We start from the raw sequence: 57,671 nt of genomic DNA on the forward strand, positions 1-57,671 counted from the left end.
CTCGGCCCGATCCCTGGCCAGCAATACGGCCAGCCTGGTCAGCAGCAGGCACCACAGCAGAACAACCAGTTCCAGGGCAATCCGTACCAGCAATACCAGTAAACCCTGGGCACTAAAAAGGGCGCCGTGCAGTCAATGCACGGCGCCCTTTTTTGATCGTTCCCACGCTCTGCGTGGGAATGCCCGCTCGGACGCTCCGCGTCCCACTCTTGGCGCAAAAGCTGAAGCTTGTGCGGTGACGCGGAGCGTCACGGGATGCGTTCCCACGCAGAGCGTGGGAGCGATCAGGCAGCTTCGATCTACATCAGTCGATGTATTCGAATACCTTGACGATCTTCTGTACGCCCGACACACCTTGCACCAGGTTGGCGGCGCGGGTGGCTTCTGCCTGGGTCAGCAGGCCCATCATGTAGACGATGCCGTTATCGGTGACGATCTTGATTCGCGAGCCTGGCACTGCACTGTCGGTCAGCATCTGGGCCTTGATCTTGGTGGTCAGCAAGGCATCGTTGCTGATGGCCAGCAGAGTGATCGGGTCCATGACCTGCAGTTCGTTGTGGACCTTCTTGACGCGTTGCACGCCGGCAGCGGCTTGCTCGGCCTGGGCCTTGAGATCGGCGCGGGGTGTTTGGCCTGCCAGCAGGACCACGCCGTTGAAGCTGGTCACCACGATGCGCGAGGCACCGTTGCCCAGGTCGGTAGCAGCCTTGGCGACGTTGACCTTGACCTTGGTTTCGATCAGCGAATCATCAATGGTGCTGCCGAAGGTGCGTGTGCCCCGGTCGTCCTGAATAGGGGTGTCCCGTGTAGCGGTGATAGCCGAGCTGCAGCCGCTGATGGCGACGCACAGCGTAATGGCCAAAAGACTGAGGCGATTAACGGTCATTCTTCACTCCCGAACAGTTGGCTGTCGATCAGATCGCACAGGCAGTGGATCGCCAGCAGATGAACTTCTTGGATACGTGCAGTGACATTGGCCGGGACGCGAATCTCCACGTCCTCGGGCAGCAGCAGCGAAGCCATGCCGCCGCCGTCGCGACCGGTCAAGGCTACGACAATCATTTCGCGATCATGTGCGGCCTGGATCGCTTGAATAATATTCGCCGAGTTGCCGCTGGTGGAAATCGCCAGCAATACATCGCCCGGCTGGCCTAGGGCGCGGATCTGCTTGGAGAAGATTTCGTTGTAGCTGTAGTCGTTGGCGATCGAAGTGATCGTCGACGAGTCGGTGGTCAATGCAATGGCCGGCAGGCTCGGGCGCTCGCGTTCGAAACGGTTGAGCAGCTCGGAGGAAAAATGCTGGGCATCGCCGGCCGAACCACCGTTGCCGCACGAAAGCATTTTGCCTTCGTTGAGCAAGGCATTGACCATGACCTGACTGGCTTGCTCGATGTGCGGTGCAAGTACGTCCATCGCCTGTTGCTTGGTGTCGATGCTGGCCTGGAAAAGCTGGCGAATTCGGGATTGCATGTCCATCTGTGTGACCTTAAGTAGCGCGGCTGTTTGGCACAGGTAATGTGCAGCCCGCAATGCAAAGAGCAAAAGTGAGTGGTGAGGGTGCCCGGCGAATCAGCTGTCGAAGGCATTTTTAAGCCAGGTCAGATCAGCTGTGCCTGACGGGGTGCTTTCCATGGCAACCACATCGAAACGGCAGGGGCGGTCAGCCCAGTGATGCTCTTTTTGCAGGAAAAACTGCGCAGCGAGTATCAACTTTTGACGCTTGCGCTCGTCGATACTGGCGAGCGCGCCACCCCATTGTGCGTGTTTTCTGTAGCGGACTTCGACGAATACTACTGTATCGCCGTCAAGCATGACCAGATCAAGCTCGCCGCGTTTACATAACCAGTTCTGCGCCAGAAGGCGCAGACCCTGTTGTTGCAGGTAATCGAGCGCATGCAGTTCGGCATCCTTGCCGCTTTGTGCGCTGGACCGCTGGGGCATCAGCGTGGGGTATCGGGCAGGCGCTGTATTTCGCCGCCGACGAACTTCGCCCACGGCATCTGGCGGTCCACGCGCTGGTTGGCGCTGATGCCCAGGTTGCCCGAGAGGCCGTCGACACGGGTGTCAGGCAGTGCCTTGAGCTGGCCCAGGCGTGGTGCCAGGCGGTAGGCATCGACGCCCATTGCGTAGAGGCGGCCCAGGCTGCCATTGGCTTGCGGCCATTGCGCCGCAACCTGGTTGCGCAGTGGGTCGGTGGTGTTGAGCAACCAGGGGGTTTCGCAGAACATCACGTTGGTCATGTCCAGGTACTGGTTACGGTCACCGCTGGCACTGAACACGTGGGAGGTTGCGTACACCGGCACATCGCCGGCGTATTGGAAGTTCAGGGTCGGCTTGATCTGCTGGGCCAGTTGTGGCGTGACAGCCAGGAAGATGAACTCGATGTCCTGGCGACGCGAAGGCTGGGCGGCTACGTCGGTGCCTACTGTGCTTTGCAGGCTCTTGGCGCGGCCTTCGCTCTTGCGCAGTTGGAACAGATCGGCGATCTGCTGGGCCAGGGCAACAGGCTGATCGACATATTCAACGCCCATGACAGTGCCGCCATTGGCTTCCCAATCCTGGCGGAACGCTTTGTAGACGCGCTCGCCCCATTCGCCACGGGGCACCATGGCGGCGGCACGGTGCAGGCCGTCGGCACGTGCACGGCGCGACACTTCGCGGGCTTCGTCTTCAGCGGCCAGGCCGAACTGGAACAACTGCGCCGGGCCTTGATCGGTCTCGCTGTAGTTCAGGGCGAGGGTGGTGATCGGCAGCTGCGGGCGTGCGCTGAGTTGCTTGACCAGCGGTTTTTCCAGCGGGCCGACCACCAATTGCACGCCGGCGGCCTGGGCCTTGGCGTAGAAGTCGTCGAGGGAGCCCAGGCGCGAGCTGTCATAGAACTCGATGACCGGTGGCTTCTGCCCGGCTTGTTCAGCCTGGTAGTGAGCCGCCATGAAGCCTTCGCGCAGCGCTTTGCCCACAGCCGCCAGCGGCCCTTCCTGCGGCAGCAGCAGGGCGATCTTGTTCAGGGGCTGGCTGGCCAGTTCCTTGAGCTTGGTCAGCGGCGCTGGCAGTTGCACTGCAGCCGGGTGGCCCGGGTTCTGTGCGCGCCAGGTGTCGATGGCGGCTTGTTGTTGCTCCAGCGTACCGGCGCCCTTGACCGCCTGGGCCAGGGTGATCCAGCCATCGAGTGTCGGGTTGCCAGTGGCTTGCAGCTGTTCGGCTGGCAACGCGGCAATCAATACCCAGATGGCCTCGTGGTTGCTGTTGGCAGCCTCACCCGTCAGCAGGGGCGCCATGGACACCCGCTCGCGAGCGGCGGCGAGGGTCTGCCCATCGGCTTCATAGGCACGTGCATGTACGGTACCGGTGCGGATCTGCTGGTCGGTCGGCAGTTCCTTCAGGCTTTGCAGGCTGGGGTGGTTCAGCGCTGCCAAAGCCGCCTTGGGCTGGTTGCGCCCCATGGCCAGTTCTGCGGCCAGGGTGCTGGCAAATACTTGCGCGGCTGGCTTCAGGGCGTCCAGGGGCACTTGCGCAAGGATCTGCGAGGAGCGGCCGGGGTTGTTCTGCTGGTAAGCCAGGTCCGCCGCGCTCAGGCGCAGCAACGCGGCTTTTTCTGGCGTCTTGGCGTTCGTCGCCTGTTCGAGCAGTTGCTCGATACTGGCATCGGGCGTGCGTGGCAGTTCGCCAAGACTGGAGGAGGGCGAACTGGCGCAAGCAGCCAGCAAGGCAGCGAGGCAGAGGGCGGAGAGCAGCCGCAGGCAAGCGATCATGTAAGTGTTCCTGATACCGATCAAATTAGCGTGGAAGTGTACCCAAGCACTGGCCCAGGCGCGATGTTCATGGCGTTAAACCGTGGATTTAGGTCGTGCAAATGTTGTGTTTAGCTAATGGTGGCTGAAACGGCATCGGCCGTGATGGCATATTTTCAAGGCGTCTACGCGCTACAATGTGGCTTTTGCCAACCATCGAGGTGTGCGCTTTGACTGCTCCAGGTCTTTTGAATTCCACTGCTGGCTCGCTTTTTGTGGTGGCGACGCCCATTGGCAACCTGGACGACATCAGTGCCCGGGCGCTGAAAGTGTTGCGCGAGGTGAAATTGATCGCGGCAGAAGACACGCGGCACTCCCAACGGTTGATGCAGCATTTTGGTATCAGCACGCCATTAGCGGCCTGCCACGAACACAACGAACGTGAAGAGGGTAGCCGCTTTATCACACGTCTTTTGGCGGGTGATGACGTCGCGCTGATTTCCGACGCGGGCACGCCCCTGATTTCCGATCCTGGTTACCACTTGGTCCGCCAGGCCCGTGCCGCAGGTATCAATGTAGTGCCTGTTCCGGGAGCCTGCGCGCTGATTGCTGCATTATCGGCCGCCGGGTTGCCCTCGGACCGCTTTATCTTCGAAGGCTTCCTGCCCGCCAAGGCTGTAGGGCGTCGGGCGCGTCTGCAGGCACTTAAAGAAGAACCGCGCACCTTGATCTTCTATGAGGCTCCGCATCGTATCCTTGAATGCCTGCAAGACATGGAGCTGGTGTTCGGCGGTGAGCGCCTGGCCTTGCTGGCCCGAGAGTTGACCAAGACCTTCGAAACCCTCAAGGGGTTGCCGCTGGAGGAGCTGCGAGCGTTTGTCGAGGGCGACAGCAATCAACAACGTGGAGAATGCGTGGTGCTGGTAGCAGGCTGGACCGCGCCGGAGAATGAAGATGCGGTGGGCAGCGAGGCCATGCGCGTCCTCGATTTGTTGCTCAAGGAAATGCCACTCAAGCGCGCCGCCGCCCTGGCAGCGGAAATTACCGGCGTGCGCAAGAACGTGTTGTATCAGGTCGCGCTCGATAAGCAGAAGGCCGAATAGTTCCTGGGGCAAATCTGTATTTCGTCTGAACGTGATGGCAATGCCGCACTTTTAATACTTGTCCTCAAGCCGCCGTGCCGTTAACCTGCGCGGCGGAGAGTCGATTGGACAGTCGCTGCCCTCTATGAAAATTAGGGGGGGGAGGAAAGTCCGGGCTCCATAGGGCGAAGTGCCAGGTAATGCCTGGGAGGCGTGAGCCTACGGAAAGTGCCACAGAAAATAACCGCCTAAGCACTTCGGTGCCGGTAAGGGTGAAAAGGTGCGGTAAGAGCGCACCGCACGACTGGCAACAGTTCGTGGCTAGGTAAACCCCACTTGGAGCAAGACCAAATAGGGTCCCAAGGCGTGGCCCGCGCTGGGACCGGGTAGGTTGCTAAAGATGTCCAGTGATGGCCATCGTAGACGAATGACTGTTCAAGACAGAACCCGGCTTACAGATCGACTCTCCACCTTTTTTCCTTGCGTTCGAATCTCGTGCGCAAACCCGGTAGTAACGCAAGAATCCCTCCCTGCCAAATCATTGGCAGATGCATCTTCGTAATACCAAAAAAATCTTACTCTTAATAAATTACTTTAACTTTAGCCTCTAGCTCTCTGAGCCATTTGCCGTTGTTGAGTCAAAAACATCGCCAAACTCTCGTTTCTCCTCCTTTTGCACTCCTAAATCTCCGTTCTGTAAGGCTTTTCCTTGAATACGCGCCTTGACGGTGTGGTGGGCGCATTCCTATAGTGTGCGCAAGTGGCGGAAAGTGGCACAAAGTGGGTTTTTTGAACGTAAAACGCTAAAATTTGGAGAAACGCATCTGTGTTTCGCGGAGCTAACGCTATCAGTCTCGATGCAAAAGGCCGTCTCGCCATGCCGAGCCGGTATCGTGACGAGCTCATTTCGCGAAGTTCAGGGCAGTTAATCATCACGATTGACGCCGTTGACCCCTGTTTATGTGTTTACCCTCTCGATGAGTGGGAGTTGATTGAAACCAAGTTGCGCGCGCTGCCTTCATTGCGTGAAGAAAACCGCCGCCTCCAGCGTTTGCTGATCGGTAATGCCGTCGACCTTGAGCTCGATGGCAGCGGTCGTTTCCTGGTGCCGCCGCGACTGCGCGAGTACGCCAGGCTCGACAAGCGCGCAATGCTGGTAGGCCAGCTGAACAAGTTCCAATTGTGGGACGAAGATGCCTGGGATGCTGTGTCTGCAGCGGACCTGGCTGCTATTCAACAACCGGGCGCCATGCCTGATGAACTGCGTGATTTGATCCTGTGACTATTGATAGCGGCTTTAACCACATCACCGTACTGCTTGACGAAGCCGTTGAGGCTCTCGCCGTACGTGCCGATGGCTGCTATGTCGATGGCACATTCGGCAGGGGCGGGCATAGCCGGTTGATACTCAGCCAGCTCGGGTCCGACGGCAAACTCCTCGGGTTCGACAAAGACCCTCAAGCGATTGCCACCGGGCAAGCGCTAGCGGCCGAAGACGGCCGCTTTGTCGTTGTGCAGCGCAGCTTTGCCGAGCTGGGCGCCGAAGTCGGCGAGCGCGGTATGGCGGGCAAGGTGGCCGGGGTTCTGCTCGACCTGGGCGTGTCTTCGCCACAGCTCGACGACCCGGAGCGCGGCTTCAGCTTCATGAACGACGGCCCCCTCGATATGCGTATGGACCCCACTCGTGGGGTCAGTGCCGCACAATTCATCGCCACCGCGCCGGTAGAAGAAATCGCCCGTGTGTTCAAGGAATACGGTGAAGAGCGCTTCGCCGGTCGAATGGCGCGTGCCGTGGTCGAGCGCCGCGAAATCCAGCCGTTCGAACGCACCGCTGACCTGGCCGAAGTGCTGAAGGTCGCCAACCCTGCCTGGGAAAAGGGCAAGAACCCGGCCACCCGCGCATTCCAAGGGTTGCGCATTCACGTCAATAACGAATTGGGCGATCTGGAAGCCGGCCTCGAAGCCGCTCTGGATGCTTTGGAAGTGGGCGGTCGCCTGGTGGTGATCAGCTTCCACTCCCTGGAAGACCGCATCGTCAAACTCTTCATGCGTCGTCTGGTAAAGGGCGAGTCCGATAACCTGCCGCGTAACCTGCCGGTGCGTTTCGAAGCCTTCGTGCCGAAAATCAAAATCCATGGCAAAGCGCAGTTCGCTTCCGAAGCCGAACTCAAGGCCAACCCACGTTCCCGTAGCGCCGTCATGCGTGTTGCGGAGAAATTGCGGTGAGCAAGCTTTTCGCCAAGCCCCTCCCGGGCGGCAGCTTCTTTATGTTGCTGCTGTTTGTCGGCGTGCTGGTGTCCGCGATAGCGGTGTCCTACAGCGCCCACTGGAACCGTCAGTTGCTCAATACCCTTTACGGGGAATTGAGCGTGCGCGACAAAGCCCAGGCAGAATGGGGCCGGTTGATTCTTGAGCAAAGCACCTGGACGGCCCACAGCCGTATCGAAGTGCTGGCTACCGAACAGTTGAAGATGCACATCCCAGGCGCGGCTGAAGTTCGCATGGTGGCGCCATGATGAAACTCGAAGGGGCACTCTACCCATGGCGCTTTCGCTTGATGCTTGGCTTGCTGGCATTGATGGTGGGCGCGATCGTCTGGCGCATCTTCGACCTTCAGGTCGTCGACCGCGACTTCCTGATCGGCCAGGGTGACGCTCGCAGCCTGCGGCACATCCCGATTCCTGCACACCGTGGCCTGATCACCGACCGTAACGGCGAGCCTCTGGCCGTCAGTACCCCGGTGACCACCCTGTGGGCCAACGCCAAAGAGCTGCAAGTTGCCAAGGACAAGTGGCCTGAACTGGCCGCTGCCCTCGGGCAGGACCGCAAGGCCCTGACCGAACGCCTGGAAGCCCAGGCCAATAAAGAATTCATCTACCTGGTTCGTGGGCTTACCCCTGAGCAAGGCCAGCAAGTGCTCGATCTCAAAATTCCCGGCGTCTACGGCATCGAGGAATTTCGGCGTTTCTACCCGGCCGGTGAAACCACCGCGCACATGGTGGGTTTCACCGACATCGATGACCACGGCCGCGAAGGGGTCGAACTGGCCTATGACGAATGGCTGGCCGGGGTTCCGGGCAAGCGTCAGGTCATCAAGGATCGGCGCGGCAGGCTGATCAAGGACGTCCAGGTCACCAAGAACGCCAAGGCCGGCAAGCCTCTGGCGTTGTCGATCGATTTGCGTCTGCAATACCTGGCCAACCGCGAACTGCGTAACGCGATCATCGAGAACGGCGCCAAGGCCGGCAGCCTGGTGATCATGGATGTGAAAACCGGCGAGATCCTCGCCATGGTCAACCAGCCCACCTACAACCCGAACAACCGCCGCAACCTGCAGCCGGCGATGATGCGTAACCGCGCGATGATCGACGTGTTCGAACCTGGTTCCACCATGAAAGCCATCTCCATGAGCGCTGCCCTGGAAACCGGCCGCTGGAAACCCAGCGACAAGGTCGAGGTTTACCCAGGCACCTTGCAGTTGGGCAAGTACACCATTCGTGACGTGTCCCGCACCGAGGGGCCAGTGCTGGACCTGACCGGCATCCTGATCAACTCCAGTAACGTCGGCATGAGCAAGGTTGCTTTCGATATCGGCGGCGAGACCATCTATCACCTGGCGCAAAAGATCGGCCTGGGGCAACCCACCGGCCTCGACTTCCCGGGCGAGCGGGTCGGTAACCTGCCGAACTACCGCGAGTGGAGAAAAGCCGAGACTGCCACGCTTTCCTATGGCTACGGCCTGTCGGTGACCGCCATCCAGTTGGCCCACGCGTTCTCGGTATTGGCCAATAACGGCCGTATGGTTCCGCTGAGCCTGATCCACGTCGACGAAGCGCCAAAAGCCACCCAAGTGATCCCGGAAAACGTCGCCAAGACTATGCAAGGCATGCTGCAACAAGTGATCGAGGCACCGCGTGGCGTATTCCGCGCCCAGGTGCCGGCGTACCACGTTGCTGGCAAGTCCGGTACGGCGCGTAAGACCTCGGTGGGCACCAAGGGCTATGCCGAAAACTCCTACCGTTCGTTGTTCGCCGGCTTCGGCCCGATGAGCGACCCACGCTATGCCATCGTCGTGGTCATCGACGAGCCTAGTAAAGCCGGCTACTTCGGTGGCCTGGTTTCGGCGCCGGTGTTCAGCAAAGTGATGTCCGGCACCCTGCGCTTGATGAATATCACGCCGGACAACCTGCCGCCAACGCAACAAGCCAACGCTGGTCCACCGGCTGCCGCTGTCAAAGCCAATGGAGGGCGCGGCTGATGTCTCTTAGCCTGAACAAGATTTTTGCCCATGCCGGCCACGATCTGCTTATTCGTGAGCTGACGCTGGATAGCCGTAATGTACGCGCCGGTGACCTGTTCCTGGCGGTACCTGGCGGCAAGCTCGATGGCCGTGCGCATATCGCCGATGCCCTGCAACGCGGTGCGGCTGCGGTCGCCTATGAAGTGGAAGGCGCCACCGTGCTGCCGATCACCGATGTGCCGTTGATTCCGGTCAAGGGCCTGGCAGCGCAGTTGTCCGACATTGCCGGGCGTTTCTACGGTGACCCGAGCCGCCAACTTAACCTGGTGGGCGTGACTGGCACCAACGGCAAGACCAGCGTGACCCAATTGGTTGCCCAGGCTTTGGACCTGCTGGGTCAGCACTGCGGCATCGTCGGCACTCTGGGCACCGGTTTCTATGGCGCGCTGCAAAGCGGCCTGCACACCACGCCAAACCCGATTGCCGTACAAGCGACCCTGGCCGACCTGAAAAAGGCCGGCGCCAAGGCGGTAGCCATGGAAGTGTCTTCCCATGGCCTGGACCAAGGGCGTGTCACCGCACTGGCTTTTGACGTGGCCGTGATGACCAACCTGTCCCGCGATCACCTCGACTACCACGGCACCATGGAGGCGTACGCCGCCGCCAAGGCCAAGCTGTTTGCCTGGAATGACCTGAAGTGCCGGGTGGTCAACCTCGACGACGCATTCGGCCGCCAACTGGCGGGCGAAGGGAGCGACGCGCGCCTGATCAGCTATAGCCTGCAAGATGCCAGTGCCTACCTGTATTGCCGCGAAGCCCAATTCAATGATGAAGGCGTGCGCGCCACATTGGTGACGCCGCAGGGCGAGCACCACTTGCGCAGCACCTTGCTCGGGCGGTTCAACCTGAGCAACGTGCTCGCCGCTATCGGTGCACTGCTGGGCCTGGACTATGCCCTGGATGAAATTCTGCGCGTACTGCCAAAGCTGGAAGGCCCGGCTGGTCGCATGCAGCGCCTGGGTGGCGGTACACAACCGCTGGTGGTGGTCGATTACGCCCATACTCCGGACGCCCTGGAAAAAGTCCTCGAAGCGCTGCGCCCACATGCCAAAGGCAAACTGCTTTGCCTGTTCGGTTGCGGCGGTGATCGCGATCGCGGCAAGCGCCCGTTGATGGCCGAAATTGTCGAGCGCTTGGCCGATGGCGTACTCGTCACCGACGATAACCCGCGCAGCGAAGACCCGAGCCAGATTTTCGACGACATCCGTGTCGGTTTCAAAGACGCCTCCAACGTCACTTTTGTGGCTGGTCGCGGCGCCGCCATTGCCCAGTTGATCGCCGGTGCCGGCGCGGACGACGTAGTGGTGCTCGCGGGTAAAGGCCACGAGGACTATCAGGAAATCAACGGTGAGCGCCATGCCTTCTCCGATCTGGTCGAGGCGGATCACGCCCTGACCGCCTGGGAGGTCGCCCATGCTTAAGGCGATGACGTTCAGCGAACTGGCCCAGGCCCTGTCGGCCCGTGTGCTGTCGAGCGACTGCACATTCACCGGCGTCAGTATCGACAGTCGTAACATCCAGCCGGGGCAGCTGTTTGTCGCCCTGGCCGGCCCGCGTTTCGATGGTCACGACTACCTCAACGACGTTGCCGCCAAAGGTGCCGTCGGTGCCTTGGTGCAGCGTGAAGTGGCCGATTCTGCCTTGCCGCAATTGCTGGTAGCCGACACCCGCCTGGCCCTGGGCCAACTGGGTGCGCTTAACCGTGCTGCTTTTGATAAGCCGGTGGCGGCCATTACCGGTTCCAGCGGCAAGACCACGGTCAAGGAACTGCTTGCTGGCGTCTTGCGCACGCGCGGGCCGGTACTCGCGACCCGTGGCAACCTGAACAATGATTTCGGCGCACCGCTGACCCTGCTCGAACTGGCCCCGGAACACACGGCGGCAGTGATCGAACTGGGGGCTTCGCGCATCGGCGAAATCGCCTACACCGTGGCGCTGACCCAGCCTCACGTGGCGATCATCAACAACGCCGGTACCGCCCACGTCGGTGAGTTCGGCGGCCCGGAAAAAATCGTCGAAGCCAAGGGCGAAATCCTTGAGGGGCTCGACGCTTCGGGCACTGCGGTACTTAACCTGGATGACAAGGCCTTCGAGACCTGGCGTGTACGCGCCGCCGGTCGCAAGGTCCTGACGTTTGCAGTGCTGAATGCCGCAGCCGATTTCCACGCCTCCAACATCAATGTCGATGCCCGTGGCTGCCCGTCCTTCACTTTGCACACCCCGCAAGGTGATGAGCACGTGCAGTTGAACCTGCTGGGTAACCACAACGTCGCCAACGCCTTGGCCGCCGCCGCTGCCGCCCATGCCCTGGGCGTGTCGCTGTTCGGTATTGCCACCGGTCTGGGCGCGGTGCAGCCGGTCAAGGGCCGCACCGTGGCGCAACTGGCTGGCAACGGCATGCGCGTGATTGATGACACTTACAACGCCAACCCGTCCTCCATCAATGCCGCTGTGGACCTGCTCAAAGGCTTCGATGGGCGCAAGGTGCTGGTGCTGGGCGATATCGGCGAATTGGGCGATTGGGCTGAACAGGGCCACCGTGAAGTCGGCGCCTATGCCGCCGGCAAAGTGGACGCGCTCTACGCCGTTGGCACAAACATGGCCCATGCGGTCAACGCTTTCGGCCCTGGCGCACGGCATTTCGCGAGCCAGGCCGAGCTGATCCAGGCGTTGACGGCGGCTGAACATGACAAACACACAACCATTTTGATCAAGGGATCGCGCAGCGCGGTGATGGAAAACGTCGTCGCAGCCTTGTGTGGCTCAAGTACGGAGAAACATTAATGCTGCTGCTGCTGGCTGAGTATCTGCAACAGTTCCACAAAGGCTTCGCGGTCTTCCAGTACCTGACCCTGCGCGGGATCCTGGGTGTGCTGACCGCGCTGTCTTTGTCACTGTTCCTGGGGCCGTGGATGATCCGCACCCTGCAGAACCTGCAAATTGGTCAATCGGTTCGTAACGACGGCCCGCAGTCGCACCTGTCCAAGTCCGGCACGCCGACCATGGGCGGTGCGCTGATCCTGTCGTCCATTGGCGTCAGCACCTTGCTCTGGGCCGACCTGCATAACCGCTACGTGTGGGTGGTGTTGCTGGTGACCCTGCTGTTCGGTGCCATCGGCTGGGTGGATGACTACCGCAAAGTGATCGAGAAAAACTCCAAGGGGCTGCCAAGCCGCTGGAAGTATTTCTGGCAGTCGGTGTTCGGCCTCGCTGCGGCGATCTTCCTGTACACCACCGCGCCGAGTGCCGTGGAAACCACCTTGATCATCCCGATGCTAAAGGATGTGAGCATTCCTCTGGGTGTCGGCTTCGTAGTGCTGACCTATTTCGTGATCGTCGGCTCCAGCAACGCGGTGAACCTGACCGACGGCCTCGACGGCCTGGCGATCATGCCGACGGTGATGGTGGGCGGTGCGCTCGGCATCTTCTGCTACCTCTCGGGTAACGTGAAATTCGCTGAATACCTGCTGATTCCTTATGTGCCGGGCGCCGGTGAGTTGATCGTGTTCTGCGGCGCCTTGATCGGTGCCGGCCTGGGGTTCCTGTGGTTCAACACCTACCCGGCACAAGTCTTCATGGGCGACGTCGGCGCACTGGCGCTGGGCGCAGCCTTGGGCACCATCGCGGTGATCGTTCGCCAGGAAATCGTGCTGTTCATCATGGGCGGTGTGTTCGTGATGGAAACCCTGTCGGTGGTCATCCAGGTGGCGTCCTTCAAGTTGACCGGGCGTCGCGTGTTCCGCATGGCGCCGATTCACCACCACTTTGAACTCAAGGGCTGGCCTGAGCCACGCGTGATTGTCCGCTTCTGGATCATCACCGTGATTCTGGTACTGGTCGGCCTTGCCACCCTGAAACTGAGGTAGAAACGAGTGTCCCTGATCGCTTCAGACCACTTCCGCATCGTTGTCGGCCTCGGCAAGAGCGGCATGTCCCTGGTTCGCTTCCTGGCGAACCGTGGCACGTCGTTTGCCGTGGCCGATACGCGGGAAAATCCACCGGAGCTGGTCACGCTGCGCCGTGACTACCCGCACGTGGAAGTGCGTTGTGGCGAGCTGGATGTCGAGTTTCTGTGCCGTGCCGACGAGCTCTACGTGAGCCCGGGCCTGGCCCTGGCGACACCGGCCCTGCAAGCAGCTGCGGCCCGTGGCGTGAAGCTGTCTGGCGATATCGACCTGTTCGCACGCAACGCGAAGGCGCCGATCGTGGCCATCAGCGGTTCCAACGCCAAAAGCACCGTTACCACTCTGGTCGGCGAGATGGCAGCGGCGGCGGGCAGGCGTGTGGCCGTCGGCGGCAATCTTGGCGTGCCGGCTCTGGACCTGCTCAGCGACGACGTCGAGCTGTATGTGATGGAATTGTCGAGCTTCCAGCTGGAAACCACCCACGACCTGGGCGCTGAAGTGGCGACGGTATTGAACGTCAGCGAAGACCATATGGACCGCTACAGCGGCCTGCCGGCTTATCACCTGGCCAAGCACCGGATCTTCCGTGGCGCCAGGCAATTTGTCGTCAACCGTCAGGATGCCCTGAGCCGTCCGCTGATGGGCGAGGGCATGCCCTGCTGGACCTTCGGCCTCGGCAAACCGGACTTCAAAGGCTTCGGCATTCGTGAAGAGAACGGCGAGAAGTACCTGGCGTTCGAATTCCAGAACCTGATGCCGGTACGCGAACTGAAAATCCGTGGCGCACACAATCAGTCCAATGCCCTGGCGGCCTTGGCACTCGGTCACGCGGTTGGCCTGCCATTCGACGCCATGCTCGCGAGCCTGCGCACGTTTGCCGGGCTTGAGCATCGCTGCCAGTGGGTGCGCGACCTCAATGACGTCAGCTATTACAACGACTCCAAAGCCACCAACGTCGGTGCAGCCCTGGCGGCCATCGAAGGCCTGGGTGCCGATATCGACGGCAAGCTGGTGCTGATCGCCGGTGGTGATGGAAAGGGTGCCGACTTCAAGGACCTTAAAGCGCCAGTGGCCGCCCATTGCCGCGCCGTGGTGCTGATGGGCCGCGATTCGGACCTGATTGCCGCCGCCCTCGGTGACGCTGTACCGCAAGTACGCGCAGCTTCCCTGGATGATGCCATTGCCCAGAGCAAAGCCCTGGCCCAGCCTGGCGATGCGGTGTTGCTGTCGCCCGCGTGCGCCAGCTTCGACATGTTCAAGAACTATGAAGAGCGCGGCCAACTGTTCGCCCGCGCCGTGGAGGCTTTGGCATGAGCCTCAACCTGAGAAACATCATCAAGCCATACCCGTCGCCGATCATTACCGGGCGCGGCATTGACCTTGATTTCCCTATGCTCGCCGGTTGCCTGGCGCTGCTCGGCCTGGGCCTGGTGATGATCACTTCGGCGTCCTCCGAAGTGGCTGCCGTGCAGTCGGGCAACACGCTGTACATGATGATCCGCCACCTGGTGTACCTGGTGATCGGCCTGGGCGCCTGCATCGTCACCATGATGATTCCGATTGCCACCTGGCAGCGTCTGGGTTGGCTGATGCTGATCGGTGCGTTCGGCTTGCTGGTCATGGTGATCGTCCCGGGCATTGGCCGCGAGGTGAACGGTTCGATGCGCTGGATCGGCTTCGGCGCGTTCAACGTGCAGCCTTCGGAAATCGCCAAGGTGTTCGTGGTGATCTACCTCGCCGGTTACCTGGTGCGCCGTCAGAAAGAAGTACGCGAAAGCTGGATGGGCTTCTTCAAGCCGTTCATCGTGCTGCTGCCCATGGCTGGCCTGCTGCTGATGGAGCCCGACTTCGGGGCCACGGTCGTGATGATGGGCGCCGCCGCCGCGATGCTGTTCCTGGGTGGGGTAGGGCTGTTCCGCTTCACCTTGATGGTGGTGCTGGCGGTGGCGGCCGTGACCATTCTGGTACAGGCGCAACCCTATCGGATGGCGCGTTTGATCACCTTTACCGACCCCTGGTCCGACCAGTTCGGCTCCGGCTACCAGTTGACCCAGGCGCTGATCGCGTTCGGTCGCGGCGAGTGGCTGGGTGTGGGCCTGGGCAACAGTGTGCAGAAGCAGTTCTACCTGCCGGAAGCCCACACCGACTTCGTGTTCTCGGTATTGGCCGAAGAGTTGGGTGTGGTGGGTTCGCTGTGCACCGTGGCACTGTTTGTATTCGTCTGTGTGCGCGCCATGTACATCGGCTTGTGGGCCGAGAAGGCCAAGCAGTTCTTCGCCGCCTACGTTGCCTATGGGTTGGCCTTCCTGTGGATCGGCCAGTTCCTGATCAACATCGGCGTGAACGTCGGCCTGCTGCCGACCAAGGGCCTGACCTTGCCGTTCCTCAGTTACGGCGGCAGCTCGTTGGTGATTTGCTGCGCCTGTCTCGGGTTGTTGCTGCGTATCGAGTGGGAGAGTCGCACCCACCTGGGCAGCGAAGAGATGGAGTTCAGCGAGAGCGACTTCGCCGAGGAGCCGACTCATGGGCGCTAACGTGCTGATCATGGCGGGCGGTACCGGGGGGCATGTGTTCCCGGCCCTGGCCTGCGCCCGTGAATTCCAGAACCGTGGCTACACCGTGCACTGGCTGGGTACGCCCCGTGGCATCGAAAACGAATTGGTGCCCAATGCCGGTTTGCCGCTGCATTTGATCAACGTCACCGGGTTGCGCGGCAAGAGCAAGTTGTCATTGCTCAAGGCGCCGTTCGTGTTGCTCAAGGCGGTCATGCAGGCGCGCAAGATCATTCGCGAGTTGAAGCCGGTGTGTGTGCTTGGCTTTGGTGGTTATGTGACCGGCCCTGGTGGCGTTGCGGCGAAACTCGCGGGCGTGCCGGTGATCGTCCATGAACAGAACGCCGTCGCCGGTACCGCCAACCGCCTGCTGGTGCCATTGGCCGCGCGGGTGTGTGAAGCCTTTCCAAAAACCTTCGCCGCCTCCGACAAGCTTCGCACCACCGGTAACCCGGTGCGTACCGAACTGTTCATGGCCATTGCGCGTGACGCGCTGGCCGGGCGCAAGGCTCACCTGCTGATCCTGGGCGGAAGCCTGGGTGCCGAGCCACTGAATAAATTGCTGCCTGAAGCCGTTGCGCAACTTCCTGAGGATGTGCGCCCGGAGATCTTCCACCAGGCCGGCAAGAACCACGATGAAGTCACCGCCGCGCGTTATCGCGAGGCCGGTGTAGAGGCCAATGTACAGCCCTTCATCAAAGACATGGCCCAAGCCTATGGCTGGGCCGACCTGGTGGTCTGCCGCGCTGGTGCGCTGACCGTCAGTGAACTGGCGGCCGCCGGTCTGCCGTCCTTGCTGGTGCCTTTGCCCCACGCCATCGACGATCACCAGACCCGCAACGCCGAATATTTGGCCGGGGAGGGCGCTGCCTTCCTGCTGCCGCAAAGAACGACTGGCGCCGCCGATTTGGCCGCACGCCTGACCGAGGTTTTGATGCAACCGGAACGACTCAACAGCATGGCGAGCACCGCAAGCCGCCTGGCCAAACCTGACGCAACCCGCACCGTGGTCGATATCTGCCTGGAGGTGGCCCATGGTTGAGAATCAGAAAGCCATGCCGCAACCCGAGATGCGCCGCATCCGTCGTATTCACTTCGTCGGTATCGGTGGCGTGGGCATGTGCGGGATTGCCGAAGTGTTGCTGAACCTGGGCTACCAGGTGTCCGGCTCGGACTTGAAAGAGTCGCCGGTCACCGAGCGCCTGAAGTCCTTTGGCGCACAGATCTTCATCGGCCACCGTGCCGAGAACGCCGCCGAGGCTGACGTGCTGGTGGTGTCCAGCGCCGTGAACACGTCCAACCCGGAAGTGGCGACCGCCCTTGAGCGCCGTATCCCTGTGGTACCGCGTGCCGAGATGCTTGCCGAGCTGATGCGCTATCGCCACGGCATCGCCGTGGCCGGTACCCATGGCAAGACCACCACCACCAGCCTGATCGCCTCGGTGTTCGCCGCCGGTGGCCTGGACCCGACCTTCGTCATCGGTGGCCGCTTGAATGCAGCTGGCACCAATGCCCAGCTGGGCACCAGTCGCTACCTGATCGCCGAAGCCGATGAAAGTGACGCGAGCTTCCTGCACCTGCAACCGCTGGTTGCCGTCGTCACCAACATCGACGAAGACCACATGGCGACCTACGACGGCGACTTCAACAAGTTGAAGAAAACCTTCGTCGACTTCCTGCACAACCTGCCGTTCTACGGGTTGGCGGTGGTGTGCCTGGACGACCCGGTGGTGCGTGAAATCCTGCCCCAGGTCAAACGCCCTACCGTGACCTACGGCTTCAGCGAAGACGCCGACGTGCGCGCAATCAATGTGCGCCAGGAAGGCATGCAAACCTTCTTCACCGTGCTGCGCCCCGATCGCGAGCCTCTGGACGTGTCGGTGAACATGCCGGGCAATCACAACGTGCTGAACTCTTTGGCGACCATCTGCATTGCCACCGATGAAGGCGTCAGCGATGAAGCCATCGTCGAGGGCCTGTCGCGCTTTGCCGGTGTGGGCCGTCGCTTCCAGGTCTACGGCCAACTGCCGGTCGAAGGCGGTGACGTGATGCTGGTGGACGACTACGGGCACCACCCGACCGAAGTTGCGGCCGTTATCAAGGCCGTGCGCGGTGGTTGGCCGGAGCGCCGGCTGGTGATGGTGTACCAGCCGCACCGCTACAGCCGCACCCGCGACCTGTACGACGATTTCGTCAATGTACTGGCCGATGCCAACGTACTGCTGCTGATGGAAGTCTACCCGGCCGGTGAAGAACCGATTCCGGGCGCTGACAGCCGCAAGCTGTGCAACAGCATCCGCCAGCGCGGCCAGTTGGACCCGATCTACATCGAGCGTGGCGTGGACCTGGCGCCTATCGTCAAGCCGCTGCTGCGTGCCGGCGACATTCTGCTGTGCCAGGGCGCCGGTGATATCGGTGGCCTTGCGCCCAAGTTGCTGGCGAGCCCGCTGTTTGCAGCCGCCGCCAAGGGGAAGTCGAAATGACCACTGACTACGGCTCCCTGTTTTCCACCCTTGCGCCTGCCGACTTCGGCCGCGTTGCCGTGCTGTTCGGCGGCAAGAGCGCCGAGCGCGAAGTGTCGCTCAAGTCCGGCAATGCGGTGCTTGAAGCGCTGCAAAGTGCTGGCGTGAACGCGTTCGGTATCGATGTGGGCGATGATTTCCTCGCCCGCCTGCAGGCCGAAAAAATCGACCGCGCCTTTCTCATTCTTCACGGCCGCGGCGGTGAAGACGGCAGCATGCAGGGCCTGCTTGAATGCGCCGGCATCCCTTACACCGGCAGCGGCATCCTCGCGTCGGCCTTGGCGATGGACAAGTTGCGCACCAAGCAGGTGTGGCACAGCCTGGGCATTCCGACCCCACGTCACGCCGTACTGTGCAGTGAAGACGATTGTATTTCTGCGGCCAAGGAACTGGGCCTGCCTTTGATCGTCAAACCAGCCCATGAAGGCTCCAGTATCGGCATGGCCAAAGTGAACTCGGCCGCCGAATTGATCGACGCATGGAAAGCGGCAAGTACCTACGATTCGCAAGTGTTGGTGGAACAGTGGATTTCCGGTCCCGAGTACACCATCGCCACCCTGCGTGGACAGGTATTGCCGCCCATCGCTTTGGGCACGCCCCACACCTTTTATGACTACGACGCCAAGTACCTGGCTTCCGATACTCAGTACCGGATCCCGTGTGGGCTCGAAGCAACCAAGGAACAGGAATTGATGGACCTCACGGCGAAAGCCTGTGAGGCGCTGGGTATCGCCGGTTGGGCGCGGGCAGACGTGATGCAGGATGACCAAGGGAATTTCTGGTTCCTTGAAGTCAACACCGCACCGGGCATGACCGACCACAGCCTGGTTCCCATGGCAGCCCGTGCCGCCGGTCTGGATTTCCAGCAGTTAGTGCTGGCGATCCTGGCCGACAGCATTGAGCCAAGAGGCTAAACACATGAACGGCGCATCGCTTCGTCATCAGCCCCCACAAGCACCGAGCCGCAAGCCGGTGCCACGGGGTGCAAGCCGAATGGTGGCTAAAGAGCCGATGTCGGCGCGCCTGCCAAAAGCCAACTTTGGTTTTATCAAGGCGCTGTTCTGGCCGGTGCTGCTGGTGGTGCTGGGCTTTGGCACGTACGAAGGCGCGCAGCGTCTGTTGCCGTATGCCGACCGGCCGATCACCAAGATCAGCGTGCAGGGCGACTTGAGCTACATCAGCCAGCAAGCGGTACAGCAGCGCATCGGCCCATACCTGGCGGCGAGCTTCTTTACCATCGACCTGGCCGGCATGCGCTCGGAGCTGGAACAGATGCCGTGGATCGCCCACGCCGAAGTTCGCCGGGTATGGCCGGACCAGGTCACGATCCGCCTGGAAGAACAACTGCCCGTGGCCCGTTGGGGCGATGAAGCGCTGTTGAACAACCAGGGCCAGGCGTTCACCCCGCGTGAGCTGGCCAATTATGAACACCTGCCGCAGCTGTTCGGGCCGCAGCGGGCGCAGCAGCAAGTGATGCAGCAGTACCAGGCCTTGAGCCAGATGCTGCGGCCACTGGGCTTCTCCATTGCACGCCTGGAATTGCGTGAGCGGGGCAGCTGGTTTTTGACGACCGGGGCAGGCAGTTCCGGCCCGGGCATCGAGTTGTTGCTGGGACGCGACCGCTTGGTGGAAAAGATGCGCCGCTTTATTGCCATCTATGAAAAAACCTTGAAAGAACAGATTACGAACATTGCGAGCGTCGACCTGCGTTACGCCAACGGCCTGGCCGTCGGCTGGCGTACACCGGCTGCGCCCACGGCAGCACAACCCGCTGTCGCGAAGAATTAAGAAGAGGCAGGACCCATGGCAAACGTGCAAAGCGGCAAAATGATCGTCGGTCTCGATATCGGCACCTCCAAGGTGGTGGCGCTGGTGGGCGAGGTCGGGGAAGACGGCGCGATCGAAATCGTCGGTATTGGCACGCATCCGTCCCGGGGCCTGAAGAAGGGCGTGGTGGTGAACATCGAGTCCACCGTGCAATCGATCCAGCGCGCCATCGAAGAAGCGCAGCTGATGGCCGGTTGCCGGATTCACTCGGCGTTCGTCGGCGTGGCTGGCAACCACATCCGCAGCCTGAACTCCCACGGCATCGTGGCGATCCGCGACCGTGAAGTCAGCTCGGCCGACCTTGAGCGCGTCCTCGACGCTGCCCAGGCCGTGGCGATCCCGGCGGACCAGCGCGTGCTGCACACCCTGCCGCAGGACTACGTGATCGATAACCAGGAGGGCGTGCGCGAGCCCCTGGGCATGTCGGGCGTTCGCCTGGAAGCCAAGGTCCACGTGGTGACCTGCGCCGTCAACGCCGCACAGAACATTGAAAAATGCGTGCGCCGCTGCGGCCTGGAAATCGACGACATCATTCTCGAGCAGTTGGCCTCGGCCTACTCGGTCCTGACCGACGACGAAAAAGAACTGGGCGTGTGCCTGGTGGACATTGGCGGCGGCACCACCGACATCGCGATCTTCACCGAGGGTGCGATCCGTCACACCGCCGTGATCCCGATTGCCGGCGACCAGGTCACCAACGACATCGCCATGGCGCTGCGCACACCGACCCAGTACGCCGAAGAAATCAAGATCCGCTACGCCTGCGCCCTGGCCAAGCTGGCCGGTGCCGGCGAGACCATCAAGGTGCCAAGCGTGGGTGATCGTCCACCTCGCGAGCTGTCGCGCCAGGCCCTGGCCGAAGTGGTCGAGCCACGCTACGACGAACTGTTCACCCTGATCCAGGCTGAGCTGCGCCGCAGCGGCTACGAAGATTTGATCCCGGCCGGCATCGTGCTGACCGGTGGCACCTCGAAGATGGAAGGCGCGGTCGAGTTGGCCGAGGAAATCTTCCACATGCCGGTGCGCCTGGGCGTGCCCCATGGCGTGAAGGGCCTGGGCGACGTGGTGCGTAACCCGATTTATTCCACCGGTGTGGGCTTGCTGTTGTACGGGCTGCAAAAGCAGACCGACGGCATTTCCCTGTCGGGCCCGAGCATCCGTGACAGCTACCGCAGCGACGACGAGGCGAAAGCGCCGTTGTTCGAGCGGCTGCAGGCTTGGGTAAAAGGCAATTTCTAAAGATTTACCGCGACACCGCAACACCCGCAATAAGCAGTAGGCGAAAAAACTAGAGAAAATGAAAGGAGAGGGAACATGTTCGAACTCGTAGACAACATCCCCGCTAGCCCGGTTATCAAAGTAATCGGTGTCGGCGGTGGCGGCGGCAACGCTGTCAACCACATGGTCAAGAGCAACATTGAAGGCGTTGAGTTCATCTGCGCCAACACTGATGCCCAGGCGCTCAAAAGCATCGGCGCCCGGACCATCCTGCAATTGGGCACCGCGGTGACCAAAGGCCTCGGCGCTGGCGCCAATCCGGAAGTCGGCCGTCAAGCCGCCCTGGAAGACCGCGAGCGTATTGCCGAAGTGCTGCAAGGCACCAACATGGTGTTCATCACCACTGGCATGGGCGGCGGTACCGGTACCGGTGCGGCCCCGATCATTGCCGAAGTGGCCAAGGAAATGGGCATTCTGACCGTTGCTGTCGTGACGCGTCCGTTCCCGTTCGAAGGCCGCAAGCGCATGCAGATCGCCGACGAAGGTATCCGTCTGCTGTCTGAAAGCGTCGACTCGTTGATCACCATCCCCAACGAGAAATTGCTGACCATCCTGGGCAAGGATGCCAGCCTGCTGTCCGCCTTCGCCAAGGCTGACGATGTACTGGCCGGTGCCGTTCGCGGTATCTCCGACATCATCAAGCGCCCAGGCATGATCAACGTCGACTTTGCCGACGTACGTACTGTCATGAGCGAAATGGGCATGGCGATGATGGGCACTGGCTGCGCCAGCGGTCCGAACCGTGCACGCGAAGCCACCGAAGCGGCCATCCGCAATCCGTTGCTCGAAGACGTGAACCTGCAAGGTGCACGCGGCATCCTGGTGAACATCACCGCCGGTCCTGACCTGTCCCTGGGTGAGTACTCCGACGTGGGTAGCATCATCGAAGCCTTCGCGTCCGAGCACGCCATGGTCAAAGTCGGTACCGTTATTGATCCGGACATGCGCGATGAGCTGCATGTAACCGTGGTTGCTACCGGCCTGGGTGCAAAAATCGAGAAGCCTGTGAAGGTCATCGACAACACCCTGCACACCAGCCAGGCCAGCCAGGCAGCTGCCGCTCCAGCCCCTGCTCGCCAGGAACTGCCGTCGGTCAACTACCGTGACCTGGACCGTCCGACCGTGATGCGCAACCAGGCTCAGGCCGGTGCTGCGGCGTCCCGTAGCCCGAATCCGCAAGATGACCTGGACTATCTGGACATCCCGGCATTCCTGCGTCGTCAGGCCGATTAATGGAATGTATCAGGGCTATGAAGGTGATTGGTGTTCAGCAAAGGTCTGGTCTGCTATTATCGCCAGCCTTTGTTGATACCAGTTCGCAATTTGCGCTGAAGCGGTCCAAGCCATGATTAAACAACGCACCCTGAAGAATATTATTCGTGCCACAGGTGTAGGTCTGCACTCCGGGGAGAAGGTATACCTGACCCTCAAGCCTGCACCTGTCGACACCGGCATCGTGTTTGTGCGTGCCGACCTGGACCCTGTGGTGCAGATTCCTGCTCGCGCGGAAAACGTTGGCGAAACCACTATGTCGACCACATTGGTCAACGGTGACGTCAAAGTGGACACGGTGGAGCACTTGCTCTCGGCCATGGCTGGCCTGGGCATCGATAACGCCTACGTCGAGCTCTCCGCGTCCGAAGTCCCGATCATGGATGGCAGCGCTGGCCCCTTCGTATTCTTGATTCAATCTGCCGGCCTGGAAGAACAGGACGCAGCCAAGAAGTTCATTCGCATTCTGCGGGAAGTGACAGTAGAAGACGGCGACAAGTGCGCCACCTTCGTCCCGTTCGAAGGCTTTAAAGTGAGCTTTGAGATCGATTTCGATCACCCGGTATTCCGTGACCGCACCCAAAGTGCAAGCGTGGATTTTTCCAGCACTTCGTTCGTAAAAGAAGTCAGCCGCGCCCGCACCTTTGGTTTCATGAGTGACATCGAGTACCTGCGCAAGCACAACCTCGCACTCGGCGGCAGCGTGGAAAACGCCATTGTGGTCGACGCGGATGGTGTACTGAACGAAGACGGCCTTCGCTATGAAGACGAATTCGTGAAGCACAAGATCCTCGATGCAATCGGTGACCTCTACCTGCTGGGCAATAGCCTGATAGGCGAGTTCAAAGGCTTCAAGTCGGGCCACGCCCTTAACAACCAGCTGCTGCGCAAGTTGATTGAGCAGACAGACGCTTGGGAAGTCGTGACCTTCGAAGATGCCAGCACCGCACCGATCTCTTACATGCGTCCCGTTGCGGCGGTGTAAGTAACAACTCTCTTTCTTTAGTTTTGAAAGGCTACCTTCGGGTGGCCTTTTTTTATGCCCGACGAAGATCCAAATGTGGGAGCTGGCTTGCCTGCGATAGCGGCCTGCCAGTTAGCTTATAGGTAGCTGACCCACCGCCATCGCAGGCAGCCAGCTCCCACACCTGACCTCATCAGTTTGAGGTTTTTGAAACATCCACTATCCGGTTACGGCCGCTGTGCTTGGCCTGATACAACGCCTGGTCAGCCTTGAGCAGCAGGTCTTCAAGGGAAATACGGCTGTGCTTCTGCCAGGTACTCAGGCCGATGCTTACGGTGATCGGTTGCTCATCCCCGGCCACTCTCGGCAAGTGCTGGACCCCCTTGCGGATATGCTCGGCGATCACCCACGCGCCCTTGGCGTCGGTATTGGGCAGCACCACCGCGAACTCTTCACCGCCATAACGCGCCGCCAGGTCGGCAGGGCGGCGGATATGGCTGGCGATCACATGCGCGACTGCACGCAACGCCTCATCGCCGCCCTGGTGACCATGGCGGTCGTTGAAGGCCTTGAAGTGGTCCACATCGATCATCAGTACGCTCAACGACTCGGTGGAGCGTTGTGCCCGGTCCCATTCCAGCCGCAAGCGTTCGTCCAGCGTGCGACGGTTGGCCAGGCCGGTAAGGGCGTCGGTGGCTGCCAGTTCTGACAGCACCTGTTCAGCCCGATGGCGGCGGCGCAACTCCATGCACAGTGCCCAAGTCAGCCACAACAGGCCCACGCACAACACTCCGGTCGCGATGCTGACCAGCCACGCCGCACGCCGCCAGGGTGCGAACATTTCATCGCTGGACAAGGCCACCGCCACGATCAGCGGCAAGTTGCCCACATTCGAAAAACTGTAGAGCCGTGCCTGGCGATCGACACTGGAGATACTTTGGAAGCTGCCGTCCCGTTCGCGCAGCATGCGCGCCACATTCGGGCGCTGGCTCAGGTCCTTGTCGACGATATCTGCTTCCAGCAGAGGCTCTTGCGCCAGCAGGATGCCTTGGTGGTTGAGCAGGTTGATGGTGCTGTTGCTGCCGATGTTCAAGCTGCTGAACAACTGATGAAAGTACGACAGGCGCATGGACGCGACCGCCACTCCCAGGAAACGCCCATCCGGTGACGAAACGCGACGGCTGAACGCGATGCGCCAGGGGTCGGCACACTGGCAGCGCGCCATGAACGGGCGGCTGATATACAAGCCCAGGTCGGGGTTGGTGCGGTGCGCCTGAAAATAGTCCCGATCGGCAAAGTTACCCAGCTTTGGCGTGAGCAGGGACGAATCGGCAATCACCTCGCCGGCCGGGTCCAACAGCAGGATATCGCCCTTGTAGGGCGCCGCTGCGGAACGATCAAACAGCACCAAGTGCCTGATGCTCTCTGAAACGTCTTGCAGGTCGGTGCGCTCGGTGGCGCTGATCAAGCCTTTGAGGGCCATGTCGTAAAGTTCGACATTGCGCAGCACGTCCGCGTCGATCAATTGAGTGATGGTATTGGCGGTGCGCTTGGCCGTCTGCAGGGTATTGGCATGTTCACGAATCAGCAGCGCAGTGACGACCCCCACGATCAGCAACACCGTGAGCGTACTGCCCAGGATCAGCAGGCGCTCCGGGCGGCGGTTGGGGCGGGTAAGGCTTGAACTCATCGGGCACACTTCTGCGTTGAGAATGCCCTTAGCGTAGTAGCAACTCTTAAATATGGCTGTAGGAGCGAGCTTGCTCGCGAAAACTCACAGACGCCGCGTTTATTCAGGAAGCACGCGTTATCGTTAACGTTTTTCGCGAGCAAGCTCGCTCCTACCTGTACTCAGAACACGTTGATCGGGTAATCCACGATCACACGGTATTCATCCACATCGCGGTCCACTGCAGAGTAGCCATTGCTGCCGCGATTGGTCGCCCATTGCAGGCGCACGGCCAAGTCCTTGGCCTTGCCGCCCTGCACCACATATTTCAGGTCGATATCGCGCTCCCAGTGCTTGGCGTCCTTGCCATCGGCGCTGTACCAGTTGCTGTAGCCACGACTGTTGGGGTCGACCTTGGTCAGGTCGGTCTTGCCGCTGATGTAGGACACGGCGGACGTCAGGCCGGGCACGCCGAGGCCGGCGAAGTCGTAGGCGTACTTGAGCTTCCAGGAGCGCTCGTTGGGCCCGTTGAAATCCGAGTACTGCTGGGAGTTGTCCAGGTACACGCTGTCGCCCTGGGTGATGTAGTCGAACGGCGTGTTGCCATTGACCCGCTGATAAGTCGCCGTGACGCTGTGGTTGCCCACGCCCACGGTGAAATGCAGGCTGTAGGTGTTGTTGTCGATATCCCCCAGCAGCGATTGGCCGGTGTCCTGGGTATGGTAGTAGTGCAGGCCGGGCGTCAGGCTGACCAGGTTGTTCAGGGCATAGGTGTATTCCACGTCGTAGTAATACTGGTGCCAGACGTCCTTGAGTTCGGAGGCGTACAGGTTGCTGGTCAGCCCCTCGATCCCGCTGAACGACACGCCAGCCCAGTCCAGATGCTGGCTGTCGGTGTTGGCGGGCAGTGTGCCGTAGCTGGTGCCGATGCGCCGATGGCCGCTCTGGTTGTAGAGCTTGGTAAAACTGGCCTGGCCACCTTCGATCATCCAGCCGTCAAAGCTGTGGTTGGTCAGGCTCACGCCACGGAAAGTCTGCGGCAACATGCGCGTCATGCCGCCGGCGATCACCGGGTTGTTGAGGAACAGGTCGCCGGCTTTCAGTTCGGTGTCGAAGGCGCGCAGCTTCAAGGTGCCGCCAGCCGTCGAGAACGAACCCGGCGCTTTGCCGTTGCCGCTGCCATACGGAAGGATGCTGGAACCATCCGTACCACCACCGCCGTCGAGCTTGAGGCCGAGCATGGCATTGACGTCCAGGCCGAAGCCGACGGTGCCCTGGGTGTAGCCGGATTCGAAGGTGCCGATAAAGCCCTGGCCCCATTCCTTGCTGTCATCGGTATGAATATCGCGCCGGTCGCGGTTCATGTAGTAGTTGCGGGTGTTGATCGTGAGGTGTGAACCCTCGACGAAACCTTCGACGGGCGGGGCGTCTGCCGCGTGGGCAAGGGGGATGATCGTTGCTGCGATTGCGAGGAATAACGGGGTGAACGTCAGCGAGTTCTTCACCGGTGGAGCTCCTTTGGTCAATCATGAACGGCCAGTGTCGTGGGGGTGTGCCCGGCCTTTTTTCACGGCAAAAAAAAGCCGCTGAAGTCAGCGGCTTTAAGACAGATTCCCAGTGTAGAGCCCTGGAAATAAGTCGAGGGAAATTCGGGTGAGTGGTCAGCTGCCTTTGCCGTCGCGCTCATCGATGCGTCAAAGTAACGCAGGCGAGCGGTGCGATACAGAGTGTAACAAGATAATAACTATTGCCCAAACCGCAACAGTGAGGGCCATGGGATCTTCTGTGGGAGCTGGCTTGCCTGCGATGCAGACACCTCGGTATGCCAGGCCTACCGTGGTGATGCTATCGCAGGCAAGCCAGCTCCCACATTTTGACCGAGTTGTTTAGATCGGCAGGGTGATACCAAACGTATTGCCACCGCCTTCACTACGCACAAACACATCCCCCCCATGCATCAACGCAATCGCCTTGACGATGGCCAGCCCCAGCCCATGATTGGCCCCGCTGTTGCTGCGCGATGCATCCACCCGATAGAAGCGTTCGAACAGGCGTGGCAAGTGTTCGCTGGCAATGACCTCGCCGGGGTTGGTCACGCCAATCGTCACCTGGTGTGCCTGCACTTCAATGTGCACGTCGATGACGTGCCCCGGCGCCGTGTGTTGCACGGCATTGCTCAGCAGGTTGATCAGTGCGCGACGCAGGTGGGCCTTTTCGATCTGCACCACGGCATCGCCGTGCACGCGCACTTCGACCTGGGCGTCTTCGAGGATGAAGTCCAGGTAGTCGAGGGTGGTGGCCACTTCATCGGCCAGGGCGCTTTCGATCAGCTTGGTGGCCTTGCTGCCCTGGTCGGCGCTGGCGAGGAACAGCATGTCATTGATGATCGAGCGCAGCCGTTCCAGTTCTTCCAGGTTCGATTGCAGCACCTCGAAATACTGCTCCGCCGACCGACCGCGAGTGAGGGCCACCTGGGTCTGGCCGATCAGGTTGGTGAGCGGCGAACGCAGTTCATGGGCGACGTCGGCGTTGAACGATTCCAGGCGCGAATACGCCTGCTCGACACGGTCGAGGGTGGCGTTGAACGAATTGACGAACTGGCTCAATTCCGGCGGCAGCGGCGACAGGTGCAGGCGCCCGGAGAGTTTCGGCGGTGCAAGCTTTTGCGCCTCATCCGAGAGTTTGCCCAGGGGCTTGAGGCCGATACGCGCGACCCAGAACCCCAACAGTGCCGCCAGTACCACACCGACCAGCGCCAGGCTGACCAATGCCACCAGCAAGTGATGCTGGGTGGCGCGGAAGTTCTCCGTGTCGATGGCAATCATGAAGCGCAGCGCCGGGCGCTGGTCCTTGGCTGCAAACTGGCTGACCAGCACCTTGAAGGGATAATCGTGACCCGGCAGGCGCAGGTCGCGCTTACCCGTGGCGCCCTCGGCAAAGGCACGAATCTGCGCATCCGGCTCACCGTATTCGTAGCTCGGGTCGCTGCTGACCACCCAGAAACGGATGCGCTTGTCTTCTTCCCCCAACAGCTTGAGCTTGGACCTGATCTTGGCCCAATGCTCCGGCGTGCCGAAGCGATTGATCGACGACTCCAGCACGCTGTAGCGCGCATCCAGCTCGGCACCTGGCAACAACCCCAGGCCACGGTCGACCTGCTGGTACAGCGCGCCGCCGATCAACAGAAAGATCAGCAGCGCCACCAGGGTGAACATGCCACTCAGGCGCAGGGCGATGGAATTAGCGACCACTGTGGTTTTCCTGCATGCGGTTCTCCAGCACATAGCCCATGCCACGAATGGTGTGCAGCAGCTTGTGTTCGAACGGCCCGTCGAGCTTGGCGCGCAGGCGCTTGATCGCCACTTCCACCACGTTGGCATCGCTGTCGAAATTGATGTCCCAGACCATCTCGGCAATCGCAGTCTTGGACAGGATCTCGCCCTGGCGCCGCGCCAATACGCTGAGCAGCGAGAACTCCTTGGCGGTCAGGTCCAGGCGCAGGCCGTTACGGCTGGCCTTGCGACTGATCAGGTCGATCCACAGGTCGGCGACGGTGACCTGCACCGGTTCATGGCCGCCGCTGCGGCGGGTCAGGGCTTGCAGGCGGGCCACCAGTTCCAGGAACGAAAACGGCTTGCCCAGATAATCGTCGGCGCCTTCGCGCAGGCCGCGGATGCGGTCTTCAACGCGCTCGCGAGCGGTGAGCATGATCACCGGCGTCTGCTTGCGGGCGCGTAAGGCACGCAACACACCGAAGCCATCCAGGCCGGGCAGCATCACGTCGAGCACGATCACGGCGTAATCGTTTTCCAGCGCCAGGTGCAGGCCCTCGATACCTTCCCGGGCCACATCGACGGTGTAGCCTTGCTCGGTCAGGCCGCGGTGCAGGTAGTCCGCGGTTTTTTCTTCATCTTCAATAATCAGGACGCGCATGACCGCCTCAGTGTGTGGTCGCCAGCGTCAGCGCTGGTTTGGGCCTGTGGAAAAAACGTTCAAGGTACAAGTATATGACCGGCGTGGTGAACAGCGTCAGCGCCTGGCTCACCAGCAAGCCACCGACCACCGCGATGCCCAGCGGCTGGCGCAGTTCCGCCCCAGGGCCTGCGCCGAGCATCAACGGCACCGCGCCGAGCAACGCAGCAAGGGTGGTCATGATGATCGGCCGGAACCGCGTGACGCAGGCTTCATAAATCGCATCTTCGGGCGGCAGCCCGCGTACCCGCTGCGCCTCCAGGGCGAAGTCGATCATCAAGATACCGTTTTTCTTCACGATGCCGATCAGCAGCACCAGGCCGATCAAGGCCATGATCGAAAAGTCCTGGCCCAGCAGCCACAACATGACCAGCGCACCGAGGCCCGCCGAGGGCAGGGTGGAAATGATCGTCAGCGGGTGCACAAAACTCTCATACAGCACACCCAGGATAATGTAGACCGCTACCAGCGCCGCGAGGATCAGCCAGGGTTGGTTGGCCAGCGAGCTCTGGAACGCCTGGGCCGCACCCTGGAAGTTGCCGATGATTGTGCTCGGCATCCCGATTTCGTTCTTGGCCTGGTCGAGCATGATCACTGCGTCGCCCAGGGCCACGCCGGGCGCGAGGTTGAATGACAGGTTGGCGGCGGGGAACATGCCGTCATGGCTGATGGACAACGGCCCGACTGTGGGCGGGTCGACTTTGGCCAAGGCCGACAGCGGCACCATTTCATTGGTCAGTGGCGAGCGCAGGTAAAAATAGTCGAGGCTTTCGGCCTTGCCGCGCTGTTGGCTGTCCAGTTCAAGTATCACTTGGTACTGGTTGATCTCGGTGTGGAACTCGTTGATCTGGCGCTGGCCGAAGGCGTCGTACAACGCCTGGTCGACATCGGTGGCGGTCAGCCCGAAGCGCGCGGCGGCCTGGCGGTCGATGCTGATATGGGTGATGCTGCCGCCCAGTTGCAGGTCGTTGGACAGGTCGCGAAACGCCGGGTTGGCGCGCAGTTTTTCGGTGAGGCGTTGGGTCCAGGTGTTCAGCGTCGGGCCGTCGTTGCTCTTGAGCACATATTGGTACTGGGCGCGGCTGGGGCCGGAGCTCAGGTTGATGTCCTGACCGGCGCGCAGGTACAGCACGATGCCCGGCACCTTCGCCAGTTGCGGGCGGATGCGGTCGATGAACTGGCTGGCGGACACATTGCGCTCACTGCGGTCTTTCAAGGCGATCCAGAAGCGGCCGTTGGCGATGGTCTGGTTGCTGCCGGTAACGCCCACCGAATGGGAAAACGCCTGCACCGCCGGGTCGGCCTTGACGATCTCGGCCAGGGCCTTGTGCTTGGCGACCATGTCCTTGTACGACACATCGGCCGCCGCTTCGCTGGTGCCGAGCACGAAACCGGTGTCCTGCACCGGGAAGAATCCCTTGGGAATGAACACATAGCCGACCACCGCCAGGGCCAGGGTTACCACGAAGATCGCGGCCATGCTGCGTTGGTGCGCCAGGGCACGGCGCAGGTTGCGCGCATAGCCGGCCAGCAGGCGTTCGCTGAAGCTGGGTTTGGCGTGGGCAGGGTGGGTAGGGGCACGCATGAACAAGGCGGCCAGCGTCGGTGCCAATGTCAGCGAAACCACCACTGAAATCAGAATGGTCGCGGTGGCCGTCAACGCAAACTCCTTGAACAACCGACCGACCACCCCGCCCATGAACAGCAGCGGAATAAACGCCGCCACCAGCGAGAAGCTGATGGATACCACGGTAAAGCCAATTTCACCCGAGCCCTTGATCGCTGCTTCGCGCTTGCCCAGGCCTGCCTCCAGGTGCCGATGGATGTTCTCCACCACCACAATCGCATCGTCCACCACAAAGCCCACGGCGATCACGATGGCCACCAGGGTCAGGTTGTTCAGGCTGAACCCCATCACATACATCAGGGCGAAACTGGCCACCAGCGAGACACCCAGCACCGCAGACACAATCAGCGTCGCCGACAGTTGACGCAGGAACAACGCCATCACCGCCACCACCAGCAGGATGGCGATCAGCAGGGTCATTTCCACTTCGTGCAGTGAGGCGCGGATAGTCTTGGTGCGATCGGTCAACACGCTGACCTGCACCGAGGCCGGCAACATGCCTTGCAGGCGCGGCAGCTCGGCTTGAATGCGGTCGACGGTGTCGACGATGTTGGCGCCGGGCTGGCGCGAAATCACCAGGTTCACCCCAGGCGTATCGCCGGACCAGGCTTGTACGTAGGCGTTTTCCGAGCCGTTGACGACGTTGGCGATATCACGCAGTTGAACCGGCGCACCGTTCTTGTAGGAAACGATCAGTTGGCCGTATTCCTCAGGGTGAAACAGCTGGTCGTTGGTCGACAGGGTGGACACGCTGTTGTCGCCATAGATCGCGCCCTTGGCCAAGTTGAGGCTCGACTGCTGGATGACCAGGCGTATATCGGCGAGCGTCAGGCCAATGGCCGCGAGCTTGTCAGGGGAGGCCTGCACGCGAATCGCCGGGCGTTGCTGGCCGGTGATGTTGATCTGGCCGACGCCGTCGATCTGGCTGATCTGGCGCGCCAGCAGGGTTTCCACGTAGTCGCTCAGCTCGGTGCTGGGCATGCTGCTGGAGCTGACGCTGAGGATCAACACCGGGCTGTCTGCCGGGTTGACCTTCCTCCAGGTAGGCAAGCTCGGCATGTCGCTGGGCAGCTTGCCGGACGCGGTGTTGATCGCGGCCTGGACTTCCTGGGCGGCGGTGTCGATGCTTTTTTCCAGGGTGAACTGCAGGGTCAAGAGGCTGGAGCCCAAGGCGCTACTGGAGGTCATCTGGGTCATGCCGGGGATGGCACTGAACTGCACCTCAAGAGGCGTGGCCACCGATGAGGCCATAGTGTCCGGGCTGGCGCCAGGAAGTTGCGCGGTAACCTGGATGGTCGGGAATTCCGCTTCCGGCAGTGGCGCGACGGCCAGGTTCGGGAAGGCAATAATCCCCAGCAACACCAACGCGAAGGTCAACAGCAGGGTGGCGACCGGGTGATCAACGCACCAGGCCGAGGGCGACCGGCTGGCGCTCATGGCTGCACCTGGGCGTTGGCGGTGTGGATCACTTGCGGCGGCTCCTTGAGCACCTCCACCTGCGCACCGGCCTTGAGCCGAGATTGCCCATCGCTGACCAGCACATCGCCGGCCCGCACGCCTTTGATGATATTGATGTCGCTGTTCTGGTAGGCGACTTGCACCGGTACCACCTCGACTTTGTCAGCGTTTACGCGGTACACGAAATGTGAGTCCAGCCCACGCTGCACCACGGTCGGCGGTACCACCAGGGCGTTCTTGTCGAGGGCCGTCTGGATTTTGATGGTCACCAGTTGTCCCGGCCATAGCTTATGCGCCGGGTTGCTGAACTCGGCCTTGGCCCGCAGGGTGCCGGTGGTGGAGCTGATTTGGTTGTCGATCAGGCTCAGGTGGCCTTCGCCGAGCAGGTCGCCGGTCTGGCCATCGGTGTCGGCGCCCAGGTAGGCGTCGACGGTGGCCCGGGTGGGGGCGGCGATCAGGCCCTGCAAGGTTGGCAGCATCTGCTGTGGCAGCGAGAACTCAACGGCAATCGGGTCGAGTTGGGTGACGGTAAACAGCCCCTGGGTGTCGCTCATGCGCAGGAAGTTGCCTTCGTCCACGTTGCGGATGCCCACGCGGCCACTGACCGGGGAGCGAATCTGGGTATAGGAAAGTTGTACTTGAGCCGCATCAATGGCCGCCTGATTGCCCTGCACCGTGGCCTTGAGCTGGTTGACCAGTGCCTGTTGCTGGTCATAGGTCTGTTTCGACACACCGTCGTCGATGCTTAGCGCCTTGTAACGCTTGAGATTGACCAATGCCACTTGCAACTGTGCCTGGCTTTCGCCCAATTGCGCCTTGGCCTGGTCGAGGCTGGCGCGGATCGAGCGGTCGTCGATGGTAGCCAACAGATCGCCAGCTTTCACCGATTGGCCTTCCTTGACCAGCAACTGGGTGAGGATGCCGTCGATCTGCGGGCGAATCACCACGCTGTGCAACGACAGCACTGAGCCTATGCCGCTGACAAACCTGGGAACGTCCTGTTGCGCGACGCTCACTACCCGTACCGGGATCGCCGTGGCCGCTGCCAGGCGGGGCTTGGCAGGCCGTGTTACTGCCCAGGCGGCCACCGCCAATACCAAGAGGATGCCCACCATCAGGGCCGTGTTTCGTTTTGTCTGCATGGGAGGCGCCGGGGCGCAGTTGCACGTTTTAAGCTGCAAGCTGCCAGTTGAAGGTTGGGTAGCTGCTTTATAGCCCGGTAATGCGGTCAGCACGGTGACGCCAAACTGACAGCCGCGACAGCTAGCGCTTTTTACTTGTGGCTTGAAGCTTACCGCTTGCCGCTTTGCCCCCGTATACTGGCGCTTTTACGCCTATCGCTGCGCCGGAGCCCCTATGACTTCCCCAACCCAACCCCCTGTCGACGCGGCTGACCTCGTCGATTCGGCCACCGCCGACGGCGTTGAAAAAGCCGAGATCCCGGCGTTCAAGTTCCCCTTCAAACCGGGTGAGCTGGCTGGCGCCAAGAATGCCAGTCAGCCCTGGTACAAAGGCGGCGCCAAGAACGGCCATACCAAGACGCCAGGCATGGCGCCTCCGGGCACTCGCCGCTCCATGGGTAAACGCTAAGATTAAAGCGTTGCGTGCGTTATAGGCAGTTGCCTACATCGCCCGTGGACATTTCTGCTTGTAGGTCCGCGACCGATTCTTGAAAGCTTGCACAGCGTTTGCTTCGTCCCGATGACGCTCATCGGGGCGTGGTGAGTCAGCTTTCCGGAAAAGGACATTCCCGTGGCCCTGATACACCTTTGTGCGGTGCTTGCCCTCTTGCTCTCGACAAGTGTCGTTGCCGCCGACGTTCAACCGCGGCGTGAAATCCGTTTCGCCGTCGCTGCACATTTTCCGCCTTTTCAAAGCCGCAATTCCCAAGGGCAATTGGTGGGGCTGAACATCGAACTGGGCAATGCCCTGTGCGAGCAGCTCAATGTGCGCTGTACCTGGGTTGACCAGATCGTCATGGAAAATTTCCCCGCCCTTGAGGCCAGGCAGTTCGACGCGATCATGGGCATGGCGCCCACCTGCAGTCGACGGCGACGGGTGAGTTTCACCCGTGATCTCTACCCGATCACCACTCGGCTGGTGGCGCGTAAAACCTCGGGCCTGCGCCCTAATCGACGGTCGCTCAGGGGCAAGCGTGTCGGGGTGCTGGTGCGCAGTAATCGGGAAGCCTTTGCCCTGTCGCAGTGGGCGCCGGCAGGGGTAATCATCAGGAGTTTCTGGCTCAACGACCAACTGGTGCAGAGCCTGGTTTCGGGCGATATTGATGCGACCCTTCAAGGCGCCGTGGAGATCCGAGAGGCCCTGCTAGACACGCCCCAGGGCTTGGACTTCAATTTCATGGGGCCGCCTGTGTCATCTGGCCTGCTGGGTAATAGCGTGGCGATTGCGGTGCGAAAAACCGATACCGCGTTGCGTAATGAGCTTAATCACGCGTTTGAGCAACTGATGCACAATGGCGAATACCAACGCATCCTCCAGCCCTATCGCCTCGATGTGTTGCCTGCCCATCCATGAGCGCTATTGTGTGAGTGCAACTCTGTTCCCGAGAGGCGCCTATCTACCTGACACTCCGAGCTCCAAATGTGGGAGCTGGCTTGCCTGCGATGACGGCCTGACAGCCTGCGACTATCTAGCTGACACCCCACAGTTGGATCGAGGGGCGTCAGGGAAATTGTCGTCGAATGGTAGGCCGTCGCGGGAGCAAGCTCCCTCGCCACAGGGTCCAGCGTCGCGCTGAAGTTGAGTAGATACCTACGCCAAAATAAGGCCGTAGTAGCCTAAGCCGCCCTCAACGAGATAAACGCATAATTGGCCGGCACCTCGGTGGCAATGCGCGCCCCGGCATCCAGCACCTGTTCAGCGATGTCCATCCCCGACACATGAAACACCCATTCATTGGCCATTGCCGGCTGTTCAACCGCCTGTTCAATGGCCTGGGCAAACGCCTGCATGTCCGGCAAGTACGCGGTAAACCCGTCGCCCTTGAGTGCGGTCGTGCGAATGCCAAGCAACGCGCACACCGCTTCCTTGGTCTGCACGTCATCACGGTCGGCCTGGCGTGAACGGCGAATCAGTTCGGCCAGTTGCGCATCCATCAACTCACCACCGACGATCAGCGCAGGGCCTTGCTCCCAGGATTCCGGCGGGCAGTCCTTGGCGCTTGGGTTCAGTGGGATATGCGGGTTGATCTCCATCGGGTAGATGCGGCACACCAGCGGGCGCCGTTCGTAGATGCGGCAGCGGTTGTCTTCGTCAAGATTCCGGCAGCGTCCGGCGTTGTAGGCGGCAAAGGTAATTGCCACAAACGCCTCGGTATTGCCGCTGGGCACGATCACTGAACGGCGCTCGGCATGTTCCCGTTGTTGCAGGGGCAGGCCCAGGCCGTTACCCAGAAAGCCTTCCACCAGAACGATGACGTTACCGCCGTCCGCCGCCCAGCTGCGGGCTTCTTCGAGGGTCAGGGGCACATGATGGTCGCTGCAGCATTTACCGCAACCGACGCAGGAAAAGTGTGTGTTCATGGCGGATCTGTCACCAGGCAAGGTCAGAGGGCACGCTTGAGGGGTGACGGGTTTTTACCTCTATCTACCGCTCAGGGGCTCTGGAAGCAAGTTATGCGCCAGTGAGGATCAGCCCTTGGATACGATGTCGCGCAGCACAAATCGCATGCCCGCACTTTCATACAGTTGCCGGGCGCGCAGGTTGCTCTCCAGCACCTTGAGGTCCACATAGGGTTCACCGCGCTGCTTGAATACCTGGAAGCTGTGCAGCAGCAAGGCGCGGCCCAGCCCTTGGCCTTGGGCAAAGGGGTGTACGGCCAGGTTCTTGATAAAGGCGCTGGTCCAGCATTGGGCCACTGCGAGAACACCGTCGTGGTTACTGGCCACCAGGCACAGCGTCGGGTCGTACTCGGCATCGGTGACGAACTGCTGGCGCCACTCATCCAGGTGGCCGACACGGCCGCCGCCCTGGTCCTGGGTCATGCGCAGCACGGCATGGATCGCCGGGGCCAGTTCATCGCGATAATGATCCAGCCGGGTATCCGCTGGCCACTGCGGGGCGGGAAGGCTGCCGGTGAGGTCGCGACGCAGCAGCTGGTAATACTCGCCCAAGGCTTACAGGCCCTTTTGCGCCACGGTTTGTGCGGCGACGACCAGGCATTTGGTCAATTCTGGGGATGAGAATTTGGTAAGTACTGAGTCGGCACCGGCCAGGCGTGCTTTTTCGCTGTTCATCGCGCTGTCCAGGGAGGTGTGCAACAGCACGTAGAGGTCCTTGAAATCCGGGGTTTCGCGCAGGGTGCGGGTGAGGGCGTAGCCGTCCATCTCAGACATCTCGATGTCCGACACCACCACGTTGATCTGTTCAACCGTGCCTTGAAGCTCCAGCAACACGTCGATGGCTTCCTTGGCGCTGCGGGCGGTGTGGCAGGTCAGGCCGAGGTTGCGCAGGGTGTGGACCGATTGCTGCAAAGCCACCTGGCTGTCGTCCACCACCAGGATGCGGGCGTTGCCCAGCACTTCGGCTTCTTCCATGGTCAGGTCGGTCGGCGCCGCTTCAATCGGTGCCGGGGCGATGCCATGGATGACTTTCTCGATATCCAGTACCTGCACCAGCCCACCTTCCACCTGGGTCACCCCGGTGATAAACGCCCGATTGCCGCCGGAGCCGTAGGGAGGCGGGCGGATATCGGTGGTCAGGCAATGCACGATCTTGCTCACCGCCTGCACGTGCAGGCCCTGTTTGGAACGGCTGACATCGGTGACGATCAGGCAGCCGCCATCCGGGTCTTGCAAGGGCATTTCACCCAGGGCGCGGCTCAAGTCGATCACCGACAACGAAGCGCCGCGCAAGGTGGCGATGCCTTTGACGTGCGGGTGGGACTCCGGCAGCTTGGTCAACGGCGGGCAGGGGATGATCTCGCTGACTTTCAACAGGTTGATGGCCATCAGCTTGCCGCTGCGCAAGGTAAAGAGCAGAAGCGAGAGTGAGTCTGCGCGGGCTTTGGTGGTGGACATAAAAACCTTCTGTGGATCAGGGATGACGATCTATACACCGTTATCGACCTTGTCCTCGAAAACTGTAGGAGCGAGCTTGCTCGCGAAGAACTTCAAAGCGCCGCGTTAAAACAGATTTTGCGCGTTATCGTTGACGTTTTTCGCGAGCAAGCTCGCTCCTACAGTGGGGTGGGGTGTCAGCCCTTCCAGGCCTGTGGGTTCACCAGATCCTGCGGGCGTTGGCCCAGCAGGGCGCTGCGCAGGTTGTCCACGGCGCGGTTGGCCATGGCTTCGCGGGTTTCACCGGTGGCCGAACCAATATGCGGCAGGGTCACCGCATTGCTCAGCTGGAACAACGGCGATTCAGCCAGCGGTTCCTTTTCGTACACATCCAGCCCGGCACCACGAATGCGCTGGGTTTGCAGGGCTTCGACCAGCGCAGGCTCATCCACCACTGGCCCACGGGAGATATTGATCAGGATCGCGCTGGACTTCATCAACCCCAGCTCCCGGGTGCTGATCAGGTGATGGGTCTTGTCGCTCAACGGCACCACCAGGCAGACGAAATCCGCCTCGGCCAGCAACTGCTCCAGGCTGCGAAACTGCGCGCCCAGTTCCTGCTCCAGCGCGGTCTTGCGGCTATTGCCGCTGTAAAGGATTGGCATATTGAAGCCCAGGCGCCCACGCCGGGCCACGGCCGCGCCGATATTGCCCATGCCGACAATGCCCAGGGTCTTGCCGTGCACATCGCAACCAAACAAAGGCGCGCCCACGCTGGCTTTCCATTGGCCGGCCTTGGTCCAGGCATCCAATTCGGCCACGCGGCGGGCGCTGCTCATCAGCAACGCAAAGGCCAGGTCGGCAGTGCTCTCGGTGAGCACATCGGGGGTGTTGGTGAGCAGGATCCCGCGCTCATTGAAGTACGGCACGTCGTAGTTGTCGTAGCCCACCGACACACTGGACACCACTTCCAGCTTGCTCGCGCTTTCAAGCTGCTCGCGGCCCAGCTTGCGACCCACACCGATCAAACCATGGACGTGGGGCAGGGCTTCGTTGAACTGTGCATTGATGTCACCCAGCTTGGGGTTGGGCGCGATCACCTCGAAATCCTGTTGCAGGCGTTCGATCATCGGCGGGGTGATACGGCTGAAGGCCAGGACAGTCTTTTTCATGGCAGAACTCCACTCAACATGTGGGAGCTGGCTTGCCTGCGATGACGGTGTGTCAGCCACTATTGTATTGGCTGATCCACCGTCATCGCAGGCAAGCCAGCTCCCACAATAAATTTTTAGGGGGTGGGAAGCAGCATTTCAAAATCAGTTCGCCATCCGCACACCACCGCTCAACTCATACGCCACCAACTCCGCCTGGTGCGCCGCCAGAATTTCCGGCAACGAACCGCGCAGGTATTCCACCCAGGTCTTGATCTTCGCATCCAGGTATTGGCGCGAAGGATAGATGGCGTACAGGTTCAATTCCTGGGACCGGTAGGTCGGCATCACCCGCACCAGTGTGCCGTTGCGCAGCCCTTCGATGGCGGCGTACACCGGCAGCAGGCCGACGCCCATGCCGCTGGTGATCGCGGTTTTCATCGCATCGGCCGAGTTCACCAGGAAGGGCGAGCTGTTGATCGCCACGCTTTCCTGGCCTTCAGGGCCGTTGAAGGTCCATTTGTCCAGCTGGACCACCGGGCTGACCAGGCGCAGGCACGCATGGTTGAGCAAGTCCTGGGGCCGCTGTGCGCAGCCCTTGGCCTTGACGTAGTCCGGCGAGGCGCAGGCGATGCTGTAGGTGATGCCCAGGCGCTGGGAAACGAAACCTGAGTCCGGCAGTTCGCTGGCCAGCACGATGGACACGTCGTAGCCCTCGTCGAGCAAATCCGGCACGCGGTTGGCCAGGGTCAGGTCGAAGGTCACGTCGGGATGGGTGCGGCGATAGCGGGCAATGGCGTCAATAACGAAATGCTGGCCGATGCCGGTCATGGTGTGCACTTTCAACTGCCCGGCCGGGCGCGCATGGGCGTCACTGGCTTCGGCCTCGGCCTCCTCGACATAGGCGAGGATCTGCTCGCAGCGCAGCAAATAGCGTTTGCCGGCTTCGGTCAGCGCGATGCGCCGGGTGGTGCGGTTGAGCAAGCGGGTTTGCAGGTGGGCCTCAAGGTTGGAGACCGCGCGCGAGACGTTGGCCGTGGTGGTGTCCAGTTGCACGGCGGCGGCGGTGAAGCTGCCGGCTTCGGCCACACAACTGAAGGCGCGCATGTTTTGCAAAGTGTCCATGGAGTGTTCTCAAGGGAGATAGCAAATTGTGACAGAAAGTTACGCTTTCAGTGATCCCTACCAACGGATTATCGCCTGAACGGTAACAAAGATTCACAGGAATGCCAGCTTATCGTCCTCCCTGGCGCCGCCTAGAATTGCGCCACCTCTCCCGCAACACCCTCTCAGGAATTCGCTTGCCGTGCCGCGTCGCATCAGCAGAGAGCTGAAGACTCTCAGTGTTTGGGCTTTAACGTCAGTCATCAGCGGTTGCATCGGAACCGGAGGAATCGCCCCGCAGGGCCAGGCGATCAACGCCAATAGCCTGGCCACCGACGCCGCGATCCAGAGCGCCGCCCGCGACGCCCACTGGCCCACCGCCCAATGGTGGCAGGCCTACGGCGACCCGCAGCTCAACCGTTGGGTCGAACTCGCCACCCGCAACAGCCCCAGCCTGGCCGTGGCCGCCGCCCGTGTACGGCAAGCCCGAGCGCTGGCCGGGGTGGCCGAGTCGGCCGAGTCGCTGCAGATCAACAGCGACACCACCCTCAAGCGCCACAACTGGCCGAAGGATCAGTTCTACGGTCCTGGCGAATTGAGCGGCGCCAACACCTGGGACAACAATTCTTCCCTGGGACTGAGCTACGCCCTCGACCTGTGGGGCCGGGAAAGCAACACGACCGAACGTGCGGTCGACCTGGCGCACATGAGCGCCGCCGAAGCGCGCCTGGCCCAACTCGAACTGCAAAACAACGTGGTGCGCGCCTATATCCAGCTGTCGTTGCAGTACGCCAACCGTGACATCGCGGCCGCCACTCTGGCCCAGCAACAGCAGATCCTGGACCTGGCCAATAAACGCCTGGCCGCCGGGATCGGCACTCACTTTGACGTCAGCCAGGCTGAAACGCCGCTGCCGGAAACCCATCGCCAACTGGATGCCCTGGACGAGGAAATCGCCCTGAGCCGTAACCAACTGGCGGCGTTGGCCGGCAAAGGCCCGGGGGAGGGCGCGCAATTGCAGCGCCCGACCCTGGCCCTCGCCGCGCCGTTGAAATTGCCCTCCAGCCTGCCGGCGCAATTGCTCGGCCAACGCCCGGATGTGGTTGCAAGCCGCTGGCAGGTAGCAGCCCAGGCACGGGGTATCGATGTGGCTCATGCAGGCTTCTATCCCAACGTCGACCTGGTCGGCAGCCTCGGCTACATGGCCACCGGCGGCGGTATGCTGGAGTTTCTGGCCGGCAAGAAATTCAACTACAACGTCGGCCCGGCGATCACCTTGCCGATCTTCGACGGCGGCCGTCTACGTGCGCAATTGGGGGAAGCCAGTGCCGGCTACGACATCGCGGTGGCCCAGTACAACCAGACCCTGGTCAATGCGCTCAAGGGCATCAGCGACCAGTTGATCCGCCGCGAATCCATGGACAAGCAATCGGTTTTTGCCGCGCAGTCGGTGGCCTCGGCGCAGAAAACCTACGACATCGCCATGATCGCCTATCAGCGTGGCCTCACTGATTACCTCAACGTGCTCAACGCCCAAACCTTGTTGTTTCACCAGCAGCAGATCGAACAACAGGTGCAGGCGGCTCGCCTCAGCGCCCATGCCGAGCTGGTGACCGCCTTGGGCGGCGGCCTCGGTGCTGGCGATGATGTGCCCACGGCTGCCAAGACACTCCCAAGCAAGACTCCGGCGGCGCTCGCCGTGTTTGATCACTGAGTAGGCCTTGATGACTCCCTTGCCTGCACCGCTGCGCTGGCTGCATTCCCTTGAGTGGCGCCGTGGTTTTTTCGACTGGGCACGCAGTGATGGCGTGACCTGGGTGTATATCTTCAAAGTGCTGGTCGCTGCGTTCCTGACGCTGTGGCTGGCCATGCGCCTGGAACTGCCGCAACCGCGCACGGCGATGATCACCGTATTTATCGTGATGCAGCCCCAGAGCGGCCAGGTGTTCGCCAAGAGTTTCTATCGCTTCCTCGGCACCTTGGCGGGCTCAGCGGTGATGGTGCTGTTGATCGCCTTGTTTGCGCAGAACACCGAACTGTTCCTGGGGGCGCTGGCGATCTGGGTCGGCATTTGCACCGCTGGCGCCACGCGCAACCGCAACTTTCGCGCCTATGGGTTCGTGCTCGCCGGCTACACCGCGGCGATGGTCGGCCTGCCGGCCCTGGCCCACCCGGACGGCGCCTTCATGGCGGCGGTGTGGCGGGTGCTGGAAATCTCCCTGGGGATACTGTGCTCGACACTGGTCAGCGCCGCCATCCTGCCGCAGACCTCCAGCGCCGCCATGCGCAACGCGCTGTACCAGCGCTTCGGCGTGTTCGCATTGTTCGTGACCGACGGCCTGCGCGGGCGCAGCCAGCGCGAAGGCTTCGAGGCCAGCAACGTGCGCTTTATTGCCGAAGCCGTGGGCCTGGAAGGCTTGCGTAGCGTCACCGTGTTTGAGGACCCGCACATGCGTCGGCGCAACGGGCGGCTCAGTCGCCTCAACAGCGAATTCATGAGCATCACCACACGCTTCAACGCCTTGCACCAATTGCTCGAACGCTTGCGCGCCGATGAGGCCGACCATGTGGTGGCAGCGATCAAACCCGGCCTGCAAGACCTGGCCGAAGTGCTCGACAGCTTCTCTGGCCGCGCCCTCACCAGCCCCGATGCCGCGCGCCTGGTCAACCAACTGAGCGCCTACAAGGACGGCCTGCCCGCCAAGGTGCGCAGCCTGCGGGCGAGCTTCCAGGAGGACAACCCGACGGACGCCGAGCAGTTGGATTTCCACACTGCCTACGAGCTGCTGTACCGTTTCGTCGACGACCTGCACAACTACGCGCAAACCCACGCCTCCCTGGCCGAGCATCGCCATGCGCGGGAGGATTGGCACGAAGCCTACACGCCAAAGACCAACTGGTTGGCCTGTGCCGCTGCCGGGGTGCGCGCCTCGTTTATCCTGGTTGTGCTGGGCAGTTACTGGGTGGCCACGGCCTGGCCCAGCGGCGCCACCATGACCCTGATCGCGGCGGCCACGGTGGGCCTGTCTGCTGCCACGCCCAACCCCAAGCGCATGGCGTTCCAGATGGCCTGCGGCACCTTGATCGGCGCCTTGGTCGGCTTTGTCGAAATGTTCTTCGTGTTCCCCTGGATCGACGGTTTCCCGCTGCTGTGCGTGATGCTCGCGCCGGTGATCATCTTCGGGGCCTTTCTGTCTTCACGCCCGCAATACGCCGGTGTGGGTGTGGGCCTGTTGATCTTCTTCAGCACCGGCTCGGTGCCGGACAACCTTACGGTCTACAACCCTTACACCTTTATCAACGACTACATCGCCATGGTCATTGGCATGCTGGTGTGCGCGGCGGCGGGGGCGATCATCCTGCCGCCCAACAGCCGCTGGTTGTGGCGCCGCCTGGAGCAAGACCTGCGTGAGCAAGTGGTGTATGCCATCAGCGGCAAGCTCAAGGGCCTGGCATCGAGCTTTGAAAGCCGCACCCGCGACCTGCTGCACCAGGCGTATGGCCTCGCGGCCGGCCAGCCGCAGGTGCAGCGCGATTTGCTGCGCTGGATGTTCGTGGTGCTGGAGGTCGGCCACGCGATCATCGAGCTGCGCAAGGAGCAGGCGATTTTGCCGGTGCACCCGGCGTATGCCGAATCGCAGCCGTGGCGCCAGGCGATCCGCGTGATGGGGCGCTCGCTGGTGCGGCTGTTCCTGCAACCCAGCGCCAGCAACCTGGAGCGCGGGTTGATTGCCGTCGACCATGCGATCAGCCGTGTGCAGGCCACCGACGAACCCTTCGCCCCGCACTTCGACACCTCGGCCCTGCGCCGTGTGAAGAGCTACCTGCACTTTATTCGCACCTCGTTGCTCGACCCGCAATCGCCTCTGGCCGCCCTCAAAGGAGCCCCGAATGCCTCGTGAAATTGCATTCCACGGCATCTATATGCCGACCATGACCCTGATGTTCTTGATCGCAGCCGGGCTGGCCTGGGCGATTGATCGCTTCCTGGCCGGGTTCGACCTGTACCGTTTCTTCTGGCACCCGGCGCTGCTGCGCCTGAGCCTGTTCGCTTGCCTGTTCGGCGCCCTGGCGCTGAGCGTCTACCGTTGAGAATGCCCCGATGAAAAAGTTTTTCAGCCTGCTCGCCACCTTGCTGGTTCTGGCGTTGGCGATCTGGATTGGCCGCACGTTGTGGGTGCACTACATGCAAACGCCGTGGACCCGCGATGGTCGGGTGCGCGCCGACATTATCAATGTGGCGGCTGACGTCACCGGCGAAGTGGTGGACGTGCCGGTACGCGATAACCAGTTGGTGAAAAAAGGTGACCTGCTGATGCAGATCGACCCCGAGCACTACCGCATTGCCGTCAAGCAAGCGCAATCGCTGGTGGCTTCACGCAAGGCCACCTGGGAAATGCGCAAGGTCAACGCGCACCGCCGCGCCGACCTCGACGCCCTGGTGATCTCCAAGGAAAACCGCGACGACGCCAGCAACATCGCCGACTCGGCCCTGGCCGATTACCAGCACGCCCTGGCGCAACTGGAGGCCGCCGAACTCAACTTGAAACGCACGCGAGTGCTGGCGGCGGTGGACGGTTATGTCACCAACCTCAACGTGCACCGTGGCGACTATGCGCGTATCGGCGAAGCGAAGATGGCTGTGGTGGATATGAATTCGTTCTGGGTGTATGGCTTCTTCGAAGAAACCAAACTGCCCCACGTGAAGGTGGGCGACAAAGCCGATATGCAATTGATGAGCGGCGAGACCTTGAAGGGCCATGTGGAAAGCATCTCGCGCGGCATCTACGACCGCGACAACCCCGAGAGCCGTGAACTGATCGCCGATGTGAACCCGACCTTCAACTGGGTGCGCTTGGCCCAGCGTGTGCCGGTGCGGATTCACATTGATGAAATGCCGGAGGGCGTGTTGTTGGCGGCCGGGATTACCTGCACGGTGATCGTCAACCCAACACAAAACTAAAAAATGTGGGAGGGGCAAGCCCTAATGCCAGTCAGTCAAGGCTTTTGTAGGAGCGAGCTTGCTCGCGAAAAACTCATAGGCGCCGCGTTCATTCAGGAAGCACGCGTTATCGTTGAGGTTTTTCGCGAGCAAGCTCGCTCCTACAGTGGGCGATGTAAGCCCCCTCATACATCTAGACCCGCGTCAGGCTTTGATAAAGGTCTCATGCAAGTGCCGCCACAGCAGCGTGCCACTGGCCTGTTTCTCGAACACCACTGTGGCGCGGCGGTCGGTCTGGGTGCCACTGTCGTCAATCTGATGCTCGCGATACGTGACCGTCGCGCCGCGTGCGTGACGATCAATCCCGGTCATTTCGCTCAAGGTGATTTTCAACCCCGGACGCATCCCGCCCAGGCGCGTGAACAAGGCATTGACCCCGGCCGTGTTGACCCGCGTACCGGTGGCGGGCGCCACCATGCTGAACTCGGGTGAGAAGCGCGCCAGCAGATTTTCCAGCGTGCCCTCAGGCGCAACGCCGGCAAACCATTGTTCGATCTCGACGTGGGTCTGGATCACTTCTTCAAAAAAATCGCTGTAGTCAATCATGTTTGGGCTCGCTGCAAGGGTGAAGCAGCGCGCGTACCCTGGAAGCATCCAGGCGCAACACTGCGAAAAGCGGCAACAGGGTCAGAGCTGCCGCCATCGTGAAGGTAATCGCGAAGGAATCCAACGCCGACAGTACTGCACTGAGCACGGCGGCGCCCACGCAGAAACTCACTTGCCGGTTCATGTTCCACAACGCGCTGGCGTGGCCCATGCGCTCGGCGGGAATATCCAGAAAGGCCAGGGTTTGTGCGGTGCTGCTGCACAAGCTGCCGCCCAGGCCCATCAAGACGTAGGCCGCAATAATCAGCGTCGGCTCGTTGAGCAGCAGGATACCGCCGCATTGCAGCGCCATGCCGGCCAGTAACAAGGGTTTGGGGCCAAAGCGATTGAAGAGTCGCTTGCTCAGGTAGATCGCCACGGCCGAGGCCAGTGCCCACGGCAGCATGAGCGCGCCGGTCTGGGTGGCGTCATACTCCAGGCCACGCACGTAGAGGATGGCGATCAGGCTGGTGCCGATAAATACCCCCGGAATACACAGGTAAACCAGCATTGCCACGCGCAGCATCGGGCTGGCGGCTTGTTTGAACACTCTGCCCAGGTCCAGGGGCGGGCGCTCGGTTAAAGGCACATCGGGTTTTATCCACAGCAGCGCCAGCAGCAGCGTCACTAGCGCCAGAGGCAGGTTGGCGTAGAAAATCCAACGCCAGGACAGGCTGTCGACAATCACCCCACCCAACGCCGGGGACAGCGCTGGCACCAGCAACGCCACCGACATCACCCGCGCTGTCAATTGGCTGCGCTCGGCCGCGGGAAAGTGTCGGTAAGCCATGGCTTGCCCCACCGGAATCAGTAAGCCGCCGCCGAGCCCCTGCAAGGCGCGCCAAGCTATCAACGCTTCGATGGAACCAGCCTGGCCGACCATCACCGAGGCGCCGGCAAACAGCAGCAGGCTGGTAGCGATCAGGGTGCGCTCGCCCATGAGCGCCGCCAACCACACACTCAAGGGAATGATCACTGTCAGCCCGAGCATGTAGGCATTGCTGATCCACGCCAACTGGGTGACCGAGGCTTGCAGTTCGCGAGCGATATCCGGGTAGGCGACGGTGGCGACAAACATGTTCACCAGGTCCAGTGCAAAGCCCAACAAAAAGATCCAGGCGACTTTCGAGCGGTAGGTCATGAACGCGTTCCTGCGAGTGGAGCCGGCAGGGTAGGCCGCACGCAGGGTTTGGGATACGTCGGTTTGCCTGCTAGTTTGTCAAAAATATTTTGACAAAGGAGGGCGTTCACCATGGTCAGCCTGGACCGTTTTGACACTTTCAAGGCCGTGGTCGAGGCCGGCTCGCTCACCGCTGCCGCGGACCTGCTGGGCCAGACTCGCGCCGTGGTCAGCTTCAACCTCAAGCGCCTGGAGGCGGAACTCGGCGTCACCCTGCTGACCCGCAACACCCGCCAACTGGCACTGACCGACGCGGGTGAGCGCTTCTACCTGCGCTGCACGCGCATGCTTGAAGAGGCCCGCCTGGCGGTAGAAGAAGCCCGCAGTGAACATGCCCAGCTCAAAGGCACCCTGCGTATCACCACCACTGTCGAATATGCCCTGGCTGTAGTTGCTCCGGCGGTAGAAGCCTTTCGACGCCTGCACCCGGACCTGAATATCCACTTATCCACATCCTCCACCCACGCCGATCTGATCTCCGAGCGTTTTGACGTGGCGATTCGGCTGGGGCGCTTGCTGGACTCCAATCACCGCGCAGTGCAGTTGTCCACATTCGACGTGTTCGCCGTCGCGGCGCCGCAGTTTGCCGCAGTTCAAACCCTGGCTGAGTTGGAGCAGTTGCCCAGGCTGGGCCACGGCCGCTTGAGCGAACTGAGCGTCACCGACCCGGCAGGTCTCGAACACCCTTATCGAGCCGGCCCGTCAGCCTTGGTGGCCGACAGCGCGGCGGTCCTTCAGGCATTTGCGGTGCGCGGCCACGGTGTGGCGGTTTTACCGCAATGGTTGGTGCAGAGGGATGTCGACGCGGGACGCTTGGTGCGCCTGTTGGCGGACCACCGCTTTGCCCCGCAAGGGGTTTACGCGATGTATCCGGACACGCGGCATTTGCCGCTGAAGGTGCGGGCGTTTATTGATTTCATGAAACCTTAGAGCCTACCGCCCAAGCCAAAGCGCTTCTTCAGCACCTTCTCCAACAACCCCTTGGGCAATAGCGCCGCCATCAACGGCAACGCGCGGCTGCCGTTACCCGAACGCAACAGGCGCGGCGGTTGCGCTTGCTGCACCGCCTTGAGCACGTCTGCAGCAAACTCACTGGCCGGGGTTGGCTTGTCCTGGGACGCTTGGCTGCGCGCACGAATGCCGTCGCGCAATGGCCACCATGGCGACTGTTCCTGGATCAGTAACTCGGCCTGGGCGCCGGCATTCTTCGCAAAGCTTGTATTGATCGCACCGGGCTGCACTTCCATCACCCGCACGGCAAACGGTGCCAGCTCCATGCGCAGGGCGTCGCTCAACGCATGTACGGCGGCTTTGGATGCGCAGTAGGCGCCGGCGAACGGCGTCACCAGTACGCCGGAAACACTGCCGATATTCACCACCAGGCCCCTGCTGCGACGCAAGGCAGGAAACAGCGCCTGGGTCACGCCGACGATGGAAAACACATTGGTTTCGAATTGGCGTTGCATCGCCTCGGTACCGCCGTCGAGCAACGGGCCCATGGCGCCGTAGCCGGCGTTGTTGACCAGTACATCCAGCTCGCTCAATTGCTCGGCCAGGAGTTGTAAAGCGGCGCTGTCATTGACATCCAACTGCACAGCATTGAAGCCTGCGACCGCGAGGGCGGCGACGTCATCGGGTTGGCGGGCGCTGGCCCATACCTCGAAGCCTGCGCCTTTGAACGCGTCGGCGAGGGCGCGGCCGATGCCGCTGGAGCAACCGGTGATCAGTACGTTGGGCATGGGTCCATCCTTTGTCAGTCCGAGAAACTGCCTTGCAGGTGCTCGGCGCGAAATTCCAGGGTTTGTGGGCGATAGCCGGGGCGCAGCGGCGGGGTGGGCAGGCAGTCATCCCAGGTGGCGCCCGCCTGCAACTCGCCGGGGCCGCGATAGCGTGGGGCGGCGTAGACGTTGTCGGCCAGGTTGACCGTATCGCCCGGTGCGTAGGCGGCCACGCGCCAGCGCAGTTCGGTGAGCGGTACATCGTTGCCGTTGTTGAGGGTCAGTTTGAGCGGTCGGTCGGCTGGGCAGTCTTGCGGCGCGTAGGTGATGCGCAACTCAAGACGCGCCAGTTGTGACGCTTCGCGATTGTCCAGCCATACCACCCAAACCGCGACAAACCCCAGGCCGACGGCAGCGGCCAACGATACCGGCAGCGCCTTGGCCGGGTAGCGCAGCAGCAGGATCAGCCAGGTGATGATCAGGAGAACGCCGAAGAACATGGAGACCACCTCGAATAGGGAACGAGCATCCTAACTTAAGCGTAGGCGGGATTGGTTAGCTTGAGCATTGTGCTGGCCGCACGGACGCCATCGCAGGCAAGCCAGCTCCCACAGGTTGACCCTATTCCAAGGACGTACCCGGTCAAACTGTGGGAGTGGGCTCGCCCGCGATGACTGACTTACTGAGCACAAGCATCGGCCTGCAAGCCATCAATGCAAGCTTCCACCAAAGCCAAGCCAGTTTCCGCCAACTGCAGACTCGTCCAATTCAGGTAGCTCTGGTGTTCGGCCGTCCCCAGGTACCGTTCGTCGTTACTGTCAGAGTTCACAGGTTCTTTATTTTTTAGAACCACTCAGTTTGTTGGACGTAGCGGTGTATCTCTACCTGAGGGAATGCGTGGGCATGGACAACGACTCGAGAACTGACCGTCTGCTTCTTACGTTGGTCAACGAGCCCGAACGGCAAGTGGGCCTGGAAAAAGTCAGCTTCATCACCGCGATGCAGCAATTGGGCATGGCGTCGGTGTTCGACATCATCGCCCAACCCAAGCCCCACTTCGTCCAACGCCTGGGTGAGATCTGCGAGGCGGATGGCGAGGTGGCCTATGACAATGCCATGTGCTATGCGGTGCAGATCGGTCGGCTGTACCGTGAGCACCAGGTATCCAACGGCAGAACCCAGTACCAGGGCCAGCAGACCGGTGTGCGTGCGCTGGTCGATGTCGGGCCGAGTTTCCCGAACCTGTTCAAGGAAAACTGGGATGAGTTCTGCAAAGTCGGCGCGATGGCGGCGGTCGATTCGCCGGTGGCCTACCTCAGCGCTCAATATCGTTTCGCTACGCGCACCCTGGAAGGCTCCGGCCAGGGTGATCGGCCCAAGATTCTGTTGAGGACTCGGCGGCCCGATCTGGAGGGGTTGATCATTGACCAGCAAAGCACCTTTACCCCCAGACCGATGCTGGAGTTGGTCAATGAGATACTCATGGCCGACATCGCCCGGTACCGGACAGGAAAGCCGGATGCCAACAAGCCGATTTACGACGTGCTGGCCGAGCGGCGCTATCCGTTCATGTTTCCGTATTACTACCCTCACCACCAATGCCGATTAGGGCTGGCCGAAAAGAAGCTTGAGTTGGGGGAGTTGAACTATCGCATCAGCTTGCAGTTGCCCATCAGCCAACGGGGCTTGAACGATTATGGCGTGGTGCAGAACACTGCAGCGCAAGCGCAACTGTTGATGTCGGGGTTAAGCCCTCAGCAACAGCAACTGTTGATCGAACCTTCATTGTTCACCACGTTTTATCTATCGAAGGCTCAGCTGACGCAGACCTGGGCAGGGCCGGGGACTTCTCATCTGAGTCCGCATTCGGCCATCAGGATTGCTTTACTGATATCCCCACAGTCAAGCCTGAAGTCTGTTGTGCCTCAGGCAGAAACCTTAGTCAACCAAGGGAAATTGACGAGCACGGCAACGATTGAATTCTCGGGGCCTGACGATACTAAACGAGAGGGTCTTTTCTGGATTAATTCTGGGACGCCGTTATATGCGAACACGGCTAATATTTGGACGCCTAATTATCTTCACCCCGCGAATACCTCAACAATCTGCACAGTTATCCGCTGGGGGGGAGAAGAACCGTTTCCGATCGAACCTGGCTATCGAGCCTCATTTACTGTCACCACCACCACGGGCACTACCGCTAGGCCAGTTTCACTGGCGGTCCTCAGCTTCACCATTGTCCTGGATGAGTACGTGACATGGACGGCCGAGCAGCAGGAGTTTTTTCAGCGCAGTTACGGTCTCCAAGGTATTGGTCACGTTGACAACCCACTGGTGCAGCTCGAGACCTTCATGCAACGGTCGGAGCTGGATGCCGAGCAGGTCGAGGCGCTTTTATCCCAGCGTCAGCATTTCCCCCGCGTGTCTCCCAATTGCCCCAGCGGCAACCCACAATGGACGGGGGGCGCGGGAGTCGGCAAGGCATACCCGCACGCCTCTCACTATGGCGCGTGTTATGTCAACGGTCATGGCAGTGAGCGTTATGACAGTGTTGTGCCTGCTACCGTTGTCTCGACGCGTGCGGACCAGTTCGACAATTCCATGGGCCTCAAGGAAACCACGCTCGGTAGCCGCACGGTCTGGTACCTGACTAAAACGTCCCCTCAACGGTTTGACCGCTTGCAACGCATGATTCGTCTGCAGCGCTGGCTGAAGAAAGACCTGGGTATGGACATGTCCTATGCCGAACTGGACACGCTGCTCATTTGCGCCATCCGCAGCGAGGGTGAACACAACCTGACCATGGACCTGAACACCAATACCCTGCGGGTCTTGGGTGTTTATCGTTATTTCAGCCGACGTTATGGCATCAAGCCCGAAGAATTTGCGGCGTTCCTCCACGATCTCACGCCTTACGCCACGGGTGACAAGGTGCCGCTGTTTGACCAAGTCTTTAACCCTGCTGCGCTGTTCGATACGCCGTTGGAACTCAATAGAGCCGCCTTTAATGTCAGTGGGACAGACGCTGCGAACAAAAAAATCGTCGCACAACTCTGTGCCGCGCTCGGCCTTGAGCCTACAGAGTCATCGCTTTCTCGCTTGGCCAACCAAACGAAGGATTTTGTTGGGCCGTTACTCCGCGACCTTGGCACCCTGTCCTCGCTCTACCGTCAGGCGCGTATTCCGCAAATGTTTGGCTTGTCGCCGGAGGAAGGCTGGGGCCTGGTGGATATGCTGGGGGGGCTGGAGTACCAGCGATTACTCTGTACCGGGCGCCTGCTACAACCCTCATTGTCGTCCCTCAGGCCATGGTCGTTGACTGCGCAAGGCGCCAGCGATATGAGCATCAGGCTGGTGCTGGTAGTTGATGCCGCGCATGAAGATACCTTATTGCGTCTGCTGCCAGGTTCAGCCTTGTTTGTGCTGGCGGGGACCGACTTTGCATCAGCAGCTGGCACGCGGGTGTTTACCCTGGAACGGCAGCCCCAGCATTCAGACGAAGAAAACTTCGTGAGCAATCCTGACGGCAGCGCGCTTACGCTTGAACCGTTGAGCGCTGGTGGGACGTTGTCGCTCAGCGGCAAGCGACTTTCAAGGACAGCTTGGGAGGTAATAACCAGCCAACCGTCTTCAATTCACCACGTGCAAGTAAAGTGCGGCACGCTGCCTAAAAGACATCTACCGACCGTAGAGGCTTGGGAAGAGGATGCAATGGCGCCCGCGCCTGACGTTCTCGATGTGTTGATGCAGATGGATTGGGCCGTGAATTGGCTCAAGGACAGCAAGCAAAGTGTTACCGGGGTACGGCGCGCGTTGGGCCTGGAGCCTGGAGATTACCTGCCCCCCCAAGGCTTGGTGGACCGCTTGGGTATATTGGCCGCCGCGACGCGAGAGGTATTGATTACCGATGAGCAGATCTCGGCGCTGAATCTGCCTGTTTATGAACGGCCCAAGTCCGCTGCCGCACGAGAGCCCATCAAATGGCGCGAAGTGCTGCAGTATTTGCTGGACCCGCAGGGACTGGTGAGGCCTGTTCCGCTCACAGGTCTCGAAGACCCCCATCATTACTTGCAAGAAGCGATTAACTATCGAGTGGGGCAGTTGAACCTCTTCCCCGATGAGCGTGAGCAGAGCGTGGCGAAGCTTGCCGGCTTGTTGCTGGCCGGCCATGACCACCAACTGCGGCTGATCGAAGGTTTGGCACAAGAAATGATCAACCTGCCGATGGACCGCACCCAAGTTGTACTGCGTTGGGCACAAACCTCGGTACACGCCCTGTTGTCAGCGGTGTTGGGGCTGGCTACTGCAGCCGCCACTGACTCATTGATCAATCAACTCGAGCGTGTATTGCGTCATGGGACAGTGGTGATGGACCTGCGGTTGAGCACCAGTGCCTTGCGTGTGTTTTTGCTTAATCCGCAATGGCTGGGAGTTCCGGGTAGAAATCTGGAGTTGAACCTCAAGAGCTTCTACCTGCTGAGCCGCTACAGTCAGTGGTTTCATGGCCAAAGCCAGGCGGAGGAGGCATTGCTGGGTTATTTCATCGCGGCCAACCCCGGAAAAACAGCGCTCAAAAACAAAACATTGCGCGCTGCAGTCAGCGACCAGGCCGCTTCCGTTTTGGCCAGGCTGTTGGGGTGGCGGCAGGACGACGTGCATGAGCTTTTCCAACTGCTGGCGCAAAAGCGCGCCTGCTCCATGGCCGACATCGACTGGATCCTGCGCAGCCAAGCCACCTGTGCCGCCAGCGGCCTGGCTGCGGCGGACTTGCTCAGGGCCACAGCCCTGCACGGCGACAGTACGGGTGTGGCCTGGCAAGCGGTAGGCAATGCGGTCATGGCTGCCCGGCGCTGAGCGCCTGCGCACTTTTACGATGAATAAGGAGCGAGCATGTCCAGCTCAATCGATAGCCAGCTCAACGAAACCCTGCGCGATGCCCTGGTTGCCTACTATCTGGATGAGGTGGTACCGAACGCAGCGGAGTTTGTCGACGCCCAGTTGAGCGACAAAATCAAGACCGCCAACGACCTCTACCAATACAAGCTGCTGGATGTGCAGGTCAGCCAGGCCGTGCCCACCAGCCCGGTGGCCTCGGCCATCGCCAGTATTCAGCAATACATCAATGCCGCGCTGATGGGCATGGAGCCGGGCTATGAAACCAAGGTGATGGAAGATCACCTGATCAGGCAGTGGCGCGAGATCGACTGCCAATACCCCATCTGGGCGGCCAACCAGCAGTTGAGCTATTACCCGGAACTGTATATCGACCCCTCGTTGCGCCTGACCAAATCCAAGTATTTCCAGCAACTGGAAAACGACCTCAATCAGAACAAGATCGAGATCGACACCACTCAGGAAGCGGTGCTGTCTTATCTGGCGAGCTTTGAGGAAGTGGCCAACCTGACGATTATCAATGGATACATCAATACCACTGATTTCAAGAATGGCATGTATTACTTTATCGGCAAGTCCCGGGCCGAGAGTGTGTACTACTGGCGCTCGGTGGATATGTCCCAGCGTACTTACATGAACCTCAACGGCACGGATCCCAACCGGCCAAAGTTCGATTATCCGCAGCCGGGGGCGTGGTCAGACTGGCACAAGGCTAACTTGCCGATTTCGGCCAGTGCGATTGAGCGCACCATCAGGCCAGTGTTGTTCAATAACCGCCTGTTTGTATTGTGGGTGGAGTGCGTGGATAACGACCCTGCTCAGATGACGGTTGAAGAAGGTTATCGCCCAGGTGGTACCCCCATACCGCCAGATCCGGGCTCACCGGTTATCAAAGTACACAGTAACCCGATGTTGCGTTTGAACATGGTCTACAAGAAGTACGACGACAGTTGGAGTATGCCGCAAACCGTCATTGAAGCCTGGAGTGGGTCACCGTTGTTCAAGACTATGGACTTGGCGGAGCAGGTTGAGAGCATTGCCGTGGCCGACAGTTCGACGATGCCGGAGTCGATGTTTGTGGCGATGTATATGGGGTATACCGCAGGTAATGCAACGGATGGTGCGGCGGATCAATATGCGTTTCTAAAAACGGCGATGATCGATAAGAACTTTAATGTAACGGCGCTGTTTCCCAATCGTGGGTATGTGCCCAGTATCGGAACTCGAAAGGAGATCAAGGCACCCCATGTCTTGAGGGCGGGACGGTTATTTGCTCAGGATAATAAAGGGCGGTTTCAGTTCAAAGTGCCTGAGCTTAGTATAGCGCTGAAAAGTGTCGAGTCGCATCGGCCGCATCAAGAGCTGGATAACTGGAATTTTGAAGAGAGGCAGGTTTCGATTGTTAGCCCTTCCCGTGGAGATGATGTTACTTATGATAGGTCTGCAGGGGAAGTGTTGTTTAAATCTAAAATATCAGCTGTATTCTCAATGCGTCCTAATGCGACGTTTTCTATACCGGCTTTTGAATCGGAGACGCGAGAAAGATATAAGCTTGAAATGGTTTTGCCCGAAAAGAAAATGTCGGACTATGAGACGCTTTTGAGCGGTTCTAGAATTCAAGTGTTGAGTGGTTCGCAGTTTAGTGGTGGGGGGAGGTTTAAGGTTAGTTTGTTATTTTTTCCTACTAATGGATACATTGGAAGCGGGTTGTTGGTTCATTTCTTGCGTGATACATACAATGTTGATTATTGTACTCTTGATCTGCCGGATGCAAATGGTTTTATATCAATAGCTTCTAAGGTTGCTGTGCGGTTGCGTGATTTTATGATGCACCCCGATTTAGAATTAAAATATGTAGTAATGAATGGGCCAGCTGGAGTCCGTAACGCTGAGGTCCAGGAGTTTATAAAGTCCCCTGTTTATGTTTTTCAGCACGTTATTCTGCGACCTCTGAATCTGAGTGATCCGATGGCAGCTAACCCTGGCGCGGCGTCACTTTGGCACTCCGGCGGATTCGCAGTAATAAATCCACCCGACACCCATACTTTAAAGCTCCCCATTAACCCTGAAACCCTATTGCCTGACTGGCCGGGAGCCTGGCCCATCGGCTCAAAAAAAATTCCGATTATCCATGGTATCAAGGTGTTCAACGGTACCACCTGGCAGGTCTTGGGGCATGCCCTGAAAATGACCTACGTAGAACTGGAGCTTGTCGCGCAAGTCACCACACCGCTGATCGCCCCTCGCATCAACACCCGTGCCAGCCCAACTCTGGGCATCGCCGAATTCATCGATTTCACCAACTCTGGCATCAAGCTAAACGATGCCGGCACCGCTCCACGCCAACCAATCCGCATGAATACATTGTTTGCACGCGAGTTGATCAACCGCGCCAATATCGCCCTGGAAAACCTGCTGTCCTGGGATACTCAGCTCCTTGAAGAGCCCCCTCTCAATCCACCAGCGGCCATTAACCAGATGGATTTTCACGGTGCCAACGGCTTGTATTTCTGGGAGTTGTTCCTGCACCTGCCTTTCATGGTCAGCCACCGTCTGAACCAGGAGCAAAACTTCGAAGGCGCCGAACAGTGGCTGGGCTTTATCTTCGACCCTTCGCGCAAAAAAGACGAGAAGGGCCGTCCGGCCTACTGGAACGTACGGCCTTTGATGGATGACCCGGTAGAAATGGACTACGTGTCGCGCAAACCCGCCGACCCGGACGGTATTGCCAGTAGTCATCCGGTGCGCTATCGCAAGGCGATCTACATGTTCTACATCAAGAACCTGCTGGACCGGGGTGACGCCGCCTACCGGCAACTGACCCCCGACAGCCTCGTAGCGGCCAAGCTGTGGTACGTGCGCGTGCTTGACCTGCTGGGGCCGCGCCCTGATATCAACGTGGTGGACCATTGGCAACCGATCCCCCTGAAAACCCTGAGCGACGCCACCAACTCAAAATTGCGCGAGTTCGAACAGCGCCTGATCCGGCAGGACCAACTACGCGAAGAGAGTGCCGCGGCCAACGATGGCGAGTCGCTCTACCACTTCGCCGAACCGCCGCTGTACCTGCGCACTTTCGCGCCCGACCCTACCCTGCTTGATCTGGATAACAGATACCTGCGCTTGCCCTTCAACCGTGAGTTGGTCCAGAACTGGGATACCGCCGAGGCGCGCCTGGACAACCTGCGTAACAACCGTACGCTGGACGGCAAGCCGCTGATGCTGCCCTTGTTTGCCGCCCCCTTGAACCCGCGCGATCTGCTGGCGGCGTTCGGTCAGGGCGCGGCCTCCGGTGGTGCCGCGCGGTTGTTGGCCCAGGAGGTGCCACCTTATCGCTACAGTGTGATGCACAACCGTGCCAGCAGTGCTGTGGAAACCCTGATCCAATTTGGCAATACGTTGTTGTCATTGATCGAGCGCAAGGAACAGGCGCAACTGCAGGAGCTGCAATACCACCAGGCTTGGGAGTTCGCCCAGTTTGCGGTGGACCTGCAGCAGCAGGCACAAAAGATCGACCTTGAGCAGAAAAAAGCGCTGGAGGCGAGTAAGGCACTGGCTCAGGGACGCCTGGATTTCTACCGTAAGTTGGCCGATGAAGTGGTGAATGCCGGTGAAAAAGCTGCTGCAGCGCTGCACTTGGAAGGGCGGGTGTTGGACAACATCAGTCAGGTGGCCAATGCCGTTGGCAGTGGCCTGAAGGCCCCCCCCAATTCGGCTGGCGGCGGCGGCGGGGCTCACGCGGGTTTGACTAATGGTGCCGTTGGCGTAGCGTCCTCCGGGGGATGGCGCCTGGAGGGCGTCGCCGAAATGGTCAGTGCCTATTCTTCAGCCAGGGCGGCGATGCTCCATACCATTGCGGAGGCGACGGACCGCGCTGAAAACTTCCGCCGCCGCCACCAGGAATGGATGCAAGCCCGTGACCAAGCCACGCTGGAAATTGCCCAGATCGAGGCACAAATGCAGGTGCTTGAAGCACAGGCCCGCGCCACCACCCTGCAATTGAACCAGGCCCGCGTTGCCCAGGATCAGGCGTTGGCCAGCTATGATTTTCTGCGCACCCGTTTTAGCAATGCGCAACTCTATCAATGGCTCAACGGCCAGTTCGCGACCTTCTATTACCAGGCCTACGATGCCACCTTGGCGCTGTGTCTGGCCGCCGAAGCCTGTTGGCAATTTGAACTCGCCGACTTCAGCACGCGCTTTATTCAGGCGGGCGTCTGGAAGGACAGCTACCGAGGCTTGAGCGCCGGCGAGGCGTTGAAGTTGTCCTTATTGAAAATGGATTCGGCGTACCTGAGTCGCAATGAACGACGGCTGGAGATCACCAAGACGGTGTCCCTGCGCCAACTCAAGGACAAGGATCCGACCTCCGCCATCAATCAGGACTGGGACACCATCAAGCTTGGCCTGATAGACAACTGCCGCGTCGATTTCCAGCTGACGCAGCCCATGTTCGACAGCAATTACCCTGGGCATAGCGTGCGCCGGATCAAACGTATCAGCGTGTCGTTGCCTGTGGTCCTGGGGCCCTACGAAGACATTCACGCCACCTTGACCCAAACCTACAGTGCCGTGCAGATAGGCGACACCCTCAAGGAAAACCTGCGGGCCAGCCAGCAAATCGTTTTGTCTGGCGGGGTGGATGACGATGGGCTGTTCACTTTCAGTTTCGACGATGAGCGTTATTTGCCCTTTGAGGGTACGGGCGCTATTTCAAGCTGGGCGTTGGAATTCACCTCGACTGACGTTGCGGCGCGGAACCGCCTGTTCGAATCGCTGACCGACATCATCCTTAAGCTGCACTACACGGCCAAGGCTGGCTAGGAGGAGGCATAGTGAACCATGACGAGTCGCTGCAAAT

General features: G+C 60.6%; 46 protein-coding genes and 1 other RNA gene (1 of these 47 running past the window's edge). 28 read left to right on the plus strand and 19 right to left on the minus strand.

Features of this window, described 5'->3' with window-relative positions; genetic code table 11:
• Positions 1 to 304 precede the first annotated feature (304 nt).
• The 4 genes from JFT58_RS27900 to JFT58_RS27915 all read right to left on the minus strand — a co-directional run bounded on the left by JFT58_RS27900 (position 305) and on the right by JFT58_RS27915 (position 3,752).
• On the minus strand, positions 305 to 886 hold the full coding sequence (locus tag JFT58_RS27900; protein WP_003188655.1) for a BON domain-containing protein: 582 nt from the start codon (positions 884 to 886) through the stop codon (positions 305 to 307).
• Positions 883 to 1,476: a phosphoheptose isomerase gene (locus tag JFT58_RS27905; RefSeq protein WP_007904374.1), complete on the minus strand. Its 594-nt coding sequence runs from the start codon at positions 1,474 to 1,476 to the stop codon at positions 883 to 885. The genes JFT58_RS27900 and JFT58_RS27905 overlap by 4 nt, the downstream gene beginning before the upstream one ends.
• 93 nt (positions 1,477 to 1,569) lie before the next feature.
• Complete coding sequence (locus tag JFT58_RS27910; RefSeq protein WP_054898902.1) at positions 1,570 to 1,941, minus strand: YraN family protein; 372 nt, start codon at positions 1,939 to 1,941, stop codon at positions 1,570 to 1,572.
• The gene (locus JFT58_RS27915; RefSeq protein WP_054919296.1) at positions 1,941 to 3,752 is read right to left on the minus strand and encodes a penicillin-binding protein activator; all 1,812 of its coding nucleotides are present in this window, start codon (positions 3,750 to 3,752) and stop codon (positions 1,941 to 1,943) included. The genes JFT58_RS27910 and JFT58_RS27915 overlap by 1 nt, the downstream gene beginning before the upstream one ends.
• Before the next feature lie 176 nt (positions 3,753 to 3,928).
• Here JFT58_RS27915 and rsmI point away from each other — a divergent pair, with 176 nt between their 5' ends.
• The 18 genes from rsmI to lpxC all read left to right on the plus strand — a co-directional run bounded on the left by rsmI (position 3,929) and on the right by lpxC (position 23,454).
• Positions 3,929 to 4,834 (plus strand): 16S rRNA (cytidine(1402)-2'-O)-methyltransferase, encoded by a 906-nt coding sequence (gene rsmI / locus JFT58_RS27920; RefSeq protein ID WP_087149550.1) that lies wholly within the window; start codon positions 3,929 to 3,931, stop codon positions 4,832 to 4,834.
• Positions 4,835 to 4,930: 96 nt separating this feature from the next.
• Positions 4,931 to 5,284, plus strand: an RNA gene (rnpB, locus tag JFT58_RS27925) — RNase P RNA component class A.
• Positions 5,285 to 5,639: 355 nt separating this feature from the next.
• The gene (mraZ, locus tag JFT58_RS27930) at positions 5,640 to 6,095 is read left to right on the plus strand and encodes a division/cell wall cluster transcriptional repressor MraZ (protein ID WP_004371993.1); all 456 of its coding nucleotides are present in this window, start codon (positions 5,640 to 5,642) and stop codon (positions 6,093 to 6,095) included.
• The gene (gene rsmH, locus JFT58_RS27935; protein WP_054898900.1) at positions 6,092 to 7,039 is read left to right on the plus strand and encodes a 16S rRNA (cytosine(1402)-N(4))-methyltransferase RsmH; all 948 of its coding nucleotides are present in this window, start codon (positions 6,092 to 6,094) and stop codon (positions 7,037 to 7,039) included. The genes mraZ and rsmH overlap by 4 nt, the downstream gene beginning before the upstream one ends.
• The gene (gene ftsL, locus JFT58_RS27940; RefSeq protein ID WP_003188663.1) at positions 7,036 to 7,329 is read left to right on the plus strand and encodes a cell division protein FtsL; all 294 of its coding nucleotides are present in this window, start codon (positions 7,036 to 7,038) and stop codon (positions 7,327 to 7,329) included. The genes rsmH and ftsL overlap by 4 nt, the downstream gene beginning before the upstream one ends.
• Positions 7,329 to 9,071, plus strand: coding sequence for a peptidoglycan D,D-transpeptidase FtsI family protein (locus tag JFT58_RS27945; RefSeq protein WP_019816949.1), 1,743 nt, complete (start codon positions 7,329 to 7,331; stop codon positions 9,069 to 9,071). The genes ftsL and JFT58_RS27945 overlap by 1 nt, the downstream gene beginning before the upstream one ends.
• Positions 9,071 to 10,534, plus strand: a complete 1,464-nt coding sequence (locus tag JFT58_RS27950; protein ID WP_054898899.1) for a UDP-N-acetylmuramoyl-L-alanyl-D-glutamate--2,6-diaminopimelate ligase — start codon at positions 9,071 to 9,073, stop codon at positions 10,532 to 10,534. Before JFT58_RS27945 ends, JFT58_RS27950 begins: the two co-directional genes overlap by 1 nt.
• On the plus strand, positions 10,527 to 11,897 hold the full coding sequence (locus JFT58_RS27955) for a UDP-N-acetylmuramoyl-tripeptide--D-alanyl-D-alanine ligase (RefSeq protein ID WP_054898898.1): 1,371 nt from the start codon (positions 10,527 to 10,529) through the stop codon (positions 11,895 to 11,897). Before JFT58_RS27950 ends, JFT58_RS27955 begins: the two co-directional genes overlap by 8 nt.
• The gene (gene mraY / locus JFT58_RS27960; RefSeq protein WP_003188670.1) at positions 11,897 to 12,979 is read left to right on the plus strand and encodes a phospho-N-acetylmuramoyl-pentapeptide-transferase; all 1,083 of its coding nucleotides are present in this window, start codon (positions 11,897 to 11,899) and stop codon (positions 12,977 to 12,979) included. Before JFT58_RS27955 ends, mraY begins: the two co-directional genes overlap by 1 nt.
• 6 nt (positions 12,980 to 12,985) lie before the next feature.
• Positions 12,986 to 14,332, plus strand: coding sequence for a UDP-N-acetylmuramoyl-L-alanine--D-glutamate ligase (gene murD, locus JFT58_RS27965; RefSeq protein WP_054898897.1), 1,347 nt, complete (start codon positions 12,986 to 12,988; stop codon positions 14,330 to 14,332).
• Positions 14,329 to 15,552: a putative lipid II flippase FtsW gene (gene ftsW / locus JFT58_RS27970; RefSeq protein ID WP_003188673.1), complete on the plus strand. Its 1,224-nt coding sequence runs from the start codon at positions 14,329 to 14,331 to the stop codon at positions 15,550 to 15,552. Before murD ends, ftsW begins: the two co-directional genes overlap by 4 nt.
• Entirely contained in the window at positions 15,542 to 16,612 is a 1,071-nt protein-coding gene (murG, locus tag JFT58_RS27975; RefSeq protein WP_003188675.1) for an undecaprenyldiphospho-muramoylpentapeptide beta-N-acetylglucosaminyltransferase, read from the plus strand. Before ftsW ends, murG begins: the two co-directional genes overlap by 11 nt.
• On the plus strand, positions 16,605 to 18,053 hold the full coding sequence (murC, locus tag JFT58_RS27980; RefSeq protein WP_003188677.1) for a UDP-N-acetylmuramate--L-alanine ligase: 1,449 nt from the start codon (positions 16,605 to 16,607) through the stop codon (positions 18,051 to 18,053). The genes murG and murC overlap by 8 nt, the downstream gene beginning before the upstream one ends.
• The gene (locus JFT58_RS27985; RefSeq protein ID WP_014716974.1) at positions 18,050 to 19,006 is read left to right on the plus strand and encodes a D-alanine--D-alanine ligase; all 957 of its coding nucleotides are present in this window, start codon (positions 18,050 to 18,052) and stop codon (positions 19,004 to 19,006) included. The genes murC and JFT58_RS27985 overlap by 4 nt, the downstream gene beginning before the upstream one ends.
• A 4-nt stretch (positions 19,007 to 19,010) precedes the next feature.
• Positions 19,011 to 19,880, plus strand: a complete 870-nt coding sequence (locus tag JFT58_RS27990; RefSeq protein WP_019816943.1) for a cell division protein FtsQ/DivIB — start codon at positions 19,011 to 19,013, stop codon at positions 19,878 to 19,880.
• A gap of 15 nt (positions 19,881 to 19,895) precedes the next feature.
• The gene (ftsA, locus tag JFT58_RS27995; RefSeq protein WP_003188682.1) at positions 19,896 to 21,158 is read left to right on the plus strand and encodes a cell division protein FtsA; all 1,263 of its coding nucleotides are present in this window, start codon (positions 19,896 to 19,898) and stop codon (positions 21,156 to 21,158) included.
• A 75-nt stretch (positions 21,159 to 21,233) separates the two neighbouring features.
• A complete protein-coding gene (gene ftsZ, locus JFT58_RS28000) occupies positions 21,234 to 22,430 on the plus strand; it encodes a cell division protein FtsZ (protein ID WP_003188685.1) in 1,197 nt (398 codons plus the stop codon).
• Between the two features lie 112 nt (positions 22,431 to 22,542).
• Complete coding sequence (gene lpxC / locus JFT58_RS28005) at positions 22,543 to 23,454, plus strand: UDP-3-O-acyl-N-acetylglucosamine deacetylase (protein ID WP_054898896.1); 912 nt, start codon at positions 22,543 to 22,545, stop codon at positions 23,452 to 23,454.
• 172 nt (positions 23,455 to 23,626) lie between these two features.
• On the opposite strand, the gene JFT58_RS28010 is transcribed toward lpxC, so the two are convergent.
• The 6 genes from JFT58_RS28010 to JFT58_RS28035 form a co-directional block, all read right to left on the minus strand.
• Entirely contained in the window at positions 23,627 to 25,123 is a 1,497-nt protein-coding gene (locus JFT58_RS28010) for a GGDEF domain-containing protein (protein ID WP_054898815.1), read from the minus strand.
• A gap of 161 nt (positions 25,124 to 25,284) precedes the next feature.
• On the minus strand, positions 25,285 to 26,607 hold the full coding sequence (locus JFT58_RS28015; RefSeq protein ID WP_034126341.1) for an OprD family porin: 1,323 nt from the start codon (positions 26,605 to 26,607) through the stop codon (positions 25,285 to 25,287).
• Between the two features lie 381 nt (positions 26,608 to 26,988).
• Entirely contained in the window at positions 26,989 to 28,353 is a 1,365-nt protein-coding gene (locus JFT58_RS28020) for a heavy metal sensor histidine kinase (RefSeq protein WP_054898816.1), read from the minus strand.
• On the minus strand, positions 28,343 to 29,035 hold the full coding sequence (locus JFT58_RS28025; protein WP_003188690.1) for a heavy metal response regulator transcription factor: 693 nt from the start codon (positions 29,033 to 29,035) through the stop codon (positions 28,343 to 28,345). The genes JFT58_RS28020 and JFT58_RS28025 overlap by 11 nt, the downstream gene beginning before the upstream one ends.
• Positions 29,036 to 29,042: 7 nt before the next feature.
• Positions 29,043 to 32,138: a multidrug efflux RND transporter permease subunit gene (locus JFT58_RS28030; protein WP_054898817.1), complete on the minus strand. Its 3,096-nt coding sequence runs from the start codon at positions 32,136 to 32,138 to the stop codon at positions 29,043 to 29,045.
• The gene (locus tag JFT58_RS28035; RefSeq protein ID WP_054898818.1) at positions 32,135 to 33,301 is read right to left on the minus strand and encodes an efflux RND transporter periplasmic adaptor subunit; all 1,167 of its coding nucleotides are present in this window, start codon (positions 33,299 to 33,301) and stop codon (positions 32,135 to 32,137) included. Before JFT58_RS28035 ends, JFT58_RS28030 begins: the two co-directional genes overlap by 4 nt.
• Before the next feature lie 214 nt (positions 33,302 to 33,515).
• Here JFT58_RS28035 and JFT58_RS28040 point away from each other — a divergent pair, with 214 nt between their 5' ends.
• The gene (locus JFT58_RS28040; protein ID WP_034126350.1) at positions 33,516 to 33,749 is read left to right on the plus strand and encodes a hypothetical protein; all 234 of its coding nucleotides are present in this window, start codon (positions 33,516 to 33,518) and stop codon (positions 33,747 to 33,749) included.
• A 162-nt stretch (positions 33,750 to 33,911) separates the two neighbouring features.
• Positions 33,912 to 34,694 carry a transporter substrate-binding domain-containing protein gene (locus JFT58_RS28045; RefSeq protein ID WP_034126351.1) on the plus strand — a complete coding sequence of 261 codons (783 nt, stop codon included), beginning with the start codon at positions 33,912 to 33,914 and terminating at the stop codon, positions 34,692 to 34,694.
• A 263-nt stretch (positions 34,695 to 34,957) separates the two neighbouring features.
• Here the strand turns inward: JFT58_RS28045 and JFT58_RS28050 are convergent, their stop codons facing one another.
• The 5 genes from JFT58_RS28050 to JFT58_RS28070 form a co-directional block, all read right to left on the minus strand.
• The gene (locus JFT58_RS28050; RefSeq protein ID WP_054898819.1) at positions 34,958 to 35,701 is read right to left on the minus strand and encodes a YkgJ family cysteine cluster protein; all 744 of its coding nucleotides are present in this window, start codon (positions 35,699 to 35,701) and stop codon (positions 34,958 to 34,960) included.
• A gap of 108 nt (positions 35,702 to 35,809) precedes the next feature.
• Entirely contained in the window at positions 35,810 to 36,292 is a 483-nt protein-coding gene (locus tag JFT58_RS28055) for a GNAT family N-acetyltransferase (RefSeq protein WP_054898820.1), read from the minus strand.
• A gap of 3 nt (positions 36,293 to 36,295) precedes the next feature.
• A complete protein-coding gene (locus JFT58_RS28060; RefSeq protein WP_014716988.1) occupies positions 36,296 to 37,198 on the minus strand; it encodes a chemotaxis protein CheV in 903 nt (300 codons plus the stop codon).
• Between the two features lie 176 nt (positions 37,199 to 37,374).
• Positions 37,375 to 38,349 (minus strand): 2-hydroxyacid dehydrogenase, encoded by a 975-nt coding sequence (locus JFT58_RS28065; protein WP_054898821.1) that lies wholly within the window; start codon positions 38,347 to 38,349, stop codon positions 37,375 to 37,377.
• A 144-nt stretch (positions 38,350 to 38,493) separates the two neighbouring features.
• Positions 38,494 to 39,453, minus strand: a complete 960-nt coding sequence (locus tag JFT58_RS28070) for a LysR family transcriptional regulator (RefSeq protein ID WP_034126355.1) — start codon at positions 39,451 to 39,453, stop codon at positions 38,494 to 38,496.
• 181 nt (positions 39,454 to 39,634) lie between these two features.
• Here JFT58_RS28070 and JFT58_RS28075 point away from each other — a divergent pair, with 181 nt between their 5' ends.
• The 4 genes from JFT58_RS28075 to JFT58_RS28090 are packed head-to-tail and all read left to right on the plus strand — an operon-like array spanning position 39,635 to position 44,395.
• On the plus strand, positions 39,635 to 41,146 hold the full coding sequence (locus JFT58_RS28075) for an efflux transporter outer membrane subunit (protein WP_054898822.1): 1,512 nt from the start codon (positions 39,635 to 39,637) through the stop codon (positions 41,144 to 41,146).
• Positions 41,147 to 41,156: 10 nt separating this feature from the next.
• Positions 41,157 to 43,334 (plus strand): FUSC family protein, encoded by a 2,178-nt coding sequence (locus tag JFT58_RS28080; protein ID WP_054898823.1) that lies wholly within the window; start codon positions 41,157 to 41,159, stop codon positions 43,332 to 43,334.
• Positions 43,324 to 43,524, plus strand: a complete 201-nt coding sequence (locus JFT58_RS28085; RefSeq protein ID WP_005784982.1) for a DUF1656 domain-containing protein — start codon at positions 43,324 to 43,326, stop codon at positions 43,522 to 43,524. Before JFT58_RS28080 ends, JFT58_RS28085 begins: the two co-directional genes overlap by 11 nt.
• Positions 43,525 to 43,534: 10 nt before the next feature.
• Positions 43,535 to 44,395 carry an efflux RND transporter periplasmic adaptor subunit gene (locus JFT58_RS28090; protein ID WP_054898824.1) on the plus strand — a complete coding sequence of 287 codons (861 nt, stop codon included), beginning with the start codon at positions 43,535 to 43,537 and terminating at the stop codon, positions 44,393 to 44,395.
• A gap of 183 nt (positions 44,396 to 44,578) precedes the next feature.
• On the opposite strand, the gene JFT58_RS28095 is transcribed toward JFT58_RS28090, so the two are convergent.
• Positions 44,579 to 44,980, minus strand: coding sequence for a hypothetical protein (locus JFT58_RS28095; RefSeq protein ID WP_054898825.1), 402 nt, complete (start codon positions 44,978 to 44,980; stop codon positions 44,579 to 44,581).
• Positions 44,973 to 46,160 carry an MFS transporter gene (locus JFT58_RS28100; RefSeq protein ID WP_054898826.1) on the minus strand — a complete coding sequence of 396 codons (1,188 nt, stop codon included), beginning with the start codon at positions 46,158 to 46,160 and terminating at the stop codon, positions 44,973 to 44,975. Before JFT58_RS28100 ends, JFT58_RS28095 begins: the two co-directional genes overlap by 8 nt.
• Positions 46,161 to 46,271: 111 nt before the next feature.
• Between JFT58_RS28100 and JFT58_RS28105 the strand changes: the two genes are divergently transcribed.
• Entirely contained in the window at positions 46,272 to 47,129 is an 858-nt protein-coding gene (locus JFT58_RS28105; RefSeq protein ID WP_054898827.1) for a LysR family transcriptional regulator, read from the plus strand.
• Here the strand turns inward: JFT58_RS28105 and JFT58_RS28110 are convergent.
• Entirely contained in the window at positions 47,126 to 47,938 is an 813-nt protein-coding gene (locus JFT58_RS28110) for an SDR family oxidoreductase (protein WP_054898828.1), read from the minus strand. The two genes, JFT58_RS28105 and JFT58_RS28110, sit on opposite strands and share 4 nt — an antisense overlap.
• 14 nt (positions 47,939 to 47,952) lie before the next feature.
• Positions 47,953 to 48,417, minus strand: coding sequence for a hypothetical protein (locus JFT58_RS28115; RefSeq protein WP_034126362.1), 465 nt, complete (start codon positions 48,415 to 48,417; stop codon positions 47,953 to 47,955).
• Between the two features lie 403 nt (positions 48,418 to 48,820).
• Between JFT58_RS28115 and JFT58_RS28120 the strand changes: the two genes are divergently transcribed.
• The 3 genes in view from JFT58_RS28120 to JFT58_RS28130 are tightly spaced (at most 36 nt apart) and all read left to right on the plus strand, a layout consistent with a single transcriptional unit that may run on beyond the window.
• Complete coding sequence (locus JFT58_RS28120; RefSeq protein WP_103299772.1) at positions 48,821 to 52,771, plus strand: Tc toxin subunit A; 3,951 nt, start codon at positions 48,821 to 48,823, stop codon at positions 52,769 to 52,771.
• A gap of 36 nt (positions 52,772 to 52,807) precedes the next feature.
• A complete protein-coding gene (locus tag JFT58_RS28125) occupies positions 52,808 to 57,634 on the plus strand; it encodes a neuraminidase-like domain-containing protein (protein WP_198834802.1) in 4,827 nt (1,608 codons plus the stop codon).
• 11 nt (positions 57,635 to 57,645) lie between these two features.
• Positions 57,646 to 57,671: the 5' portion of a SpvB/TcaC N-terminal domain-containing protein gene (locus tag JFT58_RS28130; RefSeq protein WP_054899078.1), read on the plus strand. 4,510 nt of this gene lie beyond the right edge of the window; only the first 26 of its 4,536 coding nucleotides appear in the window; it begins with the start codon at positions 57,646 to 57,648; the stop codon falls past the right edge of the window.

Origin of the sequence: Pseudomonas sp. MF6767 (genome assembly GCF_016405475.1) — a bacterium.
Lineage (GTDB): Bacteria > Pseudomonadota > Gammaproteobacteria > Pseudomonadales > Pseudomonadaceae > Aquipseudomonas > Aquipseudomonas paracarnis.

Excerpts from the sequence above, each read along its gene's own strand:
- JFT58_RS28010 (WP_054898815.1), bottom strand. The coding sequence starts at position 25,123 with ATGAGTTCAAGCCTTACCCGCCCCAACCGCCGCCCGGAGCGCCTGCTG.
- JFT58_RS28060 (WP_014716988.1), bottom strand. The coding sequence starts at position 37,198 with ATGTCCACCACCAAAGCCCGCGCAGACTCACTCTCGCTTCTGCTCTTT.
- JFT58_RS28095 (WP_054898825.1), bottom strand. The coding sequence starts at position 44,980 with ATGATTGACTACAGCGATTTTTTTGAAGAAGTGATCCAGACCCACGTC.
- ftsW (WP_003188673.1), top strand. The coding sequence starts at position 14,329 with ATGAGCCTCAACCTGAGAAACATCATCAAGCCATACCCGTCGCCGATC.
- JFT58_RS27900 (WP_003188655.1), bottom strand. The coding sequence starts at position 886 with ATGACCGTTAATCGCCTCAGTCTTTTGGCCATTACGCTGTGCGTCGCC.
- JFT58_RS27915 (WP_054919296.1), bottom strand. The coding sequence starts at position 3,752 with ATGATCGCTTGCCTGCGGCTGCTCTCCGCCCTCTGCCTCGCTGCCTTG.
- JFT58_RS27905 (WP_007904374.1), bottom strand. The coding sequence starts at position 1,476 with ATGGACATGCAATCCCGAATTCGCCAGCTTTTCCAGGCCAGCATCGAC.
- JFT58_RS28110 (WP_054898828.1), bottom strand. The coding sequence starts at position 47,938 with ATGCCCAACGTACTGATCACCGGTTGCTCCAGCGGCATCGGCCGCGCC.
- lpxC (WP_054898896.1), top strand. The coding sequence starts at position 22,543 with ATGATTAAACAACGCACCCTGAAGAATATTATTCGTGCCACAGGTGTA.
- JFT58_RS27985 (WP_014716974.1), top strand. The coding sequence starts at position 18,050 with ATGACCACTGACTACGGCTCCCTGTTTTCCACCCTTGCGCCTGCCGAC.
- JFT58_RS27945 (WP_019816949.1), top strand. The coding sequence starts at position 7,329 with ATGAAACTCGAAGGGGCACTCTACCCATGGCGCTTTCGCTTGATGCTT.
- rsmI (WP_087149550.1), top strand. The coding sequence starts at position 3,929 with ATGTGGCTTTTGCCAACCATCGAGGTGTGCGCTTTGACTGCTCCAGGT.
- JFT58_RS28085 (WP_005784982.1), top strand. The coding sequence starts at position 43,324 with ATGCCTCGTGAAATTGCATTCCACGGCATCTATATGCCGACCATGACC.
- JFT58_RS28030 (WP_054898817.1), bottom strand. The coding sequence starts at position 32,138 with ATGAGCGCCAGCCGGTCGCCCTCGGCCTGGTGCGTTGATCACCCGGTC.
- JFT58_RS28105 (WP_054898827.1), top strand. The coding sequence starts at position 46,272 with ATGGTCAGCCTGGACCGTTTTGACACTTTCAAGGCCGTGGTCGAGGCC.
- JFT58_RS27910 (WP_054898902.1), bottom strand. The coding sequence starts at position 1,941 with ATGCCCCAGCGGTCCAGCGCACAAAGCGGCAAGGATGCCGAACTGCAT.
- JFT58_RS27950 (WP_054898899.1), top strand. The coding sequence starts at position 9,071 with ATGTCTCTTAGCCTGAACAAGATTTTTGCCCATGCCGGCCACGATCTG.
- JFT58_RS28090 (WP_054898824.1), top strand. The coding sequence starts at position 43,535 with ATGAAAAAGTTTTTCAGCCTGCTCGCCACCTTGCTGGTTCTGGCGTTG.
- ftsA (WP_003188682.1), top strand. The coding sequence starts at position 19,896 with ATGGCAAACGTGCAAAGCGGCAAAATGATCGTCGGTCTCGATATCGGC.
- JFT58_RS28070 (WP_034126355.1), bottom strand. The coding sequence starts at position 39,453 with ATGGACACTTTGCAAAACATGCGCGCCTTCAGTTGTGTGGCCGAAGCC.
- ftsZ (WP_003188685.1), top strand. The coding sequence starts at position 21,234 with ATGTTCGAACTCGTAGACAACATCCCCGCTAGCCCGGTTATCAAAGTA.
- JFT58_RS28080 (WP_054898823.1), top strand. The coding sequence starts at position 41,157 with ATGACTCCCTTGCCTGCACCGCTGCGCTGGCTGCATTCCCTTGAGTGG.
- JFT58_RS28040 (WP_034126350.1), top strand. The coding sequence starts at position 33,516 with ATGACTTCCCCAACCCAACCCCCTGTCGACGCGGCTGACCTCGTCGAT.
- JFT58_RS28125 (WP_198834802.1), top strand. The coding sequence starts at position 52,808 with ATGTCCAGCTCAATCGATAGCCAGCTCAACGAAACCCTGCGCGATGCC.
- JFT58_RS28035 (WP_054898818.1), bottom strand. The coding sequence starts at position 33,301 with ATGCAGACAAAACGAAACACGGCCCTGATGGTGGGCATCCTCTTGGTA.
- JFT58_RS28025 (WP_003188690.1), bottom strand. The coding sequence starts at position 29,035 with ATGCGCGTCCTGATTATTGAAGATGAAGAAAAAACCGCGGACTACCTG.
- JFT58_RS28120 (WP_103299772.1), top strand. The coding sequence starts at position 48,821 with ATGGACAACGACTCGAGAACTGACCGTCTGCTTCTTACGTTGGTCAAC.
- JFT58_RS28065 (WP_054898821.1), bottom strand. The coding sequence starts at position 38,349 with ATGAAAAAGACTGTCCTGGCCTTCAGCCGTATCACCCCGCCGATGATC.
- JFT58_RS27990 (WP_019816943.1), top strand. The coding sequence starts at position 19,011 with ATGAACGGCGCATCGCTTCGTCATCAGCCCCCACAAGCACCGAGCCGC.
- murG (WP_003188675.1), top strand. The coding sequence starts at position 15,542 with ATGGGCGCTAACGTGCTGATCATGGCGGGCGGTACCGGGGGGCATGTG.
- JFT58_RS28100 (WP_054898826.1), bottom strand. The coding sequence starts at position 46,160 with ATGACCTACCGCTCGAAAGTCGCCTGGATCTTTTTGTTGGGCTTTGCA.
- mraY (WP_003188670.1), top strand. The coding sequence starts at position 11,897 with ATGCTGCTGCTGCTGGCTGAGTATCTGCAACAGTTCCACAAAGGCTTC.
- JFT58_RS27955 (WP_054898898.1), top strand. The coding sequence starts at position 10,527 with ATGCTTAAGGCGATGACGTTCAGCGAACTGGCCCAGGCCCTGTCGGCC.
- murC (WP_003188677.1), top strand. The coding sequence starts at position 16,605 with ATGGTTGAGAATCAGAAAGCCATGCCGCAACCCGAGATGCGCCGCATC.
- JFT58_RS28050 (WP_054898819.1), bottom strand. The coding sequence starts at position 35,701 with ATGAACACACACTTTTCCTGCGTCGGTTGCGGTAAATGCTGCAGCGAC.
- JFT58_RS28115 (WP_034126362.1), bottom strand. The coding sequence starts at position 48,417 with ATGTTCTTCGGCGTTCTCCTGATCATCACCTGGCTGATCCTGCTGCTG.